This is a genomic window from Algoriphagus jejuensis (genome assembly GCF_039523455.1).
GTDB lineage: Bacteria > Bacteroidota > Bacteroidia > Cytophagales > Cyclobacteriaceae > Algoriphagus > Algoriphagus jejuensis.
The window spans coordinates 1-57,671 of sequence record NZ_BAAAFI010000038.1; the positions used below are offsets into that span (position 1 = coordinate 1).

General features: G+C 47.3%; 49 protein-coding genes (1 of these 49 running past the window's edge). 22 read left to right on the top strand and 27 right to left on the bottom strand.

Features of this window, described 5'->3' with window-relative positions; translation table 11 throughout:
* Positions 1-126: 126 nt before the first annotated feature.
* The 13 genes from ABD031_RS15125 to lpxK form a co-directional block, all read right to left on the bottom strand.
* Positions 127-1,200, bottom strand: a complete 1,074-nt coding sequence (locus ABD031_RS15125; protein ID WP_343852955.1) for an acyl-CoA dehydrogenase family protein — start codon at positions 1,198-1,200, stop codon at positions 127-129.
* A complete protein-coding gene (pnuC, locus tag ABD031_RS15130; protein ID WP_343852957.1) occupies positions 1,130-1,804 on the bottom strand; it encodes a nicotinamide riboside transporter PnuC in 675 nt (224 codons plus the stop codon). The genes ABD031_RS15125 and pnuC overlap by 71 nt, the downstream gene beginning before the upstream one ends.
* 461 nt (positions 1,805-2,265) lie before the next feature.
* Positions 2,266-2,763, bottom strand: a complete 498-nt coding sequence (locus tag ABD031_RS15135; protein ID WP_343852959.1) for an SGNH/GDSL hydrolase family protein — start codon at positions 2,761-2,763, stop codon at positions 2,266-2,268.
* 145 nt (positions 2,764-2,908) lie between these two features.
* The gene (locus ABD031_RS15140; protein WP_343852961.1) at positions 2,909-3,256 is read right to left on the bottom strand and encodes a DUF6438 domain-containing protein; all 348 of its coding nucleotides are present in this window, start codon (positions 3,254-3,256) and stop codon (positions 2,909-2,911) included.
* On the bottom strand, positions 3,217-3,618 hold the full coding sequence (locus ABD031_RS15145) for a hypothetical protein (RefSeq protein WP_343852963.1): 402 nt from the start codon (positions 3,616-3,618) through the stop codon (positions 3,217-3,219). Before ABD031_RS15145 ends, ABD031_RS15140 begins: the two co-directional genes overlap by 40 nt.
* Before the next feature lie 186 nt (positions 3,619-3,804).
* Complete coding sequence (locus tag ABD031_RS15150; protein ID WP_343852965.1) at positions 3,805-4,674, bottom strand: hypothetical protein; 870 nt, start codon at positions 4,672-4,674, stop codon at positions 3,805-3,807.
* Positions 4,675-4,849: 175 nt separating this feature from the next.
* Positions 4,850-5,221, bottom strand: coding sequence for a DUF1801 domain-containing protein (locus ABD031_RS15155; RefSeq protein WP_343852967.1), 372 nt, complete (start codon positions 5,219-5,221; stop codon positions 4,850-4,852).
* A 7-nt stretch (positions 5,222-5,228) separates the two neighbouring features.
* Positions 5,229-5,687: a GyrI-like domain-containing protein gene (locus tag ABD031_RS15160; RefSeq protein WP_343852970.1), complete on the bottom strand. Its 459-nt coding sequence runs from the start codon at positions 5,685-5,687 to the stop codon at positions 5,229-5,231.
* A 57-nt stretch (positions 5,688-5,744) separates the two neighbouring features.
* Positions 5,745-6,464 carry a helix-turn-helix transcriptional regulator gene (locus ABD031_RS15165; RefSeq protein WP_343852972.1) on the bottom strand — a complete coding sequence of 240 codons (720 nt, stop codon included), beginning with the start codon at positions 6,462-6,464 and terminating at the stop codon, positions 5,745-5,747.
* A gap of 222 nt (positions 6,465-6,686) precedes the next feature.
* A complete protein-coding gene (locus ABD031_RS15170; RefSeq protein WP_343852975.1) occupies positions 6,687-7,931 on the bottom strand; it encodes an ABC transporter permease in 1,245 nt (414 codons plus the stop codon).
* Between the two features lie 176 nt (positions 7,932-8,107).
* Positions 8,108-8,719 (bottom strand): MiaE family protein, encoded by a 612-nt coding sequence (locus tag ABD031_RS15175; protein WP_343852978.1) that lies wholly within the window; start codon positions 8,717-8,719, stop codon positions 8,108-8,110.
* Between the two features lie 92 nt (positions 8,720-8,811).
* Complete coding sequence (locus ABD031_RS15180) at positions 8,812-10,752, bottom strand: putative porin (RefSeq protein ID WP_343852980.1); 1,941 nt, start codon at positions 10,750-10,752, stop codon at positions 8,812-8,814.
* On the bottom strand, positions 10,749-11,795 hold the full coding sequence (gene lpxK / locus ABD031_RS15185) for a tetraacyldisaccharide 4'-kinase (protein ID WP_343852982.1): 1,047 nt from the start codon (positions 11,793-11,795) through the stop codon (positions 10,749-10,751). Before lpxK ends, ABD031_RS15180 begins: the two co-directional genes overlap by 4 nt.
* Positions 11,796-11,836: 41 nt before the next feature.
* Here lpxK and ABD031_RS15190 point away from each other — a divergent pair, with 41 nt between their 5' ends.
* From ABD031_RS15190 to ABD031_RS15200, 3 genes are all read left to right on the top strand, one after another.
* Positions 11,837-12,937 carry a Nif3-like dinuclear metal center hexameric protein gene (locus tag ABD031_RS15190; RefSeq protein ID WP_343852984.1) on the top strand — a complete coding sequence of 367 codons (1,101 nt, stop codon included), beginning with the start codon at positions 11,837-11,839 and terminating at the stop codon, positions 12,935-12,937.
* Positions 12,938-12,940: 3 nt separating this feature from the next.
* Positions 12,941-13,711: a zinc ribbon domain-containing protein gene (locus ABD031_RS15195; protein ID WP_343852986.1), complete on the top strand. Its 771-nt coding sequence runs from the start codon at positions 12,941-12,943 to the stop codon at positions 13,709-13,711.
* A gap of 272 nt (positions 13,712-13,983) precedes the next feature.
* Positions 13,984-14,424, top strand: a complete 441-nt coding sequence (locus tag ABD031_RS15200; RefSeq protein WP_343852988.1) for a hypothetical protein — start codon at positions 13,984-13,986, stop codon at positions 14,422-14,424.
* Here the strand turns inward: ABD031_RS15200 and ABD031_RS15205 are convergent.
* A complete protein-coding gene (locus ABD031_RS15205; protein ID WP_343852990.1) occupies positions 14,384-15,013 on the bottom strand; it encodes a histidine phosphatase family protein in 630 nt (209 codons plus the stop codon). The genes ABD031_RS15200 and ABD031_RS15205 overlap by 41 nt on opposite strands.
* Positions 15,014-15,066: 53 nt before the next feature.
* On the opposite strand from ABD031_RS15205, the gene ABD031_RS15210 reads away from it, so the two are divergent.
* Genes ABD031_RS15210 through menD form a run of 3 tightly spaced genes read left to right on the top strand, consistent with a single transcriptional unit; the run spans position 15,067 to position 18,391 of the window.
* A complete protein-coding gene (locus tag ABD031_RS15210; protein WP_343852992.1) occupies positions 15,067-15,489 on the top strand; it encodes a hotdog fold thioesterase in 423 nt (140 codons plus the stop codon).
* On the top strand, positions 15,486-16,703 hold the full coding sequence (locus tag ABD031_RS15215; protein WP_343852995.1) for a chorismate-binding protein: 1,218 nt from the start codon (positions 15,486-15,488) through the stop codon (positions 16,701-16,703). Before ABD031_RS15210 ends, ABD031_RS15215 begins: the two co-directional genes overlap by 4 nt.
* Complete coding sequence (menD, locus tag ABD031_RS15220; protein WP_343852997.1) at positions 16,700-18,391, top strand: 2-succinyl-5-enolpyruvyl-6-hydroxy-3-cyclohexene-1-carboxylic-acid synthase; 1,692 nt, start codon at positions 16,700-16,702, stop codon at positions 18,389-18,391. Before ABD031_RS15215 ends, menD begins: the two co-directional genes overlap by 4 nt.
* Here the strand turns inward: menD and ABD031_RS15225 are convergent.
* Positions 18,363-19,169, bottom strand: coding sequence for a helix-turn-helix domain-containing protein (locus tag ABD031_RS15225; RefSeq protein WP_343852999.1), 807 nt, complete (start codon positions 19,167-19,169; stop codon positions 18,363-18,365). The genes menD and ABD031_RS15225 overlap by 29 nt on opposite strands.
* A 144-nt stretch (positions 19,170-19,313) precedes the next feature.
* Positions 19,314-19,817, bottom strand: a complete 504-nt coding sequence (locus ABD031_RS15230) for a metallophosphoesterase family protein (protein WP_343853001.1) — start codon at positions 19,815-19,817, stop codon at positions 19,314-19,316.
* A gap of 69 nt (positions 19,818-19,886) precedes the next feature.
* On the opposite strand from ABD031_RS15230, the gene ABD031_RS15235 reads away from it, so the two are divergent.
* The 3 genes from ABD031_RS15235 (at position 19,887) to ABD031_RS15245 (ending at position 22,715) form a co-directional block, all read left to right on the top strand.
* The gene (locus ABD031_RS15235) at positions 19,887-20,282 is read left to right on the top strand and encodes a rhodanese-like domain-containing protein (protein WP_343853003.1); all 396 of its coding nucleotides are present in this window, start codon (positions 19,887-19,889) and stop codon (positions 20,280-20,282) included.
* On the top strand, positions 20,279-21,649 hold the full coding sequence (locus tag ABD031_RS15240) for an NAD-dependent succinate-semialdehyde dehydrogenase (RefSeq protein ID WP_343853005.1): 1,371 nt from the start codon (positions 20,279-20,281) through the stop codon (positions 21,647-21,649). The genes ABD031_RS15235 and ABD031_RS15240 overlap by 4 nt, the downstream gene beginning before the upstream one ends.
* Positions 21,650-21,734: 85 nt before the next feature.
* Positions 21,735-22,715, top strand: a complete 981-nt coding sequence (locus tag ABD031_RS15245) for a pyruvate dehydrogenase complex E1 component subunit beta (RefSeq protein ID WP_343853007.1) — start codon at positions 21,735-21,737, stop codon at positions 22,713-22,715.
* Positions 22,716-22,970: 255 nt separating this feature from the next.
* On the opposite strand, the gene ABD031_RS15250 is transcribed toward ABD031_RS15245, so the two are convergent.
* A complete protein-coding gene (locus ABD031_RS15250) occupies positions 22,971-25,499 on the bottom strand; it encodes a TonB-dependent receptor (protein WP_343853009.1) in 2,529 nt (842 codons plus the stop codon).
* 259 nt (positions 25,500-25,758) lie between these two features.
* On the opposite strand from ABD031_RS15250, the gene ABD031_RS15255 reads away from it, so the two are divergent.
* From ABD031_RS15255 to ABD031_RS15280, 6 genes are all read left to right on the top strand, one after another.
* Positions 25,759-26,841: a sensor histidine kinase gene (locus ABD031_RS15255; RefSeq protein WP_343853011.1), complete on the top strand. Its 1,083-nt coding sequence runs from the start codon at positions 25,759-25,761 to the stop codon at positions 26,839-26,841.
* Complete coding sequence (locus ABD031_RS15260) at positions 26,838-27,581, top strand: LytR/AlgR family response regulator transcription factor (RefSeq protein ID WP_343853013.1); 744 nt, start codon at positions 26,838-26,840, stop codon at positions 27,579-27,581. The genes ABD031_RS15255 and ABD031_RS15260 overlap by 4 nt, the downstream gene beginning before the upstream one ends.
* A 43-nt stretch (positions 27,582-27,624) precedes the next feature.
* Entirely contained in the window at positions 27,625-28,218 is a 594-nt protein-coding gene (locus ABD031_RS15265; protein WP_343853015.1) for a nucleoside deaminase, read from the top strand.
* A 126-nt stretch (positions 28,219-28,344) separates the two neighbouring features.
* Positions 28,345-29,085 carry an SGNH/GDSL hydrolase family protein gene (locus ABD031_RS15270; protein ID WP_343853017.1) on the top strand — a complete coding sequence of 247 codons (741 nt, stop codon included), beginning with the start codon at positions 28,345-28,347 and terminating at the stop codon, positions 29,083-29,085.
* 419 nt (positions 29,086-29,504) lie between these two features.
* The gene (locus ABD031_RS15275) at positions 29,505-31,295 is read left to right on the top strand and encodes a serine hydrolase (protein WP_343853019.1); all 1,791 of its coding nucleotides are present in this window, start codon (positions 29,505-29,507) and stop codon (positions 31,293-31,295) included.
* Between the two features lie 7 nt (positions 31,296-31,302).
* A complete protein-coding gene (locus ABD031_RS15280) occupies positions 31,303-32,247 on the top strand; it encodes an FAD-dependent oxidoreductase (RefSeq protein WP_343853021.1) in 945 nt (314 codons plus the stop codon).
* Positions 32,248-32,438: 191 nt separating this feature from the next.
* Here the strand turns inward: ABD031_RS15280 and ABD031_RS15285 are convergent, their stop codons facing one another.
* On the bottom strand, positions 32,439-33,944 hold the full coding sequence (locus tag ABD031_RS15285; RefSeq protein ID WP_343853023.1) for a calcineurin-like phosphoesterase C-terminal domain-containing protein: 1,506 nt from the start codon (positions 33,942-33,944) through the stop codon (positions 32,439-32,441).
* 258 nt (positions 33,945-34,202) lie between these two features.
* Between ABD031_RS15285 and ABD031_RS15290 the strand changes: the two genes are divergently transcribed.
* The gene (locus ABD031_RS15290; RefSeq protein WP_343853025.1) at positions 34,203-35,813 is read left to right on the top strand and encodes a hypothetical protein; all 1,611 of its coding nucleotides are present in this window, start codon (positions 34,203-34,205) and stop codon (positions 35,811-35,813) included.
* 54 nt (positions 35,814-35,867) lie between these two features.
* Complete coding sequence (locus ABD031_RS15295; protein WP_343853026.1) at positions 35,868-36,527, top strand: DUF2911 domain-containing protein; 660 nt, start codon at positions 35,868-35,870, stop codon at positions 36,525-36,527.
* A gap of 157 nt (positions 36,528-36,684) precedes the next feature.
* Here the strand turns inward: ABD031_RS15295 and ABD031_RS15300 are convergent, their stop codons facing one another.
* The 7 genes from ABD031_RS15300 to tsaD all read right to left on the bottom strand — a co-directional run bounded on the left by ABD031_RS15300 (position 36,685) and on the right by tsaD (position 43,365).
* The gene (locus ABD031_RS15300) at positions 36,685-38,106 is read right to left on the bottom strand and encodes a carbohydrate porin (protein WP_343853027.1); all 1,422 of its coding nucleotides are present in this window, start codon (positions 38,104-38,106) and stop codon (positions 36,685-36,687) included.
* A 789-nt stretch (positions 38,107-38,895) separates the two neighbouring features.
* Positions 38,896-39,774 carry a penicillin-binding transpeptidase domain-containing protein gene (locus ABD031_RS15305; protein WP_343853030.1) on the bottom strand — a complete coding sequence of 293 codons (879 nt, stop codon included), beginning with the start codon at positions 39,772-39,774 and terminating at the stop codon, positions 38,896-38,898.
* A 398-nt stretch (positions 39,775-40,172) separates the two neighbouring features.
* Positions 40,173-40,427, bottom strand: a complete 255-nt coding sequence (locus tag ABD031_RS15310; protein ID WP_343853032.1) for a hypothetical protein — start codon at positions 40,425-40,427, stop codon at positions 40,173-40,175.
* A 176-nt stretch (positions 40,428-40,603) separates the two neighbouring features.
* Positions 40,604-41,119, bottom strand: a complete 516-nt coding sequence (locus ABD031_RS15315) for an HNH endonuclease (RefSeq protein WP_343853034.1) — start codon at positions 41,117-41,119, stop codon at positions 40,604-40,606.
* A gap of 3 nt (positions 41,120-41,122) precedes the next feature.
* The gene (locus ABD031_RS15320; protein ID WP_343853036.1) at positions 41,123-41,920 is read right to left on the bottom strand and encodes a hypothetical protein; all 798 of its coding nucleotides are present in this window, start codon (positions 41,918-41,920) and stop codon (positions 41,123-41,125) included.
* A complete protein-coding gene (smpB, locus tag ABD031_RS15325) occupies positions 41,883-42,350 on the bottom strand; it encodes an SsrA-binding protein (RefSeq protein ID WP_343853038.1) in 468 nt (155 codons plus the stop codon). Before smpB ends, ABD031_RS15320 begins: the two co-directional genes overlap by 38 nt.
* 1 nt (position 42,351) lies before the next feature.
* Positions 42,352-43,365 (bottom strand): tRNA (adenosine(37)-N6)-threonylcarbamoyltransferase complex transferase subunit TsaD, encoded by a 1,014-nt coding sequence (gene tsaD / locus ABD031_RS15330; protein ID WP_343853040.1) that lies wholly within the window; start codon positions 43,363-43,365, stop codon positions 42,352-42,354.
* Positions 43,366-43,394: 29 nt separating this feature from the next.
* Between tsaD and ABD031_RS15335 the strand changes: the two genes are divergently transcribed.
* The 4 genes from ABD031_RS15335 (at position 43,395) to ABD031_RS15350 (ending at position 51,205) form a co-directional block, all read left to right on the top strand.
* Positions 43,395-47,966 (top strand): translocation/assembly module TamB domain-containing protein, encoded by a 4,572-nt coding sequence (locus ABD031_RS15335; RefSeq protein ID WP_343853042.1) that lies wholly within the window; start codon positions 43,395-43,397, stop codon positions 47,964-47,966.
* Between the two features lie 156 nt (positions 47,967-48,122).
* Positions 48,123-49,421, top strand: a complete 1,299-nt coding sequence (locus ABD031_RS15340) for a cryptochrome/photolyase family protein (RefSeq protein WP_343853044.1) — start codon at positions 48,123-48,125, stop codon at positions 49,419-49,421.
* Positions 49,418-50,368: a Smr/MutS family protein gene (locus tag ABD031_RS15345; protein ID WP_343853046.1), complete on the top strand. Its 951-nt coding sequence runs from the start codon at positions 49,418-49,420 to the stop codon at positions 50,366-50,368. The genes ABD031_RS15340 and ABD031_RS15345 overlap by 4 nt, the downstream gene beginning before the upstream one ends.
* 3 nt (positions 50,369-50,371) lie before the next feature.
* Positions 50,372-51,205 (top strand): hypothetical protein, encoded by an 834-nt coding sequence (locus tag ABD031_RS15350; RefSeq protein WP_343853048.1) that lies wholly within the window; start codon positions 50,372-50,374, stop codon positions 51,203-51,205.
* A gap of 1 nt (position 51,206) precedes the next feature.
* Here ABD031_RS15350 and ABD031_RS15355 read toward each other — a convergent pair whose 3' ends face one another.
* On the bottom strand, positions 51,207-52,352 hold the full coding sequence (locus ABD031_RS15355; protein WP_343853049.1) for a cystathionine gamma-synthase: 1,146 nt from the start codon (positions 52,350-52,352) through the stop codon (positions 51,207-51,209).
* 130 nt (positions 52,353-52,482) lie between these two features.
* Between ABD031_RS15355 and ABD031_RS15360 the strand changes: the two genes are divergently transcribed.
* Entirely contained in the window at positions 52,483-53,178 is a 696-nt protein-coding gene (locus tag ABD031_RS15360; protein WP_343853051.1) for a VTT domain-containing protein, read from the top strand.
* Here ABD031_RS15360 and porU2 read toward each other — a convergent pair.
* Positions 53,175-57,671, bottom strand: partial view of a putative type IX secretion system sortase PorU2 gene (porU2, locus tag ABD031_RS15365; RefSeq protein ID WP_343853052.1) — the 3' portion only. 528 nt of this gene lie beyond the right edge of the window; the window shows 4,497 of its 5,025 coding nt (coding positions 529-5,025); its start codon lies off the right edge, out of view; the stop codon is at positions 53,175-53,177. The two genes, ABD031_RS15360 and porU2, sit on opposite strands and share 4 nt — an antisense overlap.

Below are 57,671 nucleotides of genomic sequence, written 5' to 3' on the forward strand. Positions count from 1 at the left end.
CACAGTCTGGCTGACGCCGACTTGAGTAACGAAATTTAAGAAAATCCTTATTTCTTCTTGATCTTAAACACAGAATCTCTGCGGTGAAAAAAAAGCACCCTCTAAGACTCTGCGGTGAAAACCTCCTCAAAAAGGAAAGATCAACAAAGCGTGTTGGCTGACGGTATTGAAATCCCTCCAAACACGGTTGATTTCGGTATGTGTTTTTGCCGCCTCCAGGCCCGCAAAAGGATACAGCTTCCCATTGCTTTCCCGACAAGCTTGGGTTAGTTTTCGGCTGACTTGGCTGATCTTACTCAGCAGGGATTTTGGGATTTTCCCTTTTTGCTCCAGCGCTTCGCAGGACTCTTGAACAAACGCATAAAATTCCTTTTTGAGCCTGTTCAGCTTCTTGCGCTGCTTTTCCAGGAGCTTTTGAAAATACTTCTGATGCTTTTTGTCATACTGACGGTACTCGTGTCTTTTCCAAAAAGAGGTTTCGATCAGGGCTACTAAGTGCTGCGTGATCCCCAAGATATTCACCGCTAGCGTCGCTTCCGCCAACTGCAAAAAGGGATAGCGAAAGACCGAGTCGGGCAGCGTTGCACTTTCCGGCAAGATCTCAAAGGCGCGATTTTCCGGTACCCTCAACGCTTCGGTCTTGAAGGCATGACTTCCCGTTGCGATCATTCCCATGTAATTCCAGCCACCGAGGATCTCGACCTCTTCCTTCCTGAGTATAAAAGCTTTCACCAGCGGCTTGCCCTTCTTATCCAAAAGAGGAACTCCGTCTTCCAAAATCTCACAGTTGGCCGTGAGATGGGTGGCGTGCAAGGCCCCGGATGCGTATGTCCAACTGCCTGAGATCTGGTATCTCCCCTCCACCAAGTTCGCTTTTCCACCCACAAAACCGCTTCCGGCCAGACAGACCTTGGGATCGGAGAAAACCTCTTCTGCGAGTAGTTTTTCCAGAAATCCAACAAACCATGCCGCGCCTGCACAAAGCGTCACCGTCCAGCCCAGACTTCCATCCAGCTCCGCCAGTTTCTCCTCGACTCGTAGCCCCTCGACCAGGTTCAGGCCCAGGCCGTCCTGCTCCTTGGGCACAAAGAGTTTGAACCACTTTTCGGCATAGATGACATCCAGCCATTCATCGGACAGGCGGCCCAACTTTTCGGAAGCTGCCGCATGGACTGAGACAAACAGCTTGGAGTGCTTCATGCTGATCTTTGATTTCCTTTCTCCAATCCATGTAGCCAAAAATGGCCACGACGAAGAGGAAAAGGGTGAGGAATGAGAACATATACAACTGCTTGGAATACAGCAGCGGGATCGCAACGAGATTGGAGATATTGAGCCAAATCCAGTTTTCCAGCTTACGCTTTGCCAAAAGCCACATTCCCGCCCAGGCGGTGGACGACACAAAGGCGTCTATCACCGGCACATCCGAATCGGTAAATGTGGTGAGCATAAAGTAAAGAAAAGCCCATCCCAGTATTGCGATTGCCAGCGTGATGGCAAAATCCCGGGAATCACTCTTCGTGATCCGGGAAGCGCCGGAGGCAGATCGGTTTTTCCAATTGGCCCAACCGTAGATGCTCATCACGAGGTAATAACCATGCAGCAGGGTCTCCGCATAGAGCTTGGAGTCCAAGAGGAGAATGGAGCCGCATAAAATCCCGACGATGCCGGTGGGATAGAGCCAGATGTTGTTTTTCTTAGCCAGGAGCACTTCGGAAACTCCGAAAGCCACGGCTATCCACTCCAGCAAGCGGGTGTTTTGGATTTGCTCGAGGAGCAAACCCGCGTCGAATGAAAATTCCATTTGAATAAATTTATCCTTTATCCAAATAAGGGAGAAGTAGATGGTCAATCCCTACGCCGGCATTACCCGGATCAGGTGCACGGCAGCATGCTGCCGATGGGTATGATCTCAGCCCTATATTTTGGGGCACCCCTTAAATGATGGCTTGAAGATAGGAAAAACAGCTCTATCGGCAGCGGAAAGTTCTAAAATTCGAGAAGTCACCTTGCGTACATCGCTTCATCAACTGCAAGCCTCCTGTTATCCAACACGCTTCAAACTCAATGCATTGGCACTCATAAGTTACTGCTATTCAATGGGCAAGTATTTTACTTCATGTTTCAAAAAATCTGAAATTTGCAATCCCAATTCTTCATATCCTTCACTTGTATAATGAACATCTTTGCTGCCTTTTCCGAAGCCATGGTGTATTTCAATTGATTTCTCATAGATATCATTGACCTTCACACCATTGGACTCCATTATCTTTTTGGCAACCTCGTTGTATTTAATGACATCATCCTGAAACTTCCTGCTTCCTCATCGGGAACATAGGTAGTAGTAACGAAAATTAATTCCGCATTGGATCTTGCTCTAATCAACTTTACAATTGAATCAAGATTGCGCCCATAACTTTCAACATCAAATGTGATTGCACCATTAATTTTATCTCTATTCCCTTGTTCTTTTGAATCTGGATGTCGATAGCACAAATCCCACAAACCCCAGTTAAACTGAATTATATCCCAATCATTGTCTCCAATCCACGCTTCAATATGCTCGAGTCCTGTACCAGTATGCTGAGCATTTCCGGGATTATGGGACACGTACGCTACATCCTCTAGATTTGCAATAACAAAAGGAGTATATCCAATCGAAATAGAATCTCCGATTATCAATATCTTGACTTTCTCCTGTTGAAAGCTTGTCATCCCAATCAACAATAAGATCAGAATGGCTTTTCCTCTCAAGTTTCTCATGAGCTATGTTTTACTGTAAGGTTTAACGTGATTCAGCTCGGAGACGGTGGGCTTTCGGAGCCCTTCTCTTCTAACCTTCTCCCAACTTCCTCAAGATACTGAATTTCATAGTTTCTCTGAACCGTCCGTTGCATCCAAGGTGATGTTAGGGACTGCTTTCAATTAACTGCCTTTCAAAGAAGTAAAAATACTTAATGATATTTTGATATTTCCCCTCAAATAATCCATCAATTATTGAAATTTTTAAACCATTTGGATATTCTACTATCATATTGAATCTTAGATTATCTGCTGGACTTGATAGTGTTTCCTCTGGATAAGACACAATTTTAACAATCTCTAAAAGATCATTTATTTCATTAATTATTTTAGTATTCAATTTGAAATTTATTTCACCTTTAATTTCTGTATATTCTATCCCATTATAATTAACTGTACCATCTGAAGAAATTGTCACCTCAAAAACCGGACAGGTACCAAAGCAAGGCTCCACTTCAAAGTATATCTTTTTAAAGTCAACACTTTTTTTTTTGGTTCGTGTTTTTGAAATCGATAATCTACATCATCAATAGTCAAGATCAATTCACTTTTCTTTTTAAGTTTTAAAAAGCAAGTATCATAGCCATATTCAAAATACTCATCTCTGTTGTTAACAATCAACATATTATTATCAACAGTGAACTCAAACATACCAGGAGTATCATAAATAGGATGCAACATTACAGAATCCCTGAATAAAAGAATTTTGTCATCGTTAAACCAAAACCCACTTAGTTTTTGAGAAATATTTTCCTCTTCTCTTTTATTGCATGAAAGGAATGTCAGAAAGAAAAATATGTAAAAGGTTATCTTCATCGTTCTTGAAATAGTCCACAACGTAAAGAGTTTTAAACGCAGTCTGGCCAAAAAAGAGAGACCTTGGAAAGACGTTATTCCAGATTGCGGTTAAAACTGTGTTCCATTGAACAAAGTTATAGACGTAAATGTCGGCAGTAGTTATGCTTTATACTCATAAACCTCTAGATCAAATAGTTGCTGAAGTCATAGCTGTTCAATGATTTTAGCATCGACCCAATACTTTTTTGACTCCCAATATGCACTTCCATCATCCCTAACTTTTTCTTCTGACCTTTCAAAAAGCAAGTATTTCCCGTCAGGTGTCAATCTTGCACCACTTTCTACTAGTTCAGAATTTACTTCATTTCCCATATTGATAGCTGAGCCCCATGAACCATCTTGCTGTCGGAAACTGATATAAATGTCAGACTTGCCATATCCACCTTCTCTCTCGCTATCCCACATTAAGTAGGACTCATCAGGTGCTATAAACGGGTGGGCTATCAATTCCCCTGAGTTAATCTCCTTACCGAGTAGTTTGGATTCTTCACGCTCACCGTCTATAATACTTGATATGCGGATTCCGTCATTACTTTTATAATCGTCAAAAACGAGAGTGCCTTTGGAAGATACTGACATCACCATAATACCCAAATCATCCCTATCAAACATGGGGCCTAGGCTCTTAATTTTGGACCAACCAGAATCTGTGCGCTCTATATAGTTCCATCTAGAATATAAGATATTGCTATCGCTAGGATTATGACTAAAGCTATACTTACTAACCCTGTAATAACTACCTTCATTCCGATATACAACAACTAGAGGCCCAAAAGGGTCGTCTCCTTCATATGTAAAATAAAACTCATCCATATCCAAAGAGTCTGTATTCCACAACTTCCAATCTTGAGAGGTACTCTTTTGGGGAACAAAAATTTCAGGGGTCAATCCTGGTGGCTTGTGTCCAAAGTAGAGATTCTCTTCTGATAAAGGACTATCCTCCTTTGTTTCAGGCTTCTCTGTTTTGCACGCACTTAAAAACATTACAAATACCAGCGCAGTAATTTTAACCATGTTATTTTTCACTGTCAAATTTTCTCAATTACCGCCAACGTGCCTCGGCTTTGCGTTCTGGCGGTTTTTTTACCCTTGATACAAAACCTTAACTTCAAATTTTAGAAAAACTGCCCTACGTAGCAGGCCACCCCATTTGACGCAAAACCTAGCTATTAAGCATATATGCTGTCAGTCATTCTTTGATTTTTATTGTTCCTTTCCTATATAAGTCCAACGCTATTTGAAAAATGCTCTTAATTGTCTTTATGGGTAAATCTTTTTTTGGGTTAACCCGGAAAATCTTCATTCGGGAACGGCCCCCTTCTTCCAATTCGGGGAGGGCAAGATATTTTCCTTCTACCATAAGAATATAAGGTTCGTTCGTTTTTCTATCTGTCCACAGATAGCAAAACACTTTCTTCTTATAGCAAAAGCAAGGCATTCCCCACTTCTGCGTTTCCGTAATGTCTTTGTCTTGGTCAAGGATAATACTGCGTAACGCAAGTAGACAACTCTTGTTTGGCTCTTCTTTGTTCAGGTAATAGTTATGAAGATTTTCTAACATTCGTCACCTATTTTACGGCAATTAAAAAGTCAATCTCTGCATCTGTTGGATTTTGAGCTTTTGCTCCAAAAACTTCAAAGTCTACGGTAAATGCTCTGTCCAAATCCATTCCCCAAATTTCTGTCCACTTGTTTACTATCAGGCTTTTCATTAAATTTCCTTTAGCTGATAGTTGTACATAATTTCCCCCGTCAAACGACTTGCCAATCATTCCGTTTGGAATGTCGTTCAGGTTTTCTACTCTGCAACCCAAAATCGCCGTGTATGGCTTTGTGTGGTCGCTTTCATAGTCGGTGTATAGGGAATACACCGTGTTGTCAGTTTTGTTTGGGATTGTGTCCAAAACTTTCTCACTCATAAACTTACCCCACAAGTCCGCAATTTCTTTTGCAGCTTTTCCATTTTCGTTTGTGGTTCTTACCGAAATTCCGATAACCTTAAAAGGTTCAATTTTTACTTTGTCCACTTTGATTGGTTTTATTGTTGAGCCACAAAGGTAAAATCGGGTTGCGACAACAGTATGTCAGGGGTTTGAAAAATATTTTTCCTTGCAAATTTCAAAATATTCCTGCAAGTTTATTTTATGTGGCTCAAACTGCTCATTGAGTGTTGCTAAATTCTGAATTCTATCCAAACGAAATACCCTAAAATCTTTGCGTAGTGAGCAAAAAGCAATGAGTAGCCAATTTTCTTGTGTGCTGTAAATGGCAAAAGGTTCAATTGTTCTTTCCGTTGTTTGGTTGGTGTCGGGTGAATGATATTTTATTTTGACAAAGTTAAAATTTGTCAAGGCTAATTGTAATGTTGAAAGATAATTGCTTGTCCTGTCATTGGCTGTATTTTGTCTAAATACAGTTCTGTCGGAAAGTAAGTTTGCTTTGTCCTTGGTGTTGTTGCGTAAAACAGATTTTATTTTGTTGATAGCTTCTGAATATTCTTTCACAAATGAACCGTCTTTATTTTTTAAAATAAGTTTTTCGGCTGTAATTAAGGCATTGGCTTCGCTTTCGGTAAACATTACTGGCGGTACTCTGTAACCTTCCATTAAAGAATAACCTTTTCCGTCTTCTGTCAAAATAGAAACACCTGCTTGTTCTAGTGCTTTTATATCTCGGTAAATTGTCCTGCTACTTACTGAAAATTTATTCGCTAATTCTGAAGCTGTTAAAAGTCGTTTCGTTTGCAAAATTGTCAAAATTGCAGTTAGTCGTGACAGTCGTTTAATATCGTTATTGTCATCCATTTTTCTACCTGTTCAGGTTTGCACGATCGTAGCTTGGCCGCTAATACCGAAAAAGCCGCATCGCGGCTATTTCTTATATATCACTTTCTTTTTGGAAACCCATCTAACTGGTTCTTCGCAAAGCTTCCATCAGTGTATTGGATTGATAACCGGACGTCACTTCTGGTACCCTCTATTTTTGAGCGCCCTCGTCTATGGACTATCAGCTATTGACCGACAAGCCTACTCGTATCTCAGGGATTCGATCGGATCCAGTCTGCTCGCCTTATACGCTGGAATATATCCAGCGAGCAAGCCCACTATAATACAGATCAGAAATGAGATAATCATCCAAATCCATGGCACTATAAATCCCCCCGGCCCGATGAAATTGGCGATAACATTGCCAATTCCCAGTCCCAGCAGCATTCCAAAAATCCCACCGAGCATACAAATCACAATCGCTTCGATCAAAAACTGCTGGCGAATCAAAAGTGGGGTAGCGCCAAGTGCTTTTCTAATTCCAATTTCGCGGGTCCTCTCCGTCACCGAAACCAGCATGATATTCATTAATCCGATGGATGCGCCCAAGAGCGTAATGAATCCTATCCCGAAACCACCGATTCTCAGGTATCCGGCTACTTCTTCCAAGCTTTCTGCCACGGACTCACTTTTGGTCAACTCAAATGAATCTTCCTGCGCAACCCGATCTTGACGGATTTTTCGCATAATCCCAATGGCTTGACCCATTTCATAATCGATCTTGCCCGGATCTGAAGCGACCCCGGTAATTCTATAGTTGAAGCTTCCGTTTTTGTCCAGCCTGGCTGCATTTTCGATGGGTATCAAGATCTGCCGGTCCGCTCCCTGGTCTTGCCCTACTCCACCCTGCTTGTCCAATACCCCAATAACCAAGTACGGTTTTCCCAGAAAGGTGATTTTCTCATTGATAGGATCTTCTCCAGGATTGAAAAGCGTCTCTTCAAGTTCTTTTCCAATGATGGCAACAGAGGTTCCGTATCTTACTTCCATGTTGCTGAAATTTCTTCCCTTCGCCAACTTGACTGCTTTGATTGAGAGATAGTTTTCGTCTCCACCTCTGACCCTAGTATTTGGATTGGTTTTTTTGGATCCGCGCTTCACCTCTGCTATTCCTGTCACCGAGTTAAACACGGTCGAAATGCCGATAGCGGCATAATCTTCCTTGAATTCTCGTGCCTCTCTAAACGTAATGTTTGGATAGTTTTTCTCGGTTTTACCCTCCTGCACGACCCGCCCTCCATTGAACCCCTTATTTCGAATATCAAATGAATTGGCTCCTAGGCCCGCAAAACTCTCAGCGATCTGTGATTTGATCCCATCGATCGCCGTTAGCATCCCCACCAACGAGGAAATCCCGATTGCAATTATCGCCCCGGTAAGCACCGTTCGAAGAAGGTTTACTTTTACAGAATTAAGCGCCTCGCGGACATTTTCGATCACATTCATGGATTGTTCGTTTTTAGAACAGCTTTTTGAAAAAAAACATGGTAGCAGGAATAATAATACACAAATACAGAAGAATTGAGTGTAAAATTGACATTTTTTATGGGGCTAGGATTTTAGCAAAAGTCAGAGTTGCCAATTTAAAAACAATCCATTTCCACTACGTCGCTGAAATAATTTCAGTGCATGCGATCACCGCGAACTTCAAGATTTTTTAGAACTGCGGCCTCGTAGTCCAACCACTCTTGCCAGCGCAAGTTAACCTTGTCAACGTCCTGATACTTTCGCGCTAGCTCAAGGAATGTCACATAATGACCCGCCTCGGAGATCATCAATTCATAGTAGAATTTCTGCAGCTCTTCATCTGCGATGTTTTGGGACAAAAGCTTAAACCGCTCGCAACTCCTGGCTTCTATCAGCGCATTCATCAGCAGCTGCTCGGTCAATTGCTGCATCCGGCTCCCTCCTTTTTTGACAAATTCACTCAGGCGAATCACATATTCATCTTTGCGGGGAAAGCCAAACGTCATCCCCCGCTTGCGAAGTTGTGCTAACACCCGCTCAAAATGCCCCCATTCCTCAGCTACAATCGGAGTCAATGTGTCAACCAATTCCTCCAAATCGACAAAACGAAGAATCAGACTGATGCAGGAAGAGGCGGCTTTTTGCTCACAATACGCATGATCGACGAGAATATCGGCAATTTGCATCTCTGCGATCCCAACCCATCGGGGATCGGTCGGCAGCTTCAGATTAAGCATCTTTTGTCTGGTGCTTTCTTCCCAAGTCATGTGAATTTAGGATTTAAGATTTTTGATTTACGACTTCGAGCAAGGTCAGGTTCATTTATCTAGCGTCTAATGTCTTACGTCTTTTTCCCCCTCTAATCAAACAAATACCAAGTTATCCCCAGGTCGAGGAATGAGCGATACCCGGTGTAATCCGGCGTAACGAAGTATCCTTCCTGCTCCATCAATCCCGCATTGAGGTGATTGTATTTGAACAGCACCCGCGTGCGATTGATCCGAAAATCGAGAAACAAATCCGCAACGGGATAGGCATAGACGTCAAAGGTGTTTTGCAGGTAGTATTGTTGAAAAGATGGATTGTAAGCCTCCGCATAGTAGGAAGATTTATACCTCAGATCGATGCCGAGTTGCACAAAGACATTTTCATTGAACATCGGACTGTCAAAGTAGAAGCGGGTGTTTGCATACAGTTGCGGAATCCGGAAGTTGTCGGCACCGTCGCCGGATACCTCGGTAAAGATCACTTCGGAATCCCAACGGAATTTCTTTCCGATCTGAATGTTGGCAATCACCCCCGGCATCAGCATAAAAGCTTGCCCCGTTGCCTGCGTTGCTATCTTTTCTTCGTTGAAAAACACGTAATTATTCACCCGACTGATCGTAAGGTTTGGCCGCAGGCTGATCTTTTTGAAGTCCAGTTTGATCCGTCCTTTGACCTGATCTACGCCGATATTATCGAAGTCGTTTTCCCACTGGTAATGGTTCCCATAGTACATCTGCTGCTGCGAAGTCGGCTTGTAAAGCGCTTTGGTGTACTCGAGCTCTAGCCAAGGCGAAACAAACAGCCCATGAATCCGAAAAGCACCTGGAATCAGATATTCTCCGTCTGCGCTGAGAGCCCACTTCTCGGAGATATTGCCGATCAATTCCCCACCGATATAGACCTCATTGAAGGCTTCCTTTTTATCCGGAAAATAGGGGCTTTCCATCCTTCCGTTCCTCACCTTCGTGTAGGCGTTGTAATAGAAACCCCTGTAAGACCCCTTGATACCAAACTCATTTTTCCACTCGGCGAAGTCACTTTCGTTGCGGGTGGAATCATCGGAATTGAGTCTTTCCTGGTTGAAAAACAGGGAGTCAGAAGTGGTCAAGTCTGATTCGAAAACTACATTTTGGTTTCTGTTGTCTAAGGTATGGTAGAGCTGAAGGCCATTGCCAAGCTTGTACTCATGATAGACATGGTAGTCTTGGCGCAGGTCTCGGGCGCGGGAGTTTTGAAGCCAAACCTTTGCATCCTCGTAAGTAAAATACAATGAAGTCGGATCCACCTCAGGGGGAATGATCCCACCTATTTCGTAGACCACGTGCCGCATGCGAGAAAAGGAGCCCAAGAGCCAATACTTCCCGTTTTCAGAGCGGTAATTGGTGTGAAACGCATATGCGTTTTGCTCCGTCATGTGATCGTCACGATCCACCGGATTTAGCGTCTTACGAATTCGCTCAGTGTGTAGCTCCACGCCAAGATTCCAGCGTGGGTTTACGTTTCTGGAAAAAGCAATGTCCAGCATGTTTCTGTTGCCCCCACCAAAAAAGGCTGACATTTCGGTAAAGGGCGATTTGGTATCAAAATACCTTCTTTTCGCAGGATCTTGATAATATAGATCATATCCCTGAAATCCTGATCTAAGGCCGATTGTCTCCGGGATTTCATAGAAAACTGGCTTAGCATTCGTGCCAATGTTTCCCAGATCCTGGTATTTCCAGCCATCCTTTGCTACAGGATCGTAGTTGTGAAAATTAGTGAGGGAAGTATCCTGCTCGTAAAGTCTAAGTCGATTTCGCTTTAGGTCCTTTTCGAAATAAAAGAGGGAAGTTTTAGGACCGTAAACCATTCGCGTACTGTCATCCAAAAGTGATTTTCGCCCTTCATCCGCTACTTCTTCTTCAGGATCCACGTTTTCTCTACCGGATCGGCCTGTGTTAGTTTGGTTTTGAGGGATTGGACGCTGCGCAAAAAGAGACTGAACAGCCAGCAACGCAAACAAAACACCAAAGACTAAACCTTTTCTGATCACTTCTTGCTGAATTTTTCCCGGATGTAGCTGAGCAGCATTTGCTTGTCTTTTGATTCAAATTGCGCCTCAATAGGCAGCACAAAAATCGGAATTTCCCCCAAAAATCCCTGATTTGCCAAAGATTTAAGTTTCACCGCGTCCTTTTCTGTCGTGAGTAAAACGGGCTTTTGTTGTAGATGTTTTTCCGCGAGCTGCGCGATCCTGCCCAGCTCATCCCTTCCATAGTCGTAGTGATCCGGATAGCTCAAAACCTCCAGGACGTCAAATCGACCTTGGCAATAGCTCACAAACGGACCATCATCGGCAAGACCAGCAAGCAAGATCACCGCACCGGCAAAGGAAACCGAGTGAGCAATCGCATAGGGTTCCCCATAGCCGATCTTAGAGAAAAATACCGGAACTTTCTGCTCCAAATAAGGCCTCAATTCTGCTTCTGTTTTTTGTTTTTGTGCCAAAGAAAGGGTTTCAGGACATTTCGTCACTACCAATACATCAGCCCGCCGAGCTCCGGATCGGCTTTCGCGAAGCTTTCCCATTGGCAAAAGATAATCACCAGAAAAAGGAGAAAAATAAGGGGTCAACAAGCAATAAAAATCAGCTTTGAGTTTCCGATGCTGGAACGCATCGTCTAATATCACCGCTTTAACCCCAGGATACATACCCGCTATTTTCTCCAACGCAGAGACCCGGTCCTCACCCACAAAAACAGGGACTTTCCCGTCGAATTTCTGAAAAATCTGCAGGGGTTCATCCCCTATTTCAGCGGGCGAGCTTTCGTGCTTCGCCTGAAAAAAACCTCTGGTTTTTCTCCCATAGCCACGACTTAGTGAACCGATTTCAAACTCACCCCGAAGATTTCGAATCAGAAATTCCACCATTGGAGTCTTCCCCGTCCCGCCGACACTCAGGTTTCCAACTACTAAACTTGGAATGGGTAATTTGAAGCTTTTCAGGATTTGCCGATCAAATAGCCAATTGCGGATGCCAGTGATGATCCGAAAAATCAGCGCAAGAGGAGCAAGAAGAAAGGCATACCACGGCATTGGCAGGAATTGCTATTTTTGACCAAAGAAAAAGAAAAATTATGGGATACAGGATTCAGGATGTGATTTCTTACCTGGAGCAGGTGGCACCTCCTTCGTACCAGGAAAGTTACGACAACGCCACGCTGATCTGCGGAAGTAGAGGAGATGGCGTCAAGGGAATCCTGTGCACATTGGACTGCACCGAGGCGGTAGTCGAGGAAGCAATTGCGCTGGGTGCCAACCTGATTGTGGCGCATCACCCGATCGTTTTCAAAGGATTAAGGAGTCTTACTGGGCGCAACTATGTTGAACGCACTGTCATCAAGGCCATCAAAAACGACGTCGCCATCTATGCCATCCACACTAACCTCGACAATGTCGCACATGGTGTGAACAAGCGGATCTGTGACCGGCTGGGACTCACCCAAACCAAGATCCTTCGACCCAAGAAACAACTCCTAAACAAACTGGTATTTTTTGTCCCTATTATGTATAAGAGTGCTGTCCTGGAGGCCGTGTTTGCGGAAGGTGCCGGACAAATAGGTGACTACAAAGACTGCTCCTTTCAGTTGGAGGGCTTGGGAACTTTCACCCCGTCAGATAACGCAACGCCCTATATCGGAGAGCGAGGGATTCCCCAATCTGAAGGTGAGATCCGAATCGAGGTGATTTTACCCGCTTTCAAAAGCAGCCGAATATTGTCCGCTATGAAAAAAGCGCACCCGTATGAGGAAGTTGCCTATTACCTTTCTGCCCTGGAAAATGAAAACCAAGAAGTGGGTGCAGGAATGGTAGGTATCCTCGACACGCCTATGAATGAGCTTGACTTTCTGGATTTTCTGAAAGAAAAAATGAATCTCAATACCCTCAAACACACTGCTCTGGCAGGAAGGAAGATCCGAAAAGTCGCTGTTTGTGGGGGAGCCGGTATTTTCCTTCTTTCCGACGCACTGAGGTCAGGTGCAGATGTGTTTGTGACGGCTGATGTCAAATACCACGAATTTTTTGATGCCGATGGTCAGCTGATACTTTGTGACATAGGGCATTATGAGAGCGAAATTTTCACAAAAGAATTATTGGGAGAGCTTTTGTCACAAAATTTCCCTAATATTGCACTCTATTTGACAAAAGTAGTTACTAATCCCACATCCTACCGATAGTACATGGAAAGTACAGTAGCACAAAAGCTAGACGCTATCTACAACCTTCAACTCATAGATTCAAGACTAGATGCCATCGTAAAAGTTAGAGGAGCCCTCCCTGAGGAAGTCCAAGACCTCGAAGATGAGATAGCAGGCTACGAAACTCGCCTCGAAAAATTTCAGAATGACATCGATTCTTTCGAAGGCGACATCAAGCAATTCAAAGACAACATTAAGGAGTCCGAGAAGCTAATCAAAAAGTACCAGGAACAGCAGATGAACGTACGAAACAACCGTGAGTACGACGCTATCACCAAGGAATTGGAACTTCAAGATCTTGAAATTCAGGTTGCCAAGAAGAAAATCGCAGAATCCGGTGTAAAAATCGATCAGAAAAAAGGCGATTTGGACGAGCTGAGCGCTTTGATGAAAGACCGGCAAAAGGATCTCGATCTGAAAAAAGAAGAACTGGACACCATCGTTGCTGAAAGCGAATCAGAGGAATCCAAACTTCAGTCTGAGCACGACAAGGCAATCAAAAAAGTGGAAGACCGACTTGCCAAGTCCTATACCAAAATCAGAGCAAATGCCAAAAATGGACTTGCAGTGGTTATGGTTAAAAGAGGCGCTTGCGGAGGATGTTTTAATACAGTTCCCCCTCAAAGACAAGCTGACATCCGTGAAAAGAAAAAACTGATTGTCTGCGAACATTGCGGCAGAATCCTAGCCGGAGTGGAAGATGAAATTGAAGAGGAAGGCACAAAGACTAAAAAGAGAACAGCGAAAGCATAAGCTCTCTATTTATCCATAATCTAATCCCCGAAAGTCTACATTTTGGGGATTTTTTTTTACCCTAATAAGCTCGTGCTTCAGCTTCTCAGATTTTTCAAAACTCCTCTATCCCAAAAAAACAGCCCCAATTCCTATCTTATTGAGCAATAGACGAAACCTTCCCGTCCTAAGGACGACACCCCACAAAAAAATGCACCTTATAGTCCCTAATCGGCATTGATTATGTTTTTCTTACTTGCATTCAGGATGTTTTATATATTATATTGTCAGCCATGAAGTCGCTTTCTATTCTTTTCTTCTTTCTGATTTGCACGAGCTCGGTTTTCGCCAACGATCCCGAGTCCAAGACGTTCTTGGTGCTATTCAAAAGCAAAGAATTAAAAGAGATTAAAACAAGCATCAAGGACATAGAGTCCCATTTTTCGGGTTCTTTTAACACAAAACACTACACCGGAAACTCAGAACTTGCATTGCTGATTGAAATACCATCCTGCGATTTTGACGCATGTTTTCTCGGAGAATTCCTGATTGAGCTTGAAAATGGACAGACAGTTCAGCTTCAACAGATCGCATTTCGGCTTTTTGACCTCACTGAAAACAAGGCCGTACATCAGCAGTACATCACCATGTACGAAGATGCGCTGAGTTCTAAAAAGAAGGCTGCCAAAGCGTCTAAATCTGACTCAGAACTGCGAGGTGCTCCTGGTCATTGAACTGCGCCACTTCAAACTTTCCGTCCGGTAATTGGTTCAGCACGTATAGGCACAGATTGCTGTGCTCAAATTGATCCATTTCCCGCAAATCGAGGTTCAAAATCAAGCTGAGAAAAATACGCATCGCCCTCCCGTGCATACATACCAAGACTGTCTCACCTGGTCTGCCTAGGATTTTATCGATTCCTCTTCTCATTCTTTCTGCCACCACATTTGGGCTTTCGCCACCCGCGATCGCATAGTCCAGATTTCCTTGCTGCCATTGATGCAGCATATGGCGATAATACTCCCCTTCCTCAGGAGTCATCGGCGTACCTTCATAGTCGCCCCAAGAGATCTCGTTGAGCTCCGGCAAAGCTACCGTCGGAAGACCCAAGTCGATAAATTGCTGAATAGACTGTTTCGTTCGGATGAGTGCAGTGTGATAGACTTGGTCAAATTCAGTTGCTTTGTATGCTTCAAAAAACGCATTGGCCTGAGCGATCCCAGTTCCATTTATCGGTGCGTCTATTCCACTGCCCTGCACTACTCCCTGTAGATTGAAGTCAGTTTGACCGTGTCTGATGAGGTAAATTTTTTTTCGATTCAAGTTTCTTTATTTTTGTCCGCAACCCAAATAAACTTCATTTAACCCATATTTTAATGGTTTTTCTTTCAAGTCCTTCACTGGATCAACTGAATGCTATAAGCAAAAATACAATGGTCGATCATTTGGGGATCGAGTTTACAGCGGCTGGAGAAGACTACCTGGAAGCGACCATGCCGGTAGATCATCGAACAAAGCAACCTATGGGCTTGTTACACGGTGGTGCAAATGTAACACTGGCCGAAACCATGGGAAGTCTTGCTGCCTCTCTGACCATAGACACATCCAAACAAGCCTGCGTGGGCTTGGAAATCAATGCCAACCACGTCCGTGCCGTAAAAGGTGGATCAGTGAAAGGGATCGTCAAGCCTGTCCATATCGGCAAATCCACCCAGATTTGGGAGATTAAAATCTACAACGAATCGGAGCAGTTGTGCTGCATCAGCCGGATCACGATGGCTATTTTGGAGAAAAAATGAACTACACCGTAACCTCATCACCCACTACGCAGTCCGAATTTCTAGATTCCCTCTTCCTCAAAGGCTTGGACTCCGGAAAATCGTTTGCAGTTTGGAGAAAACCCAAGTCCCAAAAGCTGGAATTTCTGCTCGATGACAAAGCAACTCCAGCCCGTGTCGATTTGAGCTTCGAAGAGTTGCCAGCAGGTTTTATTGTTCATCCTTTTGCGGACCAGGAAGATAAAAAGGCTTTTTTCATCAAATCAAACCAGTATTTCAGCTTTCAGCTGGATCAAGATTTCGTACAGGAAGATTTTCCAGAATGGGTAAAATCCCCTATCAATCAATCCAGCGAGGCCATCAAATCCCAGGTAAAAAGTCTGATAAGAAAAAAGTCTGAATCGACTTTTACGCGTGAAGCAGAATCGGATCAGAAGCCACATTTTATCCGGTTGGTTCAGCGAGGTCTTGTCGCTATTGAATCGGGAGTTTTGGAAAAAGTAGTCCCTGCCCGAACCAAGCAAGTTCAAATTTCGGATGATTTTGACCTTGGCCAAACCTTCCTTGAAATGCTGGAAGCCTACCCTAACTCTTTTGTCAATTTTTTCCATATCCCGCAAATCGGCACCTGGATAGGAGCGAGTCCTGAAGTATTAATAGAAACCAAAGGAGATCAGTTTTATACCATGGCCTTGGCAGGCACTCAGCCAGCCTCTGGAGAAAACCCGCTTAAATCGGCCGCCTGGACTCAAAAAGAAATCGAAGAGCAAGCTTTGGTCTGCCGATACATCGTAGAGTGTTTTAAGAAAATCAGATTGAGAGAATACGACGAGCATGGGCCAAAAACGGTGATGGCAGGAAGCCTCCTTCACCTCCGTTCAGATTTCAGAGTGGACATGAGAGCCACGGGCTTTTCCCAATTAGGCTCCGTCATGCTGGACCTTTTGCATCCTACCTCGGCCGTATGCGGTATGCCTCGCAAAGAAGCCCATGAGTTTCTTCAGGAAAATGAAGATTTTGACCGTTCTTTTTTCGCAGGTTTCATCGGTCCGGTAAATGTGCAGGAGGAAACCTCCATCTTCGTCAACCTACGCACGGCCTCACTCAGGGGAGAAAATGCGATTCTATATGCCGGAGCGGGAGTGACGGAAGATTCTGATCCTGAAAAAGAATGGGAAGAGACCGAGCTCAAATGTCAGATCATCGGTAAATTCATCCAAAAACCAAGCGCTTGATCATCCAGCCCATCCTCGACTTAGTGGCGATTTGCGCCAAAAAAGGAATCGAAAACGCGATCCTCTCCCCTGGCTCGCGCTGTGCACCCCTCACGCTAGCCTTCACTAGGCATCCCGACATTCATTCCAGAACGATCTCCGACGAACGATCGGCCGCATTCATCGCCTTGGGTATGGCTCAGCAACTCGGACAGCCGGTTGTCTTGGTCTGCACCTCGGGCTCAGCTGCGCTAAATTATTGTCCAGCTATTGCCGAGGCCTACTTCCAGCGAGTACCGCTCTTGATCCTGACCGCTGACCGACCTCCCGAATGGATAGACCAATGGGATGGACAGACGATCTACCAAGAAGAGGTCTTTGGGAAGCATGTGAAGAAAAGCTTCCGCTTTCCGGACTCCTTCAGCAACGAAGAACAAATCTGGCAGGCAGGTAGAATCGCCAACGAAGCCATCAATCTGGCCAAGCAATTTCCGGCAGGTCCAGTGCATATCAATATTCCGCTGCGTGAGCCTTTCTATCCGACGGAGGGAGAAAAGTTCGAGTTCCCAGAGCATCCCCGGGAATTCACCCCGGTATCCAGCCATAGCCAGCTGACAGAGGAAAGCCTCAAGCATATCAAAAACCGGCTCGCCGATGTTCGGAGGCTACTCATCGTCCCTGGCCAACAGCGACCCAATGCCCAGCTTCAAAAACTCCTGGATCAATTGGCTGCCAAGCAAAAGGCGGTCATCGTCACCGACACCATCTCCAATCTCCAAAGCGAACAGACGATCACCCTACAGGACCATTGGTTGGGAAATGAAGGTCTGCACGCCGAGTTAGAGCCAGACTTGGTCATCAGCTTTGGTCAGTCGGTGATATCCAAGTCTCTGAAGCAGTTTTTGAGAAAGTCTCAAGCTTCGCACTGGCATATCCAGCAGGATGGGCAGTCCAGAGACACCTATCAGCACTTGACCCGAATTCTGGCTTGTGCACCAACGGGCTTTCTGGCTTGGCTAGGCGAAAATCTTCCCAGCCAAGACGATGACTTCTTTGAAACTTGGAAGAATCTGGAGCAAAAAACCGGAGAGACTCTTCCTGCAATCTTCGAGTCCTCGGACTTTGGTGAATACCCAGCCCTGCATTTTCTCCTGAAGAAAATCCCCGCTGCCTCCAAGTTGCACCTCGCCAATTCCATGGCGGTACGCTATGTGAATTTCCTCGGAAAAAGAGAACAGGAAATCATCTGCAACCGAGGCACAAGTGGCATCGACGGCTCGAACAGTACGGCGGTTGGTTGCACGTTTACCACCAAAGATCCCGTGACCTTGATCACCGGCGACATGGCTTTTTTCTACGACCGCAACGCCTTTTGGCACAACTACACAATCCCAAATCTCAGAATCATCATCCTGAACAATCACGCGGGCGGCATCTTCCGCCTCATAGATGGCCCGGCCAAACAACCAGAACTGGAGGAGTTTTTTGAAACCAAACAAAAACTCACCGCGAAACATTTGGCAACGGAATTTGGGTTCTTCTATTCAAAAGTGATCAATCAAGAAGAGTTGGAGGCGTCTTTGAAAGATTTCTACGAACCAGGCCTGCATCCGAAAATCCTGGAAATCGAGACTTCCAGTCCGAAAAATGCGGAGATATTGAAGGAGGTGAAGGAAAAAATCAAGGCTGGAATTCAGCAGAAAAAGTAGAATCGGGAGAATTGCTTCTCCCGATGTTGTTGATAGCCCAGATCATTAGTCCGAGTTGACCGATTTCAAATAGGGTCAAAGGGATCAATCCGAAGATCACACCGATTCCCGAAAAGATGAGAATACCGGAAATCAGGCCCAGCGCTCCGATGATCTGCGGAATATTAGACCAGAGCTTTTTGTAGCACAGATATCCAATTCCCAAAAAGGCATAGCAAAGCCCGAATGAACTCAGCTTCACCAGGTAATAATCCTCCAAGGCCAGCTGTCCGGTAATCAGCGCATAGCAATCGATACTGTACCAAATTGCATTTGCTCCGAGCATGGTCCAGAGTGCGATTTTCAGCACTTGGTTTGGCACAAAGGACTCCAAGCGCACCCAGCCGTAGATGAAGGAAGCATAGGTCAGGAACGTCGCGATTTTCACCGCCAAAAAAGACCAAGAGCCCTGCCCTTTCCCCTCCTCGATCCACTCGTATTCCATGCCGATCTCAAAAAAAGCGAGGAAGAAATAGATCACTCCTGCGGCAAACCCAAGATAGAGGTACGCGGGAGCCTTACGATTCTCATTCGCAAAGCCATTTTTCACCTCCTCCCATTGATAGTCCAGGGCTTCAAACAGTGCCTTGACCGTGTAGCTTCTCGGGGTGACTTCCCCGGATTCGATGCGCTGGATGGTGCGCACATTCAGGTTGCATTTTTCGACGAGTTCTTCCTGCGTCAGTCCTTTGGCCTTTCTCAGTTCAGAGATCTTCTTGCCCAATTGTGGTTGCTTCATGTGAAATAGATTTTGATTGACCATGGCAAGTTCTCGTCTTGATTTTTGACAAAGGGCGTACGGGACTCGGTTTTCACCCGACATTTACCCGACATTTGGAATTGGGGCTAAAATAGCCGCTTTCCGGCGTAAAAAAAGACCCATTCAGACTCCTCTTTTCCCCAGCTCGACTACGCGCAGGTTCTGGATTTTTCCTTGATCCAGTTCAAAAAGCAGCATCGTCCGCATCTGGTGAAAACCCTGCTGCCCTATCGCGCCGGGGTTCATATAGAGACAATTCAGCGCCTTGTCAAACTCCACCTTGCAGATGTGCGAGTGGCCACAGATGAATAGCTGCGCCCCGGAGGATTTGATCCGCTCTTTCACCCCCTTGGCATAGCGGGGCGGCTTGCCGCCGATGTGGGTCATCAGTACCCGGACTCCCTCCAGCTCAAAGTCCAGCCACTCCGGATAGGTCTGCTGGGCTTGCAGATCGTCGATGTTTCCAAAGACCGCGCGAATGGGTTTACCGGTCGGCAAAGCCTCCATTACCGCGCTCAGTCCGATGTCTCCGGCATGCCAGACCTCATCCACCTCCTGTAAGTGCACGAGCGTGTTGGCATCGATGTAGCTGTGGGAATCCGAAATCAATCCGATCTTTTTGGGCATTTTGAAACGAAAGGGGCTAAATTTTCGCTTGAATATGGCAGACCTCGCTCACTTATTCAACTTCCAGCCATGAAAACCAGACTGTTCTTTCTCCTCTCTTTCCTACTAATCGGCACGGCTACACTTGCCCAATCGACTAAAAAAGACTCGGTTAAGGTGCTTTCTGTCGCTGACTTTTCAAAAGAAGTCGGCAAGAAAAACACTGCAATCATCGACGTAAGGACTCCCGAGGAAGTCTTTGAAGGGCATCTGGCTGAGTCGATGAACGCCAACCTCCTCAGTGAAAACTTTGCCGAGGAGATCGACGTCCTGAACAAAAAGACCACCTATCCGCTCTACTGCCGCACGGGGGTAAAAAGCCGAAAGGCTGCCGACCTCATGCAGAAAGCTGGATTTAAACACGTGTACATGTTGGACGGAGGCATCACCGCTTGGAAAGAAGCCGGTAAACCCATAGAAAAATGAGCAAAATCAAATCCATCAATCCCTGGACGTCCAAGCTTCTTGGGGAATTTGACCTCCTGACTCAGGAGCAGATCGACACAAAAACGGATGCAGCCGCGAAAGCTTTCGCTACCTGGAAAGACCTGCCGATTTCAGACAGAGCTGTTCTGATGAAAAAAGCGGGAAAAATCCTGCGTAAAAACCAGGAGCAATACGCTCGCCTGATCACCGCGGAGATGGGCAAGGTCATCCGCGAATCCCGGGCAGAGGTCGAAAAATGCGCTTGGGCTTGCGAGTATTATGCGGATCAGACGGAAGGCTTCCTCGCTCCTGAAGAAATCACTTTGGAGGACAACAAGAAAGCCAATCTTTTCCATCAACCTTTGGGCGTGATCTTGGCCGTGATGCCTTGGAACTTCCCCTTTTGGCAGGTTTTCCGCTTTGCTGCGCCCACCTTGATGGCAGGGAATACGGGCATCCTCAAGCATGCGTCCAACGTGCCCCAATGCGCGCTGGCGATTGAGTCGGTTTTCCGGGAGGCTGGTTTTCCCGAGGGAGTCTTTCAGACTTTCCTGATCGACTCCAAGGCCACTTTGGCACTGCTCGACAAAGAGGAAGTCAAAGCAGTATCGCTCACCGGGAGTGAAAAAGCCGGAGCAGCCGTCGCGGCCGCAGCCGGTAAAAACATCAAAAAGTCCCTTCTCGAACTTGGCGGTAGCGATCCGTTCATTGTGCTCGCTGATGCCGATATCGAAAAAGCTGCAGAGATTGCCGTCAAAGGACGCATGGTCAACTTTGGCCAAAGCTGCATCGCCGCCAAGCGATTTATCATCGAAGAATCGGTTTTTGATGCCTTTCTAGAACTTTTCATCGAAAAATTAAGCCAGCTCAAAAGTGGTGATCCGATGGATGAAAGCTCCGATTACGCCTGCATGGCAAGGCCTGATCTGGCTGCAGAACTTTTCTCCCAAGTCAAAAAATCCGTGGAAATGGGAGCCAAAATCATCCTCGGCTCCGAACAAGCCAAAGAAGGAAGTGCGGAGTTTGACCCGATTATTTTGACTGATATTGCTGAAAATTCTCCTGCTTTTACCGAGGAACTCTTCGGTCCGGTGGCGACTCTCTTCAAAGTGAAAAATGAAGAGGAAGCGATCAAATTGGCGAATGTCACCGAGTTTGGTTTGGGCGCATCGCTCTGGACGGAGGACCCGAAAAAAGGCGAACTTCTCGCTGCACAGATCGACAGTGGCGCCGTTTTTATCAATGCGATGGTCGCCTCCCAACCGGGCCTTCCCTTTGGCGGAATCAAAAAATCTGGCTTTGGGCGTGAATTGGGCAGACAAGGCATCCTAGAATTCGTCAATACGAAGACCGTTTATCTCGGATAAGATCGATCTCGGATAAAGAACGGCGTAGCTTTTGGTTTTGGCCGATTCCTTTCTATTTTTACGAGCCAAAATTTTGTCTTAACCAATGAGAGAAATACAATTTCGGGAAGCTTTGAGAGAAGCGATGACCGAGGAGATGAGACGTGATAAGAACGTTTTTTTGATGGGTGAAGAAGTCGCTGAATACAACGGTGCCTACAAAGTATCCCAGGGAATGTTGGACGAATTCGGACCAGAACGCGTCATCGACACACCTATCGCTGAGTTGGGTTTTGCCGGCTTGGGAGTGGGTGCGGCCATGAGCGGCCTGAAGCCGATCATCGAATTCATGACCTTCAATTTCTCTCTGGTTGCAATAGATCAGATAATTAACTCTGCCGCCAAGATGTATGCGATGTCCGGCGGAGCCTATTCCGTGCCGATCGTATTCCGTGGCCCTACCGGTAACGCTGGACAGCTTGGTGCAACCCACTCTTCCAACTTCGAAAATTGGTTTGCCAACACTCCGGGTTTGAAAGTGATCGTCCCATCTAATCCCTACGATGCCAAAGGCCTGATGAAAGCTGCCATCCGCGACCCGGATCCGGTGATCTTCATGGAATCTGAAGTGATGTATTCGGACAAGGGCGAAGTCCCTGAGGGAGAATACCTCCTTCCAATCGGTGTTGCCGATGTGAAACGCAAAGGCAAGGACGTTACCCTGATCTCCTTTGGCAAGATGATGAAAGTGGCTCTCGAAGCTGCTGAGGTTATGGCAAAAGAAGGCATCGAATGCGAAGTGATCGACCTGAGAACTGTCAGACCAATCGATTACGCTACCTGCCTGGAGTCTGTCAAAAAGACTAACCGCGTAGTCATCGTAGAGGAAGCTAATCCAGTAGCTGCCATTTCTTCTGAATTGACCTATCATTTCCAGCGGTATGCATTCGATTACCTTGACGCTCCGGTAATCCGTGTCAACTCGATGGATATCCCGTTGAGCTACGGCCCTAGCTATATTGAGGCTACGCTACCAAACGTGAAGCGAACAGTAGATGCCATCAAAAAGGTGACTTACAAAAAATAAGAACCACTTTCCGACGAAAAAGCCGACTCGATGAAATTGAGTCGGCTTTTTTTGTCCTATTAGCTAGACCTGTCAAGTTTTTGAAACCTGACAGGTCTAGCTACGAAGGGGAAAAACCCACTTTTGGGCAAAAAAAAGTCCGACCCTACTGAGGCCGGATTTTTTGTTACCCAATCTATCTATTTATTGTCTTATGAAGACCCTAGTTATCGAGACGGTAAAATGTCAAGGTTCGCGTCAGGCCTTCCTGTCTTTTTATTTGTTTCGCGCTGGAGTGGATCCCCCACCTTGGTTTTCCATCTGTCCACCGCCATCACCACCATCTTTCTGGTCATCATTGTTGATGGATTTTCTGCGTCTTGGACGTTGATCCATGCTCATCTTGCCGATGCGGTAGCTGAAGTTCACCTTGAAGTTCATGTTGCGCATTGCGTTGGTGCTGTTTTGCACGATGGTAGGCGTAATGATTTCGTTGTTGATCTTAAACTCCTTCATCAGGAAGTTTTCCGCACCAAAGCCTATAGAGCCTTTCTTCTCGTTAAACTGCTTGTTGAAGTTCAAACCATACACCGCAAAACCTCCAGAGCTACCTTGTAGCTGAACCTGACGACCTCTCGCAAAGGAGAAGATCTGTGCTTGCCAATCTTTCGGAAGGGTGTAGTTACCAAACAGTCGACCGCTGACCACGAAGCCCTCATTTTTCGCGGCATATTGATCAGTCAGGCCGTTATCCAACATCGCATAATAGAGGTCCCCGCCACCGTTTAGGGAGAACTTGTTGCTGATGTTGATATTGAAGAACATGTTAGTACCGACAGCTTGCTCGTGTCCGATGTTTTCATAGGTCGTGAAGATCACCCCGTCATTCTGCACGGTTCGCAGCGGTTGGATTGAGCCGGTCGTGTTACGATAGAATCCGGTGAAGTTCAGCGTGGTATTTTTGATAAAGGTGCTGTATCCCAACTCGTAGTTATCCGTCATCTCAGGATCCAACTCTGGATTACCCTGGGAGATTTGCTGCGGATTGGATATATCTATGTTCGGGTTCAAGTATCTCAGCGAAGGACGTTGGATCCGTCTGTTGTAGGCCGCCTTGATCAGGTTGCCGTTTTTGAGTTTTCTGCTGGCATTCACACTAGGAACGAATGTTCCATAAGAAGGAATTTCCGCCTCATATTCGGTTTTGAAGTCAGCGTTGATCGTGGTGTACTCATATCTCACACCACCTTTCAAGGTGTAGTTTTTCAGGATCGGAGTTGTGAAAGAAACATAACCCGCAGTCACATTCTGGTCATAGCTAAACTCGTTGCTCAAGGAAGGGTCCTCCAGCTCCACAAACTCTCCCTCGGAGCCGTCAGCCAAATAGTAGGAGAAGTCTGAATAAGCCTTTCTCAGGATGTTCTTTGCACCATACTCCAAGATCTTGTTGCCTTTGTCATCCACCGGAGTTACATAGTCCAGCTGCACTGTAAATTCTTCGTTCTTGCTTGGGTTGACGTTCTTCGTTCTTGAAAACACGTCTTCCAAATCAATCTGGTCATACAGAGTGTTGGTAAATGAGTTCTCACGGTCGTTAGTGCTATACAAGGTCAGGAGGCTCAACTCTCTTCCTTTTTTCTCAAAAGTCCGGGTATAGTTCAAACTTACATCGATGGAATTGGAGTTGTCCAGGGTGTAGGTTTCCCGATTTTGCGTTCCTCTCAGGACATCGTCCAGGTAGTTTTGCGTCAAGAAGTCGGTCTGCCAGTTTTTGGAGTTTCTAATACCAAAGTTCACGGCACCAGTCAGGAAGTTATACTCGTTGATATCGTAGTCCACGCCAAAGTTATATCGACCAAATACGTCTCGTCGCTCGGTATCAGCAGATTGTAGGGAGGTAGAGACTGTTCCGTCGGCGTTGTTGGTCACTTGCTTGTTGTCAAAGCTTCCCAGGACGTTGTATCCCGCTCTGCCGAACCCTCCCAAGGAGAATCCGAACTTGCCTGTTCTTGCGCTTCCCTGGAGTCCAAGGTTGGAGCCTCTCAGTCCAAAGCCAGTATTGACGTTCAGGGTTGCACCTTGCAGGGTATTTTTCTTGGTCACGATGTTGATCACACCGGAGGTTCCTTCCGCATCATATTTCGCAGATGGAGAGGTAATCACTTCCACAGCTTTGATTTCATCTGCAGGAATCTGCTTGAGCGCATCGGAGATTGAGGAAGCGGCGATAGCCGAAGGTCTGTTGTTGATCAGGACGAGGATATTGGAGCTACCTCTCAAGGAGACGTTCCCATCCAAATCCACGGAGAGCATTGGCACTCTTCTGAGCACGTCGGTACCGTCCCCACCAGCAGTGGTCTTGTCGTTTTCTGCCTTATATATGGTACGGTCCACGCGCTCTTCGATAAGTTCGCGCTGTCCCTGCACCGTCACTTCTTCCAAAGCGACGCCTTCGTCGGTCATACCGATTTCGCCAAGGTTGATCTCAGAGGAAAGGGAGTTGATGTTGACGGTTCTTTTGGCAGTCTCGTATCCGAGGAAAGTCAGGTGGAGTTCGTATTCTCCCACTTCGTAACCAGTGATATAAAAGACGCCATCTCCGTCTGCCACCGCACCGGAAGTGCTGACTTCGGTTCCTTTTTTATAAAGTGCGGCAGTGGCGTAGCCTACAGCTTCGCCGGTTTTGAGGTCTTTGGCAATTCCTCGGATTCGTCCTGCTGTGGCTTCGGCCTGTGGCTGCTGGGCAAAGGACATGCTCGTTCCAATAAAGAAAAAAGCGAGTGCTAGATTGAGTAAATTTTTCATGGGTTTGTTTTCAAAAGAGGGCTTCTGCCAATTGATACCCCAAAGTTGCGGGCAAAGTTTCGCCTCAAAAAATCTAATAGACCAGTGGGTCTATCCTATCGACAAATCCCCCCAACATGGGGACAAACCCCGCAAAAGTGCCTACAAACCGCCTTCGTCCGGCCAAAGTGTATATTCATAGGCATAATGGTCGGGTCTGTAGATTTGATTTGAGAGTAAAAAGTAAAATCCCTTAGTTTGGAAACTGAAAACCAACGGAATGGCGACCCTGATCCCCAAAAAGAATCTTTCCCTGATCGTACACCTACTCGGCTGGATCATGCTGTGCGTGGTGCTGCTGCTGCTTTCTCCCCTATCCTGGAAAATGGGAGAAGTACAGCTTCCAACCCAATTCTGGGCAAAGCAGATCTTTCTGGTGGCCGTCCTGATCACCATCTTTTACTCCAACTCCTCCATCTTGGTACCCAGGATTCTCCTGAAAGGTAAAAATTACCTGTACCTGCTGGTTATCCTGGTTGGGGCGGTCTTGTTTTATGGCTTGGTGGTTTATTTTGAGCAGTTCATCGGATACGGCAGAGCCATGCACGAAACCTTCAATCCAGAAAAAGTCTTCGATCCCAAGAAAAGGTGGCTGCCGGGAGATGTATTCCAGCTCCTCCTTTACGTAATCTCCGTCGGCCTCAGCACCTCGGTGGCGCTGGTGCAGAAGTGGCAAACCGACGAGACCCTTCGCCAAGAGATGGACCGCCAGCGAATCAATACCGAGCTCTCCTATCTCAAGGCGCAGATCAATCCGCACTTCTTCTTCAACACGCTCAACAACATCTATGCGCTCACCAATCTGGACGTAAGCAAGGCACAGGAGGCCCTGCTCAAGCTCTCCCGCATGATGCGCTATGTGCTATACGAAAACCAGAAGAACGAAACGCTCCTCTCCAAAGAGATTCGCTTCATCGAGGATTACATCGAGCTGATGAAGATGAGACTTTCATCCAAGGTCAAGCTCAATATCCAGATCGAGGAGCCAAAGGAAAACCTGATCATAGCCCCGATGCTTTTGCTGCCTTTCTTGGAAAACTGCTTCAAACACGGCGTCAGCTCCCAGCACGAAAGCGAGATCCTTATCAAGGTCGAAGTCATGGGCGACACGCTCTTTTTCGAAACCCGCAACCACATCTTCCCAGTCAATCCCGACAGTCCGGAAGCACACGAAAATGGCATCGGCCTGACCAACACACAGCGTCGACTCAACCTGATCTATCCCCAAAAACATCGCCTCAAGTTTGGTAAAGACGATGCGAAACAGGAGTATTGGGTGAACCTGACCATCAACCTCGCATGATTCTCAAATGTGTCGCCATCGATGACGAGCCACTGGCGCTCGAGCTGCTGAGCAAGTTTATCAGCCAGACGGCCTTTCTGAAGCTGGAAGCGAAGTTTTCCAACGCCATAGAAGCCCTCGGATACATCAACCAAAATGAGGTGCAACTCATCTTCATGGACATCCAGATGCCGGATCTCTCCGGAATGGAGCTGGCCCGGATCCTGGACGGAAAGAAAAATTCCGACAAAACCCGTACGATCTTCTGTACCGCGTACCACCAATTTGCCATCGAGGGCTACAAAGTCGAAGCACTGGACTACCTCCTCAAGCCCTACAGCTACGAGGACTTCCTCAATGCAGCCACCAAAGCCTACCAATATTTTGAGCGGATCAAAAACGCCCAGGCACCCAAAATCGTCGAAGCGGCCCCGGCGCAGGACTACATCTTTCTAAAAGTCGAATACCAGCTCGTCAAGGTGATGCTGAAGGACATCACCCACGTGGAAGCCTACAAAGACTACGTGAAGGTGCACTTGCAGTCCAAGGCTAATCCCCTCCTATCCCTCACCAGCATGAAAAACATGGAGGAACTCCTTCCCTCGGACAAATTCATGCGCGTACATCGCTCTTTCATCGTAGCCTTGGATCAGATCGATTCTGTTGCGAAAAACGTCATCCAAATCGGTGCTCATCAGATCGCTGTCGGAGAAAACTACAAGGAGCAATTTTTGGAATTTTTGGCGCGCTGGATGAATTGAGTCCAGTGGGCAGTATTCAGTCGCAGTGTGCAGCAGGGTCAGGATGGCACTATCGTCCCTGCGAGGAGGCACGACGAAGCAGTCTAATCCCGCAACTGCCTCAGCATTTACAGCGCCTTCAACCTTCTCCTCCATCAAACAAATTCCCTATTTTTGGAATATGTCCGAAGACCAAAAGAAATACATGCGTGCAGCCATCGAGCTGGCGAAACAGGGGATGCTCTCCGGAAATGGAGGGCCTTTTGGCTGCGTAATCGTCAAGGATGGCGAGATCATCGGCCAAGGTTGCAACAGCGTCCTCATCACCAAAGACCCGACCGCCCATGCCGAAGTCATGGCCATCCGCGATGCCTGCCGCAACCTCGACCACTTCCAGCTGGACGGCTGCGAGGTCTATACTTCCTGCGAACCCTGCCCCATGTGCCTGGGAGCGATTTTTTGGGCGAGACCCTCCAAAGTATACTACGCCTGCAGCAAGGAAGACGCGGCCAATGCGGGATTTGATGATAACTTTATCTATCAGGAAATCGAAGTCATGCCCGAACACCGACAGATTCCGATGGTCTCCCTGTTGCGGGAAGAAAGCCAAAAAGCTTTTAACCTCTGGAAGGAAAAAGGAGATAAGACGCTGTATTGAGGGTTTTTGATTGATTAATTCAGAGTAATTCAAAGAAATCAAACCGAACATACTTCTGGGCTTTTCCTATTCTACAGGTGTGACTGACAGGGTTTGCCCGGTTCGTTTTTCTGCCAAACCCCTATCTTGCTCAAAATCCTTTCTGTTGACCCCGTCCCCAAAATGAACCTTATCAAGCCGTACCTTCTCGTATTTCTCCTCTTCGTCTGCAGCAACCTTTTTGCCCAGCAAGACTTAAAAGCCTCTTTCAATTATGGCAAGTCGGTGGCGGTCTTTGGAGGTTCGGTATCGGTCATCCCACCCAGCGACAGCGCCAAGATCCTGTGGAAAGAGCGACTGGGGATGAGCATCACGAACTACGGCGTGTCGGGAGCTGGCTTTTCCTCACTTCAGGGAAAATCCCTGCAGCAGCAAGTGAACGAAGCGGGAGTTTTTGACATCTACATCCTTTGGGCTTCCACCAACGACTACACCAACAAAAGGGAAAACGGACATTACACCGACTTTACGGAATTTGATGGCTACGACAGCAGCAAACTGATCACCCAAGCGGGAGGCATCAATTATTGCATCAAAAAGATCTACGAGCTCAATCCCAAGGCGCAGATCTATTTCTTCACCTCCAGCAAAGCCTTCAATGACCGCGGCGCCTATGATCCGGCGGTATCGGACGGGATGGTTCGCTATGTGGAAATCCAAAAACAAATATGCGAATTGCATGGCATTCCCTACTTGGATCAGTTCACGCTGGGCGGATATAATGTGCACAACAAGGACCTCTACTACCTCGACCCCATCCACATGAACGCGGAGGGCTACAAGAAACTCGGAGAGCTGCAGGTCGCTTTTTTGGCTTTCCCGGATTGAGGAAAGCAAATTGCTTAGCCGATTTGCGCTAGTCAAGGAGTCTCAGATCAACAACGTCACAGTGCCAGCGGCACAACAGCTTTGTAGCTATAAGCCGAAATAGGTATCCGAAGTACCGTAGGTGCGACACCCATAATTTCATTTTTTTTTATTCATGTGCCTGCGTCGCCCCTACCGGGCTAAAATTCCAGAGGAGCATTCGGTTAATACCAAGCTGAGGGCTCCGATGGAGCTAAAACGTCAAAAGTCTGGCGAGAAAAATCTATTGAAAGGCCCAGACACAACGCTTTAATTCTTTATCCTTTCATCGTTTAAAAATCTCTTGCCAAATCACCAAGACACCCGTTTTTAGGCTATTTTGGAAGTCAATAACACACCTGAAAAAGACGACACTTTTTAAAACCAACTTCACACTCCCCATGAATAAAACCCTACTTCTCCTACTTTTCTTTCTCAGCAGCACGCTGACTTTTGCTCAGACCAAACTCGACACCAAGAAACTTGAAGAAAAACTCAAGGCAATTCAGGAAGCCACCAAGACCGTGGGCTTCTCGGTCGCCATCGTCAAAGGCGACCAGGTGATCTACTCCAAAGGATTTGGCTATCGGGACTTGGAAAACAAACTGGCAGCCGACGAAAACACGCTCTATGCCATCGGCTCCTCTTCGAAGGCTTTCACCGTCGCTTTGCTGGGAATCATGGAGGAGGAAAAAGGGCTGAAATTCACCGACAGCCCCAAGAAATACCTGCCCGAGCTGGAGTTTTACAACGATGAGCTAAACAACCAAGTGACGATCTTGGACATGGTCAGCCACCGCACGGGATTGCCAAGGCATGACATCTCTTGGTATCTTTTTCCTACGGAAAATAAAGACAGCCTCCTCGCCCGGGTCAAGTACCAGGAGCCTTTCACCGGAATCCGGAAACAGTGGTACTACAACAACTTCATGTATCTGGCCCAAGGGCTGATCGCCGAGAAGCTCACCGGCAAAAGCTGGGAGGACAACATCCGCGAGCACTTCTTCAAGCCCCTGCAGATGACGACTTCTAACCTAAGCATCTCCGAACTGCAAGGTCAGCCAAACGCCTCCAAAGGCTATCAACTGAAAGAATGGCAAACCAATGAGGTGATGTCCTACTACAACATCGCCGCCATCAGCCCTGCAGGAAGTATCAACAGCAGCGCAAAGGAAATGGCGAATTGGGTTCGGATCTGGCTGAACGAAGGAAAGCTCGGCGACCAGCAGGTCCTTCCAAAAACCTATGTCGCCAAGGCGGCAAATCCCCTTATGCTCGTCGGCGAAGGCATTGCGGATCCCAAGTTTCCCGACCAGCACCTAAACAGCTACGGCTACGCCTGGTTTACCTCTTCCTACAAGGGCCACTACCGGATGGAGCATGGCGGCAATATCGACGGCTTCTCGGCCAACGTAGCTTTGTTTCCCAGTGACAGCCTGGGTATCGTCGTCCTCAGCAACCAAAATGGCTCGGCACTTCCCACCTTGGTCAGGAATATCATTTCGGACCAACTCCTGGGTCTGACGGAGACCAACTGGGTGAGCCACTATGAGAAGATTGCGGAAAAGGCAAAGGAGCAACAGGCAAAGTCCAAGGCGGATCAAAAATCCAGCACCGTCCCAAACACCAAACCCTCGCATAGCCTGGCCGAATACACCGGGAAATACCAGCATCCCGGCTGCGGCACCTTTAGGATCGAGTTGGAAAACGACTCGCTATGGGCGCAGTTTCCGAGGGAAAAAATGTTCCTGAAGCACACCCACTACGACATCTTTGCACCCTACATAGTGAAAGACGGAAAGGTCGATACCACCGCCAACGCAGGCTTCAACTTCAATTTCCAGACCAATGACCTGGGAGATATCGCCTCGGCCAGTATGAAGATCGAGCCGACTTTGGATCCCATTTCTTTCAAAAGAACTCCGGAGGAAGTAGCCGTCAACCAAGAAACCCTCAGCAGCTACGTGGGCACTTACGTCCTCTCGGGAATGGAATTGAAAGTCTCGATCAAGGAAGAAAAGCTCATGCTCTTCGTTCCCGGCCAACCGGAATACACGCTACTTCCTACCAAGGAAAATGAATTTATAATCAAAGGATTGACCGGCTACAAGACCAGATTTGAAGAAAAAGAAGGCACCTCCACCTTGGTCTTGATCCAGCCCAACGGCACATTCACCGCGACGAAAAAGTAAAGCTAAAATGAAATCGCTGAGCATTGTCGGTTCGGGTATCGTGGGTCTGACCTCTGCCATCGCCCTTCAGGAAGCAGGTTTTCAAGTCAGGCTTATCGCAAAGGAGCGCCTTGACACTACCCTCTCCAGCAAGGTGGGCGCGATCTGGTTTCCCTTTGAAATACAGCCCAAGGAAAAGACAAATGCTTGGGCGACGAGGTCCTACCATCGCTACCTAAGCGAAGTCAGCCCAAGCAGCGGGGTTTCCTTTATTCCCTTTGTCACTGCATACGACTACGAAAGCAACATCGATTGGACAAGGCAAATGCCAGAGGGAAAAGTGAGGAAAGCCACCCTGGACGAATTGCCAAAGGGGATGGAAATGGCCTTCGTTTCCGAAGTTCCGCTTGCCGAACCGCTCCTCTACTTGCCCCATCTCTTTGGACGATTCGTGGCAAATGGCGGCACCTTTGAGCAACGGGAAATCAGGTCTTTGGAGGAACTGGCTTCCTTGGATGAATTGGTAGTCAACTGCACGGGTTTAGGAGCGAGGAAACTCTGCCAGGATGAGGACCTGCATCCGATGCGGGGACAGATTCTTCGCTGCGAAAAACTATCTGTAGCGTCCTTTGCCAATCCTCTCCAAAGAGGCGCGCTGAGCTATGTGATCAACCGAAGCGGAGACTGTGTCATCGGCGGAACGGACTACGAAAACGACTGGAATGAATCCATCGACCCGGCGGACACCGACCTCATCCTTTCCCGGCTGAGAGCGGCCGGGGTCTCCAAAAAACCAAAGATCTTGGATACCATCGTCGGCTTACGCCCGAGAAGAAGCGCAGTGCGGTTTGAATTTGACTCAGCCTATACCAACGTTTTTCACAACTATGGCCACGGAGGAGCTGGATTCACGGTTGCTTGGGGATGCGCGCTAGAGCTGGCGGAGAATTTAAAAACAAAAAAGCGAGCTTGAAAATTACAGGCCATCACTTACCAATCTTTAGACTTCGAAAGAAATCCCCTTGCCCCTTTCCCTCAAAATCCGGTTCCCGGATTAAATTCGAAATCAAAGGGGGAGTTTGCTCTTATTCAACTCACGCATCCAACGGGCCAACTCTTCCGTCCCAACACGATTTGATCATTGAGACTGATCACTGAGACTTCCTATCCAACCTTCTTCGTGTACACGTTTCCAAAGCGATCCTTGGCTTCCACCACCAGATTATCCTTGGACTCAGGCTTGAAGAAAAACATGTGGTCATTGAGCTGTGGCTCCACCCAGCTGCGGCGCGAAGGCAAAGTTGGCCCAGTGTGCAATTCTACGCTCCAAGGATCAAACGCAACTCTTTTCTCGGGAGATCCTTTCTTGATCCCGTTTTCAAACCAGCTGATCTCCCAAGCCGGATCATAGTTCCAGCAGTTGAGCGACATCTGGTCGGGAAAGTCCTTGTGATAGCCAGCCGGATAAACCCGGAACTGCGCGTTGATATCCAAGCCTGTCCCCTTGTATTTCCATCGCAACTCTGAGCCTTTCGCTTCATAGACTGCATAGCCGTTAGGCGTACCATCGTAACAGATCGGACCTGACCACCAAGCGCCACATACCGTTCCATGACAATGTTCATAGACATGGCCGTTGATCATATTGTCGTTAAAGTGGGTGTGTCCAGACAGGAGATGCGCATCGTATCCTTCCAGCATGCGATACAAATGTTCTCGATTACTGACCGTTCCACCGAGCGTATCTCTGTCTGGATATCGAGTCACAGCCCCGGTATAGGTTGGGATGTGAAGGGAGACGACGATAGTTTTGCCTTTTTCGACCAATGCCAAATCCTGCTCCAGCCATGCCATTTGCTCCTCGGGGATATGGCCGATGTACTTGGTGCCGGGCCCGGGATTGCCGAGATAGAACACATCGTCGAGGACAACATAGTGCACTTCTCCCCTATTCCAAGAATAGTAAGTCGGGCCAAAATGACTCTTGAAAGTCCCCGTGGTGGTCGAATCAGATCTCCCGCCAAAGTCCAAGTCATGGTTTCCCATCACCTGAAAGAACGGAGTATCATACATCTGCACGGACTGATTGTATTCTTTGAAAAGCTCCAGTCTGTCATACACCAAATCCCCGCAACCGATCCCAAACAAGTTTGGATCATTGAGGGACGCAATAGTCTTCTGCACGTCTGGAGCGGCAACGGAGAGTAGCTGTCCAGCGTCGTAGTCGTCCTGAATCTGCGTATCTGACAGCAGGAGAAAATGATGGTTTCCATCCGAATTACCTGCCTTTTTCAAGTCGAAGTAGAGATTTTGATCCGCCTTAGTGCCATCTATTTTTTGAAAAAAAGAGGCGGACCCATTCGCTTGTTTCGCGATTTCAAATCCAGCTGGCAAAGACACAAAAACAAAATCCCGGTCATTTCCAGAGATCATTTCAAACTCTCCGCTTGAATTGGTTTGGACAACTACGCGCCCATCAGACACGGCTACCCCCGGCAGTCCTTTTCCAGCGGAAGCCACCCTACCACGAACTCGGATCGGACTGAAAACTGTAGAAAATCCTTTTAGCGGAAGCTCTTTCTGTATCCCCGCCAATACGGCGTCTCCCATGCCAAGCCAACCTACCGAAGTCAGGCCCAGACTTTTGATAAACTCTCTTCTTTTGAACATTGGTGGTTGTTGATTAGCTATTTATAAATACCCGAGTTTCATTTTCAAAGTTGAGAACTGATCTTAAACCAAAAAGGTATTTTATCAAACTTCTCAATTTCTTAATCCATGGAAATGACTTCTGTCTTTTGATATTAAGAAGATTTATTTGGAAATTATAATCCGCTTGCGACCTGAACATCAGGCAAAAGAGTCAGCCCCGTCGCATTTTTACGCAGGAGCTTTAAATCATAAACCTCACATTTTTATCCTAAACCCATGAGCCGAAGATTCTCAGATCTGCACTGCCACAATCACATGCGGGCGCATTTTCACATGCAGGAAAAAGCAAAAAAATTCAAACGAAAAGGTGAATTCAGCCCCTGGACGGTCATCGCCTCCAACTCCAAAAACAAAGAAAAAGGAAAGATGGGCGCCAGCTACAGCCAGATTGACCTGGTCAAGTGCTGGAATGGCAACCTCCGCCTTACCTTCAACTCCCTCTATCCTCTTGAGCGGGAATTTGTCAAAGGCATGGATCCAAAGATCAAGGAAGACAAATGGTATCATTTCGCCGCGAGGGGGATCCTGGGACATTCTGGAATAAAACGGGATCTCCTACAGACGGCGTTTATGCGGATTCCGGACAAAGTGATTGATTATTTCCAGTCTGAAGAATATGATTATTGGGAGGCGCTGAACAGGGAAAAGGACTTCGTCCTGCTCGATTCCGGCAAGCGGATTAAAAAGAATGAAATCCATGTGCCCTCTGCGCTTTTCGGAGATGAAAAAGCGGCTGCAAAACGTGCCGAAAAAGAGCCAAAATCCTATGTGGCAGAAAATGCGTCCTATCGGGTACCCAAAGACCGTTCAGAACTGCTCAAATCCCTGGCAGATGACTCGGAAATCACCATGATCCTCACCATCGAGGGTGCGCATGCCATGGGACGCGAGAGTTGCAAGAGCGTGCAGGATACTTCGGACCGGATCAAATTCATCAAGGAGATGTGGGAAACTCCCGTGTTTTTCATCACTTTTTCCCACCACTTCGACAACCAGCTCTGCGGCCATGCCCACTCCATCCCGGATATGGGAAAGATCCTGATGAAGCAAGGCCAGCATACGAATACGGGCTTTCGACGTAATGGACACCGGATTGTCCGTGAATTTCTTGGACTGAATCTCAAAGGAGAGCGTGACCCGGCGCTGGGATATCGGATCCTCATCGATGTGAAACACATGGCGGCCAAGTCCCGCGTAGACTACTACCAGCTGATCGATGAATGCCTCGAAAGGGGAGACCGGATTCCGGTCATTGCGTCGCACTGTGGCTACTCCGGCGTCGAATCGCTGGCTGAGCATATCCGCTGCGAAAAGGAGGAAAAAGATGACTACTGCGACAAAAAAAGCGGGAGGTTTAATGCCTGGAACATCAACATGTGCGACGAGGACATCGAAATGATCGTCAAAACAAGGGGAATGTTTGGGATTTCGTTTGACCAGAGAATCCTTGGCATCACCAAAAAAGACCTCAATGATCCTGAGAGCAAGCGCAACGGAATCCAACTCATCTGGGAAAATATTGAAGGCATCGTCATCAGCGCCTACGAAAACCCGAAATTAAATGAAGCCCAAAAACCCCAAATCTGGAAATCCCTAACGCTTGGGACGGATTTCGAAGGGCTGATCGATCCAATCAACGCCTATCCAACGGCGTTGGAATACGAGAAATTTGCAGACGATCTGGTGGAAGTGATCGACCAAGCCCGCCAAAACCCAAACGCCAAACATCTCGCCCATATCAACTCCCGTGAAGACGCCGAAAAGCTGGTGGATGACTTCTGCTACAACAACGCGGAAGCTTTTGTGATCGAAAATTATCCGGTGTAGAAGTGTTGTCACTCCGAGCAGAGTCGAAAGGACGCCATAGTTCTAGGAGAAAGAATGAACGAGTCTACAGTAAAGACCAATTGTCCCGAAACAAAAGTAGATTTGATAAAGGACTTGAAAGGCTTCCTGTTCAATCGTCCAATCAACAAAATTTCAAAATCAGTTATGAAAAAGAAAATACTCATCGGAGTGGTAGCTTTCGTCGTTTTGCTCGGAATCGCCTTCTCCTATCTCAATTACCGCAACCGCAATTTAAGTCCTCCCGGAACCGCTGAGCTGACAGTCGGTGGTCTCACCGTTTCTATCGCATATAGCAGACCTTCAGTGCGTGATCGTCTGGTATTCGGCACTGAAGAGCAGGGGGCTTTGCAGCCTTATGGAACGTACTGGCGATTAGGCGCAAATGAATCAACAGAAATGACGGTAAACAAGGATATCTTATTCAACGGACAGCCTGTACCAGCTGGCACGTATAGAATGTATGCTATTCCCGACGTTGATGCATTTGAAATTGTTTTGAATTCAGAACTTGGTCAATGGGGAGCTTTCGAGCCAAACTACAGTTTGGATCTTTTGCGTACAAAAGTGCCCGTTGAGCCTACCAGTGCAATGGTTGAGCTTTATACCATTTCGATGGTTGAGAGGGAAGGCGGCATCCATGTGGTTTTCGAATGGTCAGATGTGAGATTTTCTGTACCGATCGAAGCCCAGTAAAATTTCTGTCAGAATTCCATAGAAGTATTGGTCGGAAGGTCAGTTCTTCATTCTTTCTGCCAAGCATATATTTCCTGACGGGTGGATTTAAGGTCAGCAATTCTTGATTCCACTTAACTCCGACGCCCAATCCTGTACTGCCATCCGCCGTCCAAACTTAAAAAATCCACCACTCCGCCTTCACTCCCATGTAGTAGCCCCAGCGCTCTGCAGCAACAAACTGGAGATAGGGGCTGTAAAGATTTTCGCTGGCGTTTTCATTATACCTTGCCAGACTGAAGACAAAGCGGAGATGAGGGCGTGCCCAAACATTCCGCTCGCCGGAGATAGAAAGCGTCGGCGCTAGGGAAAATTTCCCCATTGCATAGGTCGGCTGCTCTCCATCTTTTCTTTGCGAGTAATTCAACTCTGAAAGCAAGTGAAAATTGTCGCTTATATACCAAGTGCCACGAGTGCCGAGGGTTAAATCTTCTTTTCTGTTGAAAACTTCCTTTTCGAAAAATGTCTCCGCTTTATCGTTGGAAGTGGCGGCTCCCTTGCTGCGATTGTAGATCAAATAGCCATTCAGCGAAAACCGCTCGGAAAGATTCACCAGGATATGATCTACGAACGACCAACTGTAGGCTTTGCTAAAACTCTGATCCACCAAATCCGGAGCGCCAAAAGTCAGCCAAGTACGCGACACGCCGCCATCCCCGCCATTGGCGATGCCCCGCCCGTAGCGTATCGCCAAATCATTGAACGAACCCATCAATAGCCTTGGTAAAATGGTATTGAGCCGGGCACCCAACACATAGCCATTGTCTCCAGGGTAGGCCAAATCGGGCAGGGTATCTGTGGCATCGGGATTTCCCATGCGGTGATACTCGGCTAAGAAAGTAAGCTTTGAACTCTCTGAAATCACTTTATCCTGCTCCAGCACCAAGACCGCCCGCTGACGAAGCGCCAAAGCGGGTGTTCCAGTCTTGATGTTTAAGTAGAAATATGGTGGCACCGTAGACGAGGTATCTGTCGAAGCTACGAAGAGCGTTGCAAAGCGAGTGTTTTTCACCTCCACCCCAAAGCCCTGCCCCGAATGGTCATTGAAGTAAAAATGATCCGCAATGTGGACGTCAGCGCCGCGGTAGAGCCGACTTCCTACCCAGAGATTGACCCGATCCCTCTTGCCGACGCCAGTCACTTCCACATAGAGTTCGGGGATTGCCAGTGTCAGTCCCCCCATGCTGGACGTCGTGCTGTTGCCAAATAGCGACAGACTATTTGACCAGACTGCGAAACGGGTGTTGACCGTCACATTCATGCTGTCGCCTTTCACCAGCGGCGAAAAATCAATTCCCGTGGCGAGCTCCAGATAGTCCTGCTCCTCCATCCTGCCTCCGATGCTACCCATATTGTTAAGGTTCAGTCGTCGCCCAATCGAGCCTTCATTTACAAACGACCAGTCGGCGCCGATCCTGCCGTAGGTGCCGATGTAGAAGTTTTTGTAGGTAGGGCGCTGATAGGCGATCTGGGCTTGGGAAAATGAATTGAGGAATTGAAAAACCAAAAGAAAAAGGCAGGTTGCTAAAAGTCGGTTCATCTTGGGTCGGGGTATGACTAAAAATAATGGATCTACCGAAAATTCTCAGCTAAAAACCCACGATAAGTCCGGTTATATAAAAAAATCTGAGTATAAAAAATGGTGGATTGCATGCTGGAACAGTCTATTCAGACGGTGCAGCAATTTCAATGGTTTGGGTCCAGCTGCGATCTTATTTGCTACCAGAATATTTTGCTCAAATAAAACCTGATCGCTAAACCCCATTAAGCAGCATCCAAGACGTCCCAAACTTGTCACGAAGCATCGCAAAACGATTTGCAAATTAATTCTCTTCCAGCTTCATGAAGGTCTCACCATCGGTGGAAAGCACCTTGTAGACCTCTTCTGCTTTCTGCGGAGTATCCAGTCTGAGTGTAAGATAGGCGCTGCGCATAGGGTCAGCATGAGAAACTCCGCGCCCCTAAGGAGGGTGCCACCTACCTCAATCACTGCATGGATAATGGGTTTCTCCCATTCTTTGGGGAAATTGGGAGATACCTGCGTGGAAGCATCATCATAACAATCTTTCCGCCAAGGTGCTGCTCGTAAAACCGAAATACCTCTTCACAATGTCAGGGGAAGTTGACATAGATGCCAAGTTTCATCGATGGGTCAGTATTCATAAACCATCTGCTGGTTAGCCCGTTTGCTGGGAAATTTCTAAGTAAAGATGATTTCATCCTTAAAAAATCCAAGGGGCAAATTGCTCCAAAATAAAGGCATATCCTGTCAAAAATAACAGAGTGCTACAATTACTCTCACGATTATCTTGCCAAGCATTGCAAAAACCTACTTACCAGCGACTGGGAAGTCAATTACTCCTAAATCCCGAAATGCCTTTTTGGTAATTTCTTTTCTGCAACTACCAAAATCAGACCTATTCATCTTTCTGTCCTGCAAAAGTCTTGTCGCAAAAATGTAAGAACCTTTTTTTGTCTCGAGGTATCCTGTCCACCATCCGGTATTGATATTGTTTGCTCGTGTCCAACCTGTCTTTGCTCTTATAGTATAGTCATCTGTCCGCTCTGTTAGCATTACATCCTTTACAATGGCCATGTTCTGCTCAGAAAAGGGAAGCCTGTCTTCATATAAAGCAAGTAAAAATTCAACCTGATTTTTGGGCGAGATTGCAAAGGCTCCAAAATTCCAAAAATCCGCTTCCTCCTGCGACAAATCAACGTTTCCATACCTGCACTTTGTGAGATACTCTTTGTATTTGTCTTTGCCGATCTTCTTCGCAAGTTCGACAAACACCCAGCCTGCCGATAGCTCAAAAGCTTCCTTTACTGTCATATCATGATAGATATCAGGTCTATATCCGTACTTAACCGTATCCGTGCTCCCGACCCATTTGACCAATTCGTCTTCATCTTGGATTGTCTTCGTTTCGAGTGCAATCAACAAATTGATTATCTTAAATGTCGAAGCGGGCAGCGTTTCAAGTTCAATCCCTACCGTGTCTGATACAATCCACTTTTGCCCTTCAATTTCATAGATAGCGATAGAGCCTTCCACACCACAACTGTCAAAGTAACTTCCAAAGTCGGACCGTAAAATCAGATCAGCTTCAGTCAATGGGGATGATTTTTCGCGTTCGCTTTTGTTAGACGAACATCCATAAATACAGGATAAGAGTACGATAAAAAAGATCGGTTTTTTAGATTTCATTTAGCTAATTGGTTTGTTTGCTCATTTGCAGTCGATGGGGCCTGATAATTTAACATCACGCTCAACTTTCCACAAATCTGCCTAGTGTCAGTTTTTTTTGATGGCTTTGCTTTAGTTGTTTGGTTAAACGGTCGCCTGAGTAAAACAGCGCTTGAATCCTGACTCAATCCCCATAGGCACCTTAGCGGTTTCGTGCAACAGCGTCCCGTATAGCTATCGGGATCATGCTTGGCTTTGCAAGCCGCACGAAAACCTGGTTGTTAGCGGCTGGTGTTCGATTGTAACCCACTTATAATTTCAGCCTCGAATAGCCTAACAAGATTTTAAACATTTGGGTCGTCCATTTTATACCCACCTGTCCATTTGACATTGTCCCATGCTTGAATGAGTCCAATTTCTTAAAAAATTTTGTTTTTAATCATTTCTATCGATTTCGAATCAAATATGTCATTTAACTTTTCGAAAGTCATTAATTCAAACTTTTTCGAACACAAGCCATTCTTTATCAATTCCAAATCTTGAACCATAGAGTCAATTAAAAGCCAGTCTTGTGTATCGAATATTTCTTTCTCAGATTTCTTTCCAGTTCTCGCAAAACCGTCAGTATCTCCATTATATTTTTCAAATATTCTCAATTTTTCATGAGTAATCATGGCTCTTTAGGATTTGGTTTTAAATGCCCTACAACATCCGTACAAGTCCCACTCCCTCACAAATGTCGTGTAGATCCGTTTTGGACGAAGGATTCTTCCCGGCTGTTTCCGTGGTCAAATTAATCATTTCGGAGATTGATTTTGGCAAGGCATCGGAAAAACTTCATTGCTCTACGCTAACAACCCGTCCTTACCCGACTCGGCAGGAAGGGCAACCATTCTTCCGCCTGCCGCTCGGCATATTCCGCCAAAAAATAGGAAAGCGAAGGCTTAAAGGGTTCGGATCGGAGGATGAGTCCTGCCTGCTCGGGGGTTTTGTCGCCCTTGTTCACGTTGCAGCGGTTGCAGGCGGTGATCAGGTTGGTCCAGTTGGTCTTGCCGCCCTTGGACTTGGGCACAATGTGGTCGATGGTCAGATGTCTTTTGCTCCCGCAATATTGGCACTCGCCCTTGTCCCGCCTAAATAGATTGGCTCGATTAAGCAGCACCCCACGAAATGGAATGGACTTGTAATGCGCCAACCGGATCACCGCAGGATATTCAAAGCTGCGGCTGACGGTACGAATGAAGAGTAATTCATAGGTGGTAAGAACGTTGGCTTTTTCCAACAAGCAAAGCACGATAGCCTTGTGCACTGGCACGACAGCTACCGGAGAATGATCCAAATTCAGCACCAAAACCCTTTTTTCCATAACCTATGTGACGATTACCCTTGTGTCCAAAACAACCTGCTCCCCTGTATTGTTTCTCAAAAAATCTTCCCATTCGTCCAGGTCGGAGACCTTCATGCGGTTGTCCAGGCAGAGGATCTCCTCCGAACCCAAAAACAAACCGAAGTGGGATTTTTGTTTTTCCAAGTCCCTGAAAATAAACAAATCACCCGGAAGTGCGGCCTCGGGCTCGACACTTTTGCCGGGAATTTTCCCCGAAATCCAGGAATACCCCGCAATCGCCAGGATCAGCGCAAATCCTTGCTCATCATCCAATCCGAATATGCTTCTGCCTCCCGCCTGAAAAGGCGCATTGAGAAAGCTCAGGCCGATCTCGACCAGCTCCTCACGCTCTGCTTGAACTACGTGGGGACGCGAATTGCCTGTAAAACCGACATGATCCTGCCAGTTGAAGAGCTCGAGTTCGGAAAAGTGGAGACGGCTGCCGGGCAGAAGGTATAGGCTGGATCCGAGGTATTCGATCGCGGCAATGGGACTGGTCACTACCTGGAAGTCGCGGTTGAGAAATTTCTGGTATTCGTCGCCAGTGATCTCTTTGATCAATGTGGCCCAGACCCAGCCGCCCATTCCGGTGTCTTGGTGAAATATCCGAAACCATTGTCGGTCGGAGGTCAGCCCATTGATCTCGTAGCATTCGCCAAAAAGCAGCTGGGTGACTAGCCCGGAGTCAAAAGTAGGCTGGCGGTATACGGGTAGGATTGTCTGGCGACAGATCCCGTAAGCATCAATCAAAGGCCATTCGCTGGAGTTCTCTTTTTGCATCTTTTTCCTTCAGGTCCTGCCGTTTATCGTGTGTTTTCTTACCGCGGGCCAGCGCAATTTCCATCTTTGCCAAGCCCCGGTCATTGATAAATATACGAACCGGAATGATTGCCAGACCTTTTTCGGCCGACTTAGTTTCGAGCTTCTCTAATTCTTTTTTCTTCAAAAGCAGCTTACGATCGCGCACTGCCACGTGATTGTAGCTCGTGGCCATAGTGTAGGGTGCGATGTGCATCTGACGAATGTAAAGTTCCCCCTCCATAAAGATGCAAAAGGCCTCCGTCAGTGAAACCTTGCTCTCACGGATCGACTTGATCTCCGTGCCCGTCAGCACCACACCTGTGACAAAGGTATCGATGAATTCAAACTCAAAGCTTGCTTTCTTATTCTTAATGTTTACGAATTTCTCGAAGCGGCTGGGCTTGGACATATCAGAATTTCATTTTGGCCAGAGGTGTGACATCGAGTCCGACGAATTCACCCTGGAGGTATTTGTAATGTGCCGCCATGGCGATCATGGCGGCATTGTCTGTGCAGTATTCGAATTTTGGCACGTAGAGGTTCCAGCCTTTTCGGCGGGAAAGTTCAGCCAATGCATTTCGCAAGCCAGAGTTGGCCGAGACGCCACCGGCGATGGCGATTTCTGTCACGCCGTATTGTTTCACCGCTTCCTTCAGCTTGATCAGGAGCATCTCGATCAGCGTGGACTGGATGCTGGCGCAAAGGTCAGCCAGGTTTTCCGTGATGAAATCCGGATTGGTCTGGAGTTGAGCTCTGAGAAAATAAAGTACGGCGGTTTTGATTCCCGAGAAAGAATAATTCAAACCTGGCATCCTAGTCACGGGAAATTTGAAAGCTTTTGGATTTCCTTCCTTGGCGTACTTATCTACCAATGGACCTCCCGGATACGGCAATCCGAGCAATTTGGCAGTCTTGTCAAAAGCCTCCCCGACCGCATCATCCTGTGTCTCCCCGACCACTTCCATCTCCAGGTGGCTTTTCACCAATACCAACTGGGTATGTCCACCGCTCACCGTCAGGCAGATGAAGGGGAAAACTGGCTTGGGATCTTCGATAAAATGCGCCAAAATATGAGCCTGCATATGGTTCACATCGATCAGTGGAATCTCCAGCGAGCGCGCAAAAGCCTTCGCAAAACTCACCCCGACAAGCAGAGAACCCATCAGCCCCGGCCCTCGGGTGAACGCCACCGCGGAGAGCTGATCTTTAGAGACCCCGGAACTCAAAATAGCCTCCTGGACGACGGGAATGAGGTTTTCCTGGTGTGCGCGAGACGCCAATTCGGGAACAACACCCCCATATTTTTCGTGAACTGATTGTGTGGCCACAATATTATTGAGTACTTTGCCATTAACTATAATGGAGGCAGAAGTCTCGTCACACGAGGATTCGATTGCTAGTATAGAAATATCTTTGGTACCCATTGGAAAAGAACTCGAAAGTTACGGATTTTTTGTACAAAGCTTTCCGAGTACTTCTCTGGATCGTATTCAGCTCCCTACTTTTTCTAATCGGTCTCAGCCTGGCACTGCAAATCACCAGCGTGCAAAACTGGATGGTAGACAAAGTGACCGCCTACCTGAACCAAAACTCAATATTCACCACCGAGATCGGAAAGATCAAGCTTTCCTGGTGGGACGCCCTTGAACTTCAGAATGTCTCGATCCGAGATCACCGGGATAGTCTGATGATTGGCGCGGATTTGCTGTACGCGGATTTTGCGCTGCTCTCCCTGATTCCTCCAGGAGATCCAACGATCGACGAGGTTCGCTTGGAGCGAGCCAAAGTCCGTCTCCTTACTCATGCGGGAGATTCTGTGCTGAACATCAATCTTTGGGTCAAGGAACTGAACGCTCTTTTTGGCACCAAAGACCCCTCTACCACCGCTGCCAAATTTTACATCAGCTCTGTCGAACTGAGGCAAACGGAGTTTTCACTGGTCAACTTTAACATCGAACCGATCATAGAGAGCTTTGATTTCAATCGAATGACTTTCAAAGAAATCAGGGGCAGCGCTTCGGATTTCCGGTTGGAAAATTCAGAACTCGGAATTGACATCAAAGCCCTCTCCGGCATAGAATCCAATTCGGGTTTGAAAATCCAGGAGCTCAAAACCAAAATCACTTTCGCCCCGAAGTACCTCGAACTCGACAAGCTCAACCTCAGAACCGAAAGGAGCCACATCAAGGACTTTATCCGAATGGATGTCACCGGACCGGAAGGATTTCGAGAATTTACGACCCAGGTGCGGCTGCGTGCCCGGATGGAGGAGACCAAGATCAACCTGCAGGATCTGCGGCTATTTGCGCCAACACTGCCGGAATTCGAAGATGAAATCTACCTGAGCGGAGAGGTCTTTGGGCCGGTATCCGATATGAAGTCTGACGAATTTCTGATTCGTCTGGGAGAAAAAACAGCCCTTTTCGGGTCGTTTGAGCTGGATGGATTGCCGGATATCGAAAAAACTTACATCAACCTCTCCCTTAAAAACTCAGTGGTTTCAGCCCGGGATCTGGCGCCATACTTGACTCCAGCGGTGGAAAAGCAGATCAACAAATTCAACCTCGTCCGGATGGATGCGGACTTTACCGGTTTGCTGAGTCGCTTCATCACCAACGGCAAATTTAAAACCAGCATCGGCAACATCGAGGGAAGAGTGAACTTTGACCTTGTCGACGACACTCCTTCGATCGTGTCACGTTTGAAGGTTGATAATCTGGATCTCGGAATACTTGCGGAAAACCGAGAGCTCCTTCAGAAAATAAGCCTGAACGGGCGGGTAAACCTCAAGGGAAATTCCATTGAAGATGCCATCATCGACCTCGATGCAACTATCTCCAAGTTTGGAGTCAAAGGCTACGCCTATTCCAACATTAGCACAGATGCTACCTACGGACTGAATCTTTTTCGCGGAAATCTCGCCATCGAAGACCCCAATCTCAAAGCGCAGGCCAGCGGATATCTCAACCTCGAAAAATCAGTTGACTCCGTTCGGATGGTTGTGCAAGTCGATTCCGTTTTTCTGGATAGCCTAAACTTGGTTCAGGTCCCGACATTCATCAGCGGCAAACTGGACATCGACACCAAAGGAATCAATCTGGACGACATTCAGGGGATTGCTCGATTTACCGATATCAAAGTCGGATATGAAGACCGCTTCCTGGATATTGGTGACTTCTTTTTTCAGTCTCTTTTTGCCGGCGGCACTCGTACACTTTCGGTTAACTCTGACTACTTGGTGGCGGCCGCATCGGGCCAGTTTGATCTCGAGCAAATGCTCAAAGATCTGGATATGCTCGGGAGTCAATACCTTGCCATCCTCCTAAACGAGACCCAGCCCATCGCAGACCTGGCAACAAACTTTTCGGACACCTATAGCCTAGATCTAAATGTGCGACTGCAAAATGTCAATCCTTTAATCCAACTTCTCAAACCGGACATTTCCATCTCTAAAAACACCATTCTGGAGGGGGCCTTTTATCAGACTCCAGAGAATACCGTATTCAACTTTTTCACCAGCATTGACACGCTGACCTATCGGGGCAATTCGGCCTACGGCACCAATATTGACTTCAACACCTCCAAGATCATCAACAGTGGGGATATTTTGGCGTCCTTCTACATCTATTCCAAAGAGCAACAGATTGGACAATCGATAGGATTTACCAACCTGGGATTCGAAGCGATATGGGACCAAAGCAACCTTGACCTGCAGCTAAGTCTGGATCAGGATTCCAGCTTTAGCCAGGCCAGGATAGATGCGGAAGCCACCTTTTCAGCCTCCGGTACCCAAATCCACTTTAAACCATCTGTTCTGCGGGTGTTGAAAAAAGACTGGGACTTTGAACCAGAAAACCAAATCCTGATCTCCCAAGGCGACATCACATTCACAAAGTTGAGTATCCTCCATGAACAACAACTACTCGGCTTGGAAGGCACCATTAGCCAAAATCCGGATGAAATACTCGACCTGTTTTTCCGTGACGTCGGCATAGATTTCCTAAATACGATCACGGCGCATGAATTCCTTGGCCGAGCCAACGGCTCGTTTCGCCTCACTGACTTACGCGGCCAGCCGGCTATCGAGGGTCAATTGACGATCGACGGCACCGAGATCAACCAGTTTCCCATCGGAAATATCTCTGGATCTGCCAATCTTCAGGACAATGACCTGATCTTAAATCTGGAAAATGAAATCAATGGTCAAAAGAAGATAGACATCGAAGGAACCATCGAGCTCGCCTATCAAAATATCGACCTAGAGGCACGGATGACGGAAGCCAACCTGGTTATCTTTGAGCCGTTTCTCTCCAAATACATTACCAATCTGGACGGAACGATCAGCGGAAATCTTCAGGTAAGAGGCACCGTGAATGTCCCGGAAGTCTTGGGAAGCGGTCGAATCGAAGGGGGCAAGGTTCATATCAACTACCTCAACACCAACTATCAGGTCGACGGAAGTATCCTATTTCAACCTACGCAAGTCAGCTTTCGGGATTTGATGTTCCAAGACATCAACGGCAACAGGGCGACCTTCACCGGTGGACTCAATCACACCGGGTTTCAAAACATCTTCTTGGATATCAACTCTAACCTGAGCAACTTCCAAGTGTTGAACACCACCTCCAAGGATAACGAGACCTTCTACGGAACGGCCTTTGCCAGCGGCACCTTGGCAATCAAAGGCAGTACCACCAATCTGGACATCAATGCCAGAGCCACCACTCAGCCCAACACCCGAATCTACATCCCGCTCACGAGCAGCAATACCCAATACCAGGAGGATTTCATTCAGATCATCAACATCCAAGATACCGTCCGAATTAAGCAACTCGCCGAGGACATCAACCGCCTTGACATCCAAAATGTGCGGATGAACTTCATACTAGACGTCACACCGGATGCTTTTGCCCAGATCATCATCGATCCAAAAACCGAAGAAAGCCTGGAGGCAAGGGGACGCGGAGTCCTTACCATGAATATCGATACCCAGGGGAATTTTAACCTGGCCGGCAACTACGAAATCACCCAAGGGCAGTACAATTTTTCGCTGTACAATGTCGTAAAGCGGGAATTTGCAATTGACCCGGGAGGCAGAATTACCTGGTTTGGAGATCCATATCAGGGCGTGATGAACCTGAAGGCGGTCTATGAAGAAAATATCTCTCTTCAACCCCTGCTCAATTCGTCCTCCGCTGCTGACAACAGCCAAATGCGTCGGAGATATCCGCTCAAAGTACTGATGGATCTCCAGGGCGAACTTCTCTCGCCTGATATCAAGTTCAGCTTTGACTTCTCCGAATTCCCCTCCAGCGGGGACGTACAGACGACCATCTCCGCGTTCCAAAGCCGAGTAGCAGCCGACGAACAGGAGATGAACCGGCAGGTGTTTTCGGTGATCATGACTCGCAACTTCTCTCCCGAAGGACAGTTTTCAGGTGTTTCTACGATTTCCTCCAGTTTGGGAAATCTTCTTTCTTCCCAGCTAAACAGCTTCCTGGGACAAATGGACAAAAATCTCGAGGTGAATATCGATCTGGCTTCGTTGGATGAAAACACACTAGAAAACTTCCAGCTAAGCGTCGCCTACACTTTCCTCGACGGAAGATTACGCGTGTCCCGAGACGGGGGATTTACCGACAATCAAGGCAACACCAGCGCCGCGTCTATCATCGGGGATTGGCAGGCAGAATACATGCTGACCGAGGACGGCGTCTACCGGCTGAGGATCTTCAACCGAAACAACTACAACACCTTTACTTCGCTTTCGCTGACGCAAAATGTATTGACGTACGGCGCATCTGTCAGCCAAAACGTCTCCTTCAACTCCTTTTCCGAGCTTTTCCAGAAAATCACACGAAAGAAAAACAGAGAACTCCAAGTCACTGATACGGACGATTTTCTCAGGCAAGAATATCAGCGAAATGAAGAATGGAAGCCCTTGGATCTCGACAGCATCCCTCCTCGAAAATCCCCTCCGATCCCGGATCTTGACAATTTTATCCTGCGAAAGGAAGATAACTAAGCTGATTTGCCACCCTTTTTGGAGAAGGTTTAAAATGGTAGTAGCCCACCAACGTGAGTCCCTTGTCAGCGAGTTATCCCTGCAATTTGAGCCTTAAAAATGTTTAGGCTTTCAAAACAATTGCCAAGAAAAAGTGCTTTTAACCTATAAAACTTTATGGAAAAAATTACACTGTTTTGGTTTCGGAGAGACCTTAGATTAGAGGACAACACGGGACTGCAGCGAGCATTGCAGGAAGAAAAAAACGTGCTTCCCCTCTTTATCTTCGATCGTAATATCTTGGAGCGACTGGAGGAAAAAGCCGACGCGAGAGTTGAATTCATTCATGCTCAACTAACCGAAATCAAGGCTCAGCTGGAAAAGAAAGGAAGTTCTCTGCTGGTACGATATGGCACGCCGGAGGAGATTTTTTCGAAACTCTCAACTGAATTTTCTATCAGTGCGGTATATACCAATCGGGACTATGAACCCTATGCGAAGGAGCGAGACGAAAAAATCGAAGCGCTTTTGGAAGAAAAGAAAGTCCGTTTCCTCAGTTTTAAAGATCAACTCATCTTCGAGCCCGGTGAAATTCTTAACGGATCCGGGGAGTTCTACAAGGTGTTTACCCCGTTTTCAAAAGCCTGGCTATCAAAATTCAACCAGACTGACATCCAAAACCCCGGCCAGCCAAACTGGAAAAATCTAAAAGGCTTAACGCCATTTCCAATGATTTCACTAGGGGAAATGGGTTTTGAAAAAACGTCTATTTGTATCCCTCCCAAAATAACTGATGAAGACCTTATTAGACATTATGATCAAAACCGGGATTTCCCCGCGAAAAACGGAACTTCCCGACTTGGAATTCACTTGCGTTTTGGTACCATTTCTATCCGGAAATTAGCAGGGATCGCTGCCAAGCTAAATGACGTCTTTTTGAAGGAATTGATCTGGCGGGAGTTTTATATGATGATCTTGGCATTCAACCCGCAAGTCGTCGACCGAGCATTCAAACCTGAGTATGACCGGATTCCCTGGAGGCAGGATTTGGGCGATTTTCATGCCTGGTGTGCGGGAAAAACCGGATTCCCCATCGTGGATGCCGGGATGCGGGAGCTTAACGAAACGGGCTACATGCACAACCGGGTAAGAATGATCACCGCTTCCTTTTTGACCAAATTACTTCTGATCGACTGGAGATGGGGCGAGGCCTATTTTGCCAAGCAGCTTTTGGACTTTGATCTCTCGGCAAACAACGGCAGCTGGCAATGGGCCGCCGGCACAGGTACCGACTCCCAGCCCTACTTTCGCATCTTCAATCCTGAGTCCCAAACCTCAAAATTTGATCCGGACCTAGAGTACATCAAGCATTGGATTCCTGAATTAGAAACAAAAAAATACCCAAAACCCATCGTAGCGTATAAATTTGCAAGACAAAGAGCATTGGAAACCTATAAAATAGCCCTGGAAAAATGAATATCGGAGACAGAGTAAGACTACTCCATGGACGAGAAGAAGGAATTGTGAGAAAAGTCTCCTCGGGTGGACGCCTGTCGGTAGAGATCGAGGACGGGTTCATCATACCTGCCATGAAGTCTGAGGTTGTTCTAATCGCGGAAGCTGAAAAAAGCTACTTCGGTGAAAATGCCGGAGAAACAAAGGAACCGGAAACAGCGAAGCCGATCTCTGCCCCAAAAGATCAGGGATTATACCTCGCCTTTCTGCCGATCAACGACCAAAGCCTGAGCCTTTACCTGATCAACGACACCCATCAAGCCTATCTTGTCCACGCATCAGAAGTTCATGGCGGAAATCAACGCACGCTCTTCGCGGGCACTTTGAGCTCAGGCGAAAGCAAAAAATTTGATGACCGTCTAATGAAGGAAATGGATGAGTGGCCGGCATTTCTCCTGCGTTTTATCCCGATTCAAATCAAACTGGAAAAAGCCATCCTTCCCTTTGAGCGCCAACTTAAGATGAAGGCTACACAATTTTTCAAGCATCTAAGCAAAGCTCCGCGACTTGGCAAAGACGTCTATCTCTTTGCCATGGAACAGACTACTAAGGAATTGGATATCCGGAGTCTCAATGCGGAGCTCACCAAAATCACCCCTAAACCGGAGTCGATCAAAGTGACCAAACCTCCCCACTCCATCGACCTTCACATTGAACAGCTTCACCCCAATCCTCAGTCTCTGAGCAATTCCGAGAAGATGCGAATCCAACTGGAGTCCTTTGAATCTAACCTTAACCAAGCAATCGCCTCGGGCATGGATGAGATTACTTTTATACATGGCATGGGCAATGGCGTCCTCAGAAAAGAAATACATAAGCGCCTAAGTCAAATCCAAAATATTAAGTACTTTCAAGACACTCAGAAAGACCAATGGGGCTATGGTGCCACCTTGGTAAGAATTTCCTAATCCATGCACTCGAAGACGTCTCCGGTTTACCAGATTTTTGAGCAGCAACACCATGACGCCAAATCCTTGTTTTTGGTGCTTGGAAAACAGATAAAGTCCAAAAAGGCTATTGAGCTACTCAGCAAGCTGGAGTTTTTGGAACTGTATACCGACCTGATGGGAAAGATCCATTTCGAAGACAGCAGCAAAGGATCTGACCTTTTTTTCCCATTGAAGCCACTCCGAAGAGCCCTTCGCAAAACCCATCACCTCAAGCTCGTGGAGCGAAATCTCAAAACAAGGGAGTTGGAAGTCAATCAGACGTATGGCAGCTTTCGGGTTTACTTGCTGGCGCAAAAAAAAGAAATCCAAAAAGAAGCTTTTGACCTAGTCGTAGGAAGTTCGCTTAAAACTTGGGAGGACTTCCAGATCAAAGCTCAGCAATCTAGCCGGGGCATCAAGCCCTTGGTGATCAACACGGCCATCAATCAACTTGTGCAGGAGGAGCTGGGATTCCTCCACCACGACCTCAAAATTCCAATTGCTAGCCAAGGATTTAGGGATTTGTTTGAGAGCCTTCGGAAAATAATTATGTTGGAAAACCTGCTGGTTAGTCTAGGCTTCAATCCGATTTTTGTCTCTTCGATCCACGAAGAAATCGGCCAACTCAAGGAAAACCTGAAGCCGTGGTACTCAAATCATCTGGCTTTTCAGACACTCACCGGCTTCCTGGCAGAGAAGACTCACATCTCCAAAAAATATATGGAATGGATCAAAGAGTTGAAAGAGGAAAAGAAAAGCCTGTCCTCCGAGATCGAAAGACAGGCCTTTGAGCTACTTAAAAAAGTATTGGTTTAGCTCAGATGTTGGCCAAAGCCCTTGCCAAATCATTTTTCAAATCCTCTGCGTCCTCCACGCCTACGCTCAGACGGATCAGCGAATCCACCAAGCCTACTTTTTCTCTCTCCTCCCGGGGAATCGAGGCATGGGTCATTGAGGCGGGGTGGCCACAGAGGGACTCTACGCCGCCGAGTGATTCGGCAAGCGCAAACAGTTGAAAACTCTCCATTACTTTCTTTGCGTCAGCCAGTCTATTTCCTTTTAACGTAAAGGAAATCATTCCCCCAAAATCTCGCATTTGCGCCGTGGCGACGTCGTGATTGGGATGATCTTCGAAACCCGGCCAATAAACTTTTTCTACCTTGGGGTGCATGCGCAGGTAGGCAGCAATGGTTTTGCCGTTTTGGCAATGCCGCTCCATACGGAGATGCAGTGTCTTGATGCCTCTCAACACCAAAAAGCAATCCTGGGGCCCAGGCGTCGCACCGCAGGCATTTTGTAAAAAAGCCAATTTGGAATGCAGTTCATCATCCTCGACCACCAACGCGCCCATCACCACATCGGAGTGACCTCCGAGGTACTTGGTCACCGAGTGCATGACGATATCAGCGCCGAGATCCAGTGGATTTTGGAGATAAGGTGATGCAAAGGTATTGTCAACCGCGAGAAGCAATCCGTGTTTTTTCGAAAATGCTGCCATCGCTTTCAGGTCAATGATATTCATCATCGGATTGGTCGGAGTCTCCACCCACACCATCTTGGTATTGGCATTGACATAGGGCTCTAGCGTCGCCGGATCTGCCATGGAGACAAAGTGAAACTTGATGCCATATCGCTCGAATACCTTGGTGAAGAGCCTATAAGTGCCGCCATATAGATCGCTGGTGGAGATGATCTCGTCACCGGGATTGAAGAGCTTGACCACCGCGTCGATTGCACCGAGACCAGAGGAAAAGCAAAGCCCATGTTTTCCATTCTCGAGGGCAGCGAGGCTGTTTTGCAATGCCGTCCGGGTAGGGTTGTGTGTACGGCTGTATTCGTAGCCCAAATGATCTCCCGGAGACTTCTGCACATACGTCGAGGTCTGGAAAATCGGAGTCATGATCGCACCGGTAGACGAATCGGGACTTACTCCGGCGTGGATGGCTTTGGTACCAAATTTCATAAAAACTAGTTGAAGTTAAATTCTTTAGGAAGGAACGGCCAGATGAATCGGATTGCTTAAGGGATAAATCCGAATAGGAATGCTAAACTTGCCTGAATAACGCAATACACCGAGCAATAGTCCTCCAAATATGACAAAAAAGGTCAGTATTTTCAAGACATTGGGGGACTACTTCCGCCTTCATCCTGGGGCGACAATAGGTTGGATCTGGGTGACAATAATGCCCGGAATCGGCAGCTTGACCTTACTTTCCGCCACCGATACATTGAGTGATTTCCAGATAGACCACCTTGCCGATCACCTGGTGTTTGCGCTGGTACTGGCGATCTTACTTGGACTTGCACTCCTGCCGACAACTCTCTGCGCACTCGCGACGGGATACTACCTCGGATGGCTGGGATTTCCGGGTTTGTTCTTCGGATACCTGCTTGCCAACGTGGTCGGATATACCTTGGGAAAAGCACTCAATACCGATTTTCTAGCACTCTTATACCAAAGAAAACCGGAGCTCCAACAGCAAATGGAAAACAAAATCCAAAGCCCACTCAGCCTCATTTTCTTTATAAGAATCAGTCCCGTGATCCCCTTTGCGATCTCCAACTTTCTCTTTGCTTCGCTAAAAATCGATTTAAAGAAAGTTCTTCTTTACGGTATCCCCGGAATGCTTCCCAGAACGTTGATCGCCTTTGGCACCGGCCTGCTGGCAAGCTCACTGCTGGATGCAAAAAAAGCCATGAACGACCCATGGCAATGGGCGATCCTGGCTTTCCTTTTTTTGTTGAGCTTCTGGGGACTCTATCGAAACTGGAAGAGTTCTAAATCCTAGCGGAGCAAATACATCCTGCCATATCCTTTAGTAAATCCTCGGTCTCCGGCAGTTGGTCGATGCTCCATAAACTGACCATTTTTCCTTACCAGCACGCGATAGATATACACCCCGTTCGCCAGTTGGTCTCCAAATTCATCCCGCCCATCCCAGGCATACTCGGTGATGTTGTTCCCGATTCGGATCGATCCCAATTCATTTTGGAGAATTTCACGGACTACTTTGCCTGTCACGGTCATGATTTGGATCTTGATCTCATCGGGAATCTCCGACCCAGTTAATGTAAACACAAAACGAACCGAGGAACTGAAGGGATTGGGATAAGGATAGAAATTGCTGATCTGGGATTCATTGACCACCTCGAAGGTAATCTCATAAGGCTGCGGCGAGTCTTCGTTGGCGATGCGCAGTGTATATAAACCGTCTTCCAACGGGCCAGGGACAAAGGAAACCCGAAAGCTCTCATCCTCGGAAGCGGGTGTCCAAGTCAAGTTTGGATTGGAAAAGCTGACGCGGTTAAACTGGCAGCCTTCGCAGTTTTTCTTCACGAAAATCTCCATGCCGAGCGTATCAGTCTTGTGGACGAGCGTCTGGTCATTTTTGAGCAAAGCAGTTACCATCACAGTGGGGGATACCAGATCCCCGTCCATAATGTAGATCCCGTCAAAATTAACATCCAACAGCGAATACGAACTGTCTCCCTCGACCTCAAAGGCCACTCCCATATCGATGAGGTTGTTGCGATAGGTTTGCTCGCGCTGTATTCTTGGATTTGCAAAAACTTCCAATTCCGTCTGCCCGGCCCGGCCAGCACTGTTAAATTCCACAGAAAACTCCGCCTGTTCTCCTGCTTTAACCGCCTTGATTTTTTTGCTGAAAAGTTCCGCCTTATTCGTGTTCAGGTTGGTCATTTTATAATCCACCTGGATCGAGTCCAGAAAATTATAGATCGAAGCATTTTTAAAGATGAAGTCGATTTTTGAGCTCTGTCCTTCTACCATTCGGATTCGATCACCCGGAGTTTTCTCCAAAAGCACGCCCTCCGGCACTCCTTCAAAATTTACCTGCCATCTGTCCAACTGAGCGGGTTGGGTAGAGTTGGGATCGTCCATCGCATATCTAAGTCTTAGGTAGGGATAACTGGCCGGGCTGATACTGGAAAGGTCTAGCTCCAGATCCAATATATCAGCGATCAGGACTTCCTCCTCGCCATTTTCTTTCACTCCCAGGACGTCAAAACTGGAAAATTCTTCCTCATTGATCCAGTTTCGCGCATTTACATTTTGGAAAAAACGTTCCCATGCTGATGCAGGGCCTATTTTGGGAGTCAGGATCATCCCGTTGGTGAAATACCCCTGCACTTCCGATTCAAAGCTGAGCGTCTGTTGATTTTCAGGCACTTCGAAATTTGGATTGCCGATGATCTCGATCGATTCCCCGGCTCTCATTCCTTTCCGACCGTAGAGGATGTAGGGATCACCGGTTTTCAAAGCACGGAGCGTCGCCTCATTTGCACCTAATTCTTTGAAATTCTGGTACGCACGATCAGGCCAAGCATCAAAAGTGACGCTGCCCACCGTGAACACGACCACATAGTCGCCGGGCTTAACCCCATTCACGTACTCCTGCAGCATGGTATTTCCGGGCGTGGTGATCCATTCGTTTTGGATACTTTGGATCATCTGAGGTACGCGACCACATGCTCTGGAGTCCAGAATATCGAAGCCAGGAACCGGCACGGGTAAATAAGGCAGGAGCGTCTTTTGGTCGATCGCTACCAAGCCAAGCGATCCATTGGGACACAATCGGCTGTTGGCATTGTTGACATTGTCTATGATCTGGGGGACTTGGTCATAGTAAAACTGCGTGTTTCTGAAATTGAGCGTATCCACCGCCGCTCCTACGGTGAAGACTTCGAAGCCTTTCTCTTGTTGGATATATTGCCAAGATGTTCTGGCCTTGTCCAGCTCGAGGTTTTCGAGTCCACTTTGATCCAGCTGGTCGTTTTCCCGTTGAGTCCATCCATTTCCAGAGTTGGGTAGATAGGAAAAGCTGGAATTAGTCCAGGAGTCTGTCTCACCGGCCTTCGGTTCCTCATACCGGGATCGCCAGTAGTAGGTCGTGGAGTCATTGCCAGCGGAAAGGCTCACCGGCCACTCCACCAATCCCGACGTGGTCGATCTCAGTTCCTTTCTAAACGATGAATTGAAGGTGATCGTGGTATCCATCTGGACAACGAGCGTTCTGTTTTCAGTGAGCTTTCCTGGCGCCTGAGTGACCAACTTTATATCTTTTTGGCCAACAATCCCAAAATCAACCGGGTACAGGTTGATGGTGCCGCTCAGCGGGACAAAAGCTGTGTAAGTGACGGTGTTGTTGGCGTAAGTCAATTCGGGGACAGTCCGGTCGGTATTTACAGAAATCGTAAACTGATTTTCGCCAGCCGCATCGAGCAGTAAATTCGGCACTGAAAACACCAACGTATCCAACCTCATTATCGCTGGGATTTTCACCGGCTCAAAATTGACCAGCGTGCCATCGGGAAGTTTGCGGCTAATCTTAAAATCCAGTGAATCAGCATCTGTCCTGCCCAGGTTACGGACGACAAAGGAGAGTTTCAGACTGTCGGAAATCGACGATAGCGGCGAATCGTCAAAAGTACCTAAGTCCACTTCCTCCACTTTCACCGCATAATCGGCCATGCTTGCCGGAAAAATCCTGACTCCGGGATCGCCGAGCATGACCATCTGCTCCATGTGCGAATAATTCAGCGGGCTAGTTCCGTAAAAGTCCACAAACTGCCCCTCCGACTTCATCTTCACCTCACCGATAGTTCCGTGGATGGTCGAACTGTCGGCAAATGCCCATTTATAAAACAGATCCGAATATCGGTTGAGGAAAACATCCACCCCGATCGCTGTATTGGCCAACACTGAGATCGCTCCTTTTTCAGGAGTAATAACCCAATCTTCTCCTTGGGTATAGACCGTAGAGAATGCACTGCCATAATCACACCCATTGAACAGCATAATGGGATATTTTCCTTTGTTTGCGTAGCCCAATGAAGGATCGGAGGCAAAACCAATCTCAATATCTATTACTGTCGGAGAGCCGTGCCCAAAGAACGTCAACATGGATCGCCCCTCGTTTAGGTCTCCTGAAATGTCGATCACCTCGACTACCGAGTTGGAGCGTTTGCGATAGGTAGTCACATTTCCACCCAGAAACGGCCCTTCGGCCGTAGCCTTATACCTGTTCATAAATCCGAAATAGCGCTCCAGCTCAAACTCAGACACACCACCACTTAAATGCACCAATTCCTTTTGCCAGGCTTCAGTCACCCCGACGAGGTCTTTTTCGATAGCCTTGTCCAGATAGCCCGCAAGTTGCTCAGAAGTCTTTGCGGGAATTCTTCCAATAGCAATGGCGGGGTTATTCGGTTTTTGTGGATCCAGATTTAGGGTGTAGACGTTGTCGGAAAAAGGATATCCTCCGACAGGCACCAGATCCTGAAACAGGAAAGCCTGAGGCGCTTTTCGGTAAAAAACATTCTGATTGTTGAGCCTTGCCTGAGAATAGACGGCGAGCGATCTGGCCGCCAATAAAATATGCGTAGGCTTGTGAACCGGATAGTAGGCTTTTAGAAACTCATACAAGGCTACCGGAGATCTCTCTCCATAGGAAAATTGGTCGTAAAGCTCCTCCATCCTCACTGTCAGCGTATCAAATCCACCTCCCAGAGCTGAGGCTCGGTGTTCGGCGTATTTCTTGAGCGGATTGGGATAGTTGGAGCTCGGCTTCTCCAGTTCGCGATGCCCTACCAAGATGTAGTTGGAGGGCTGAGCTAGGTAATTGCGAAATTTCACCGCCTGCATCGCTCCCACTTCCATCGCCGATTGCTCTGGCTGAATCCATATTTTACTTTCGTTTCCGGAGACTGCGCCAGTAAAGCTTGCTGAAGTCCCCGTTTTAGAAACCACCACTCTTTGAGCTGAATACAAGTCGGAAATCTCTACCGCTACATAGTTTTGCTGTAGTTGATTCAGGACTACTTGTTGATTTCCTGCCGGAAAGTTCATCAGCTGTCCGGTAAAATCCCCCGCCATCACTGGCTTGGAATATGTGATTTTTGCGTAAGCGATGGACATATTATCCACCGACTCGGTACCCTGAGGTAAGACTTTGACAAAGAGCGTGCCGTTGGCATTGAAATCTGACATCTGTAAATCCAATGTGAGCTGGGGATATTCATAGCCGTTAAAACCTACCTGTGTCAGCGTGCGCTGTGTGCCAGTCGCGGGTCCCACGCTGATCGCTGCCAGGTGCGGATTTGCAGAGCGTCCAACCAGCCCGATCTCAAGTTGAGCCGAGCCCGTGTTGAGGACAGCACCTAAATTGGAAAAAGTCAAGTCTCGAGCTACTCCTTTGGTGATTTGGGTACCCATCCATCCCTGCCCTTGGTCATATGCAGAAAGCCTGAAACCCAAGGCATA

What these genes read in the sequence shown, in the direction of transcription:
- ABD031_RS15125 (WP_343852955.1), bottom strand. Translation starts at nt 1,200, where the DNA reads ATGAAGCACTCCAAGCTGTTTGTCTCAGTCCATGCGGCAGCTTCCGAA.
- pnuC (WP_343852957.1), bottom strand. Translation starts at nt 1,804, where the DNA reads ATGGAATTTTCATTCGACGCGGGTTTGCTCCTCGAGCAAATCCAAAAC.
- ABD031_RS15135 (WP_343852959.1), bottom strand. Translation starts at nt 2,763, where the DNA reads ATGAGAAACTTGAGAGGAAAAGCCATTCTGATCTTATTGTTGATTGGG.
- ABD031_RS15145 (WP_343852963.1), bottom strand. Translation starts at nt 3,618, where the DNA reads ATGAAGATAACCTTTTACATATTTTTCTTTCTGACATTCCTTTCATGC.
- ABD031_RS15150 (WP_343852965.1), bottom strand. Translation starts at nt 4,674, where the DNA reads ATGGTTAAAATTACTGCGCTGGTATTTGTAATGTTTTTAAGTGCGTGC.
- ABD031_RS15155 (WP_343852967.1), bottom strand. Translation starts at nt 5,221, where the DNA reads ATGTTAGAAAATCTTCATAACTATTACCTGAACAAAGAAGAGCCAAAC.
- ABD031_RS15165 (WP_343852972.1), bottom strand. Translation starts at nt 6,464, where the DNA reads ATGGATGACAATAACGATATTAAACGACTGTCACGACTAACTGCAATT.
- ABD031_RS15170 (WP_343852975.1), bottom strand. Translation starts at nt 7,931, where the DNA reads ATGAATGTGATCGAAAATGTCCGCGAGGCGCTTAATTCTGTAAAAGTA.
- ABD031_RS15175 (WP_343852978.1), bottom strand. Translation starts at nt 8,719, where the DNA reads ATGACTTGGGAAGAAAGCACCAGACAAAAGATGCTTAATCTGAAGCTG.
- lpxK (WP_343852982.1), bottom strand. Translation starts at nt 11,795, where the DNA reads ATGCCGTGGTATGCCTTTCTTCTTGCTCCTCTTGCGCTGATTTTTCGG.
- ABD031_RS15190 (WP_343852984.1), top strand. Translation starts at nt 11,837, where the DNA reads ATGGGATACAGGATTCAGGATGTGATTTCTTACCTGGAGCAGGTGGCA.
- ABD031_RS15195 (WP_343852986.1), top strand. Translation starts at nt 12,941, where the DNA reads ATGGAAAGTACAGTAGCACAAAAGCTAGACGCTATCTACAACCTTCAA.
- ABD031_RS15200 (WP_343852988.1), top strand. Translation starts at nt 13,984, where the DNA reads ATGAAGTCGCTTTCTATTCTTTTCTTCTTTCTGATTTGCACGAGCTCG.
- ABD031_RS15210 (WP_343852992.1), top strand. Translation starts at nt 15,067, where the DNA reads ATGGTTTTTCTTTCAAGTCCTTCACTGGATCAACTGAATGCTATAAGC.
- ABD031_RS15215 (WP_343852995.1), top strand. Translation starts at nt 15,486, where the DNA reads ATGAACTACACCGTAACCTCATCACCCACTACGCAGTCCGAATTTCTA.
- ABD031_RS15225 (WP_343852999.1), bottom strand. Translation starts at nt 19,169, where the DNA reads ATGAAGCAACCACAATTGGGCAAGAAGATCTCTGAACTGAGAAAGGCC.
- ABD031_RS15230 (WP_343853001.1), bottom strand. Translation starts at nt 19,817, where the DNA reads ATGCCCAAAAAGATCGGATTGATTTCGGATTCCCACAGCTACATCGAT.
- ABD031_RS15235 (WP_343853003.1), top strand. Translation starts at nt 19,887, where the DNA reads ATGAAAACCAGACTGTTCTTTCTCCTCTCTTTCCTACTAATCGGCACG.
- ABD031_RS15240 (WP_343853005.1), top strand. Translation starts at nt 20,279, where the DNA reads ATGAGCAAAATCAAATCCATCAATCCCTGGACGTCCAAGCTTCTTGGG.
- ABD031_RS15245 (WP_343853007.1), top strand. Translation starts at nt 21,735, where the DNA reads ATGAGAGAAATACAATTTCGGGAAGCTTTGAGAGAAGCGATGACCGAG.
- ABD031_RS15250 (WP_343853009.1), bottom strand. Translation starts at nt 25,499, where the DNA reads ATGAAAAATTTACTCAATCTAGCACTCGCTTTTTTCTTTATTGGAACG.
- ABD031_RS15255 (WP_343853011.1), top strand. Translation starts at nt 25,759, where the DNA reads ATGGCGACCCTGATCCCCAAAAAGAATCTTTCCCTGATCGTACACCTA.
- ABD031_RS15260 (WP_343853013.1), top strand. Translation starts at nt 26,838, where the DNA reads ATGATTCTCAAATGTGTCGCCATCGATGACGAGCCACTGGCGCTCGAG.
- ABD031_RS15265 (WP_343853015.1), top strand. Translation starts at nt 27,625, where the DNA reads ATGGCACTATCGTCCCTGCGAGGAGGCACGACGAAGCAGTCTAATCCC.
- ABD031_RS15275 (WP_343853019.1), top strand. Translation starts at nt 29,505, where the DNA reads ATGAATAAAACCCTACTTCTCCTACTTTTCTTTCTCAGCAGCACGCTG.
- ABD031_RS15280 (WP_343853021.1), top strand. Translation starts at nt 31,303, where the DNA reads ATGAAATCGCTGAGCATTGTCGGTTCGGGTATCGTGGGTCTGACCTCT.
- ABD031_RS15285 (WP_343853023.1), bottom strand. Translation starts at nt 33,944, where the DNA reads ATGTTCAAAAGAAGAGAGTTTATCAAAAGTCTGGGCCTGACTTCGGTA.
- ABD031_RS15290 (WP_343853025.1), top strand. Translation starts at nt 34,203, where the DNA reads ATGAGCCGAAGATTCTCAGATCTGCACTGCCACAATCACATGCGGGCG.
- ABD031_RS15295 (WP_343853026.1), top strand. Translation starts at nt 35,868, where the DNA reads ATGAACGAGTCTACAGTAAAGACCAATTGTCCCGAAACAAAAGTAGAT.
- ABD031_RS15300 (WP_343853027.1), bottom strand. Translation starts at nt 38,106, where the DNA reads ATGAACCGACTTTTAGCAACCTGCCTTTTTCTTTTGGTTTTTCAATTC.
- ABD031_RS15305 (WP_343853030.1), bottom strand. Translation starts at nt 39,774, where the DNA reads ATGAAATCTAAAAAACCGATCTTTTTTATCGTACTCTTATCCTGTATT.
- ABD031_RS15310 (WP_343853032.1), bottom strand. Translation starts at nt 40,427, where the DNA reads ATGATTACTCATGAAAAATTGAGAATATTTGAAAAATATAATGGAGAT.
- ABD031_RS15315 (WP_343853034.1), bottom strand. Translation starts at nt 41,119, where the DNA reads ATGGAAAAAAGGGTTTTGGTGCTGAATTTGGATCATTCTCCGGTAGCT.
- ABD031_RS15320 (WP_343853036.1), bottom strand. Translation starts at nt 41,920, where the DNA reads ATGCAAAAAGAGAACTCCAGCGAATGGCCTTTGATTGATGCTTACGGG.
- smpB (WP_343853038.1), bottom strand. Translation starts at nt 42,350, where the DNA reads ATGTCCAAGCCCAGCCGCTTCGAGAAATTCGTAAACATTAAGAATAAG.
- tsaD (WP_343853040.1), bottom strand. Translation starts at nt 43,365, where the DNA reads ATGGGTACCAAAGATATTTCTATACTAGCAATCGAATCCTCGTGTGAC.
- ABD031_RS15340 (WP_343853044.1), top strand. Translation starts at nt 48,123, where the DNA reads ATGGAAAAAATTACACTGTTTTGGTTTCGGAGAGACCTTAGATTAGAG.
- ABD031_RS15345 (WP_343853046.1), top strand. Translation starts at nt 49,418, where the DNA reads ATGAATATCGGAGACAGAGTAAGACTACTCCATGGACGAGAAGAAGGA.
- ABD031_RS15350 (WP_343853048.1), top strand. Translation starts at nt 50,372, where the DNA reads ATGCACTCGAAGACGTCTCCGGTTTACCAGATTTTTGAGCAGCAACAC.
- ABD031_RS15355 (WP_343853049.1), bottom strand. Translation starts at nt 52,352, where the DNA reads ATGAAATTTGGTACCAAAGCCATCCACGCCGGAGTAAGTCCCGATTCG.
- ABD031_RS15360 (WP_343853051.1), top strand. Translation starts at nt 52,483, where the DNA reads ATGACAAAAAAGGTCAGTATTTTCAAGACATTGGGGGACTACTTCCGC.